Source organism: Streptomyces sp. NPDC091279 (assembly GCF_044757465.1).
Taxonomy (GTDB): domain Bacteria; phylum Actinomycetota; class Actinomycetes; order Streptomycetales; family Streptomycetaceae; genus Streptomyces.
On the sequence record NZ_JBIVVA010000005.1, the window covers coordinates 229,745 to 286,715 of the forward strand.

49 protein-coding genes and 1 riboswitch (1 of these 50 only partly in view) are annotated in these 56,971 nt (G+C 71.9%); of the genes, 10 read left to right on the forward strand and 39 right to left on the reverse strand.

Going from position 1 to position 56,971, the window contains the following annotated elements:
• Positions 1-283: 283 nt before the first annotated feature.
• The 14 genes from ACIQOU_RS14450 to ACIQOU_RS14515 form a co-directional block, all read right to left on the reverse strand.
• Positions 284-640: a DUF6191 domain-containing protein gene (locus ACIQOU_RS14450; protein ID WP_401536984.1), complete on the reverse strand. Its 357-nt coding sequence runs from the start codon at positions 638-640 to the stop codon at positions 284-286.
• Between the two features lie 55 nt (positions 641-695).
• Positions 696-3,719: an AAA family ATPase gene (locus tag ACIQOU_RS14455; RefSeq protein ID WP_401536985.1), complete on the reverse strand. Its 3,024-nt coding sequence runs from the start codon at positions 3,717-3,719 to the stop codon at positions 696-698.
• Positions 3,720-3,772: 53 nt separating this feature from the next.
• On the reverse strand, positions 3,773-4,024 hold the full coding sequence (locus ACIQOU_RS14460; protein WP_401536987.1) for a hypothetical protein: 252 nt from the start codon (positions 4,022-4,024) through the stop codon (positions 3,773-3,775).
• A 206-nt stretch (positions 4,025-4,230) separates the two neighbouring features.
• Complete coding sequence (locus tag ACIQOU_RS14465; RefSeq protein ID WP_401536989.1) at positions 4,231-4,824, reverse strand: hypothetical protein; 594 nt, start codon at positions 4,822-4,824, stop codon at positions 4,231-4,233.
• 78 nt (positions 4,825-4,902) lie between these two features.
• A complete protein-coding gene (locus tag ACIQOU_RS14470; RefSeq protein WP_401536990.1) occupies positions 4,903-5,469 on the reverse strand; it encodes a GNAT family N-acetyltransferase in 567 nt (188 codons plus the stop codon).
• Between the two features lie 132 nt (positions 5,470-5,601).
• Positions 5,602-7,116 carry an Asp-tRNA(Asn)/Glu-tRNA(Gln) amidotransferase subunit GatB gene (gene gatB, locus ACIQOU_RS14475; protein WP_401536991.1) on the reverse strand — a complete coding sequence of 505 codons (1,515 nt, stop codon included), beginning with the start codon at positions 7,114-7,116 and terminating at the stop codon, positions 5,602-5,604.
• 15 nt (positions 7,117-7,131) lie between these two features.
• A complete protein-coding gene (locus ACIQOU_RS14480) occupies positions 7,132-7,374 on the reverse strand; it encodes a hypothetical protein (RefSeq protein ID WP_401536992.1) in 243 nt (80 codons plus the stop codon).
• Positions 7,371-8,864, reverse strand: a complete 1,494-nt coding sequence (gene gatA, locus ACIQOU_RS14485) for an Asp-tRNA(Asn)/Glu-tRNA(Gln) amidotransferase subunit GatA (RefSeq protein ID WP_401536993.1) — start codon at positions 8,862-8,864, stop codon at positions 7,371-7,373. Before gatA ends, ACIQOU_RS14480 begins: the two co-directional genes overlap by 4 nt.
• Positions 8,865-8,869: 5 nt before the next feature.
• Entirely contained in the window at positions 8,870-9,166 is a 297-nt protein-coding gene (gatC, locus tag ACIQOU_RS14490; RefSeq protein ID WP_007266718.1) for an Asp-tRNA(Asn)/Glu-tRNA(Gln) amidotransferase subunit GatC, read from the reverse strand.
• A 100-nt stretch (positions 9,167-9,266) separates the two neighbouring features.
• A complete protein-coding gene (locus ACIQOU_RS14495; RefSeq protein ID WP_401536994.1) occupies positions 9,267-11,507 on the reverse strand; it encodes a putative bifunctional diguanylate cyclase/phosphodiesterase in 2,241 nt (746 codons plus the stop codon).
• 743 nt (positions 11,508-12,250) lie between these two features.
• A complete protein-coding gene (ligA, locus tag ACIQOU_RS14500) occupies positions 12,251-14,449 on the reverse strand; it encodes an NAD-dependent DNA ligase LigA (protein WP_401536995.1) in 2,199 nt (732 codons plus the stop codon).
• A 17-nt stretch (positions 14,450-14,466) separates the two neighbouring features.
• Positions 14,467-15,474 (reverse strand): methionine synthase, encoded by a 1,008-nt coding sequence (locus ACIQOU_RS14505; RefSeq protein ID WP_401536997.1) that lies wholly within the window; start codon positions 15,472-15,474, stop codon positions 14,467-14,469.
• Positions 15,475-16,050: 576 nt separating this feature from the next.
• Positions 16,051-16,743 carry an SDR family oxidoreductase gene (locus ACIQOU_RS14510; protein WP_401536999.1) on the reverse strand — a complete coding sequence of 231 codons (693 nt, stop codon included), beginning with the start codon at positions 16,741-16,743 and terminating at the stop codon, positions 16,051-16,053.
• A gap of 34 nt (positions 16,744-16,777) precedes the next feature.
• On the reverse strand, positions 16,778-17,317 hold the full coding sequence (locus ACIQOU_RS14515; RefSeq protein ID WP_401537001.1) for a TIGR00730 family Rossman fold protein: 540 nt from the start codon (positions 17,315-17,317) through the stop codon (positions 16,778-16,780).
• 51 nt (positions 17,318-17,368) lie between these two features.
• On the opposite strand from ACIQOU_RS14515, the gene ACIQOU_RS14520 reads away from it, so the two are divergent.
• Positions 17,369-17,713 carry a DUF427 domain-containing protein gene (locus ACIQOU_RS14520; RefSeq protein WP_401537003.1) on the forward strand — a complete coding sequence of 115 codons (345 nt, stop codon included), beginning with the start codon at positions 17,369-17,371 and terminating at the stop codon, positions 17,711-17,713.
• A gap of 305 nt (positions 17,714-18,018) precedes the next feature.
• Here ACIQOU_RS14520 and mnmA read toward each other — a convergent pair whose 3' ends face one another.
• Complete coding sequence (mnmA, locus tag ACIQOU_RS14525; protein ID WP_401537004.1) at positions 18,019-19,146, reverse strand: tRNA 2-thiouridine(34) synthase MnmA; 1,128 nt, start codon at positions 19,144-19,146, stop codon at positions 18,019-18,021.
• Positions 19,147-19,207: 61 nt separating this feature from the next.
• Here mnmA and ACIQOU_RS14530 point away from each other — a divergent pair, with 61 nt between their 5' ends.
• Together ACIQOU_RS14530 and ACIQOU_RS14535 are read left to right on the forward strand one after the other, a co-directional pair.
• On the forward strand, positions 19,208-19,906 hold the full coding sequence (locus tag ACIQOU_RS14530) for an N-acetylmuramoyl-L-alanine amidase (RefSeq protein WP_401537006.1): 699 nt from the start codon (positions 19,208-19,210) through the stop codon (positions 19,904-19,906).
• A 227-nt stretch (positions 19,907-20,133) separates the two neighbouring features.
• Entirely contained in the window at positions 20,134-21,687 is a 1,554-nt protein-coding gene (locus ACIQOU_RS14535; protein WP_401537008.1) for a multicopper oxidase family protein, read from the forward strand.
• A gap of 61 nt (positions 21,688-21,748) precedes the next feature.
• On the opposite strand, the gene ACIQOU_RS14540 is transcribed toward ACIQOU_RS14535, so the two are convergent.
• The 3 genes from ACIQOU_RS14540 to ACIQOU_RS14550 all read right to left on the reverse strand — a co-directional run bounded on the left by ACIQOU_RS14540 (position 21,749) and on the right by ACIQOU_RS14550 (position 23,502).
• Positions 21,749-22,909 (reverse strand): cysteine desulfurase family protein, encoded by a 1,161-nt coding sequence (locus ACIQOU_RS14540; protein WP_401537009.1) that lies wholly within the window; start codon positions 22,907-22,909, stop codon positions 21,749-21,751.
• 82 nt (positions 22,910-22,991) lie between these two features.
• Positions 22,992-23,261, reverse strand: a complete 270-nt coding sequence (locus ACIQOU_RS14545) for a DUF4190 domain-containing protein (protein WP_401537011.1) — start codon at positions 23,259-23,261, stop codon at positions 22,992-22,994.
• Positions 23,262-23,322: 61 nt separating this feature from the next.
• Positions 23,323-23,502, reverse strand: coding sequence for a hypothetical protein (locus tag ACIQOU_RS14550; protein WP_401537013.1), 180 nt, complete (start codon positions 23,500-23,502; stop codon positions 23,323-23,325).
• 216 nt (positions 23,503-23,718) lie between these two features.
• Here ACIQOU_RS14550 and ACIQOU_RS14555 point away from each other — a divergent pair, with 216 nt between their 5' ends.
• Positions 23,719-24,345: a TetR family transcriptional regulator gene (locus ACIQOU_RS14555; RefSeq protein ID WP_401537015.1), complete on the forward strand. Its 627-nt coding sequence runs from the start codon at positions 23,719-23,721 to the stop codon at positions 24,343-24,345.
• Between the two features lie 88 nt (positions 24,346-24,433).
• On the opposite strand, the gene ACIQOU_RS14560 is transcribed toward ACIQOU_RS14555, so the two are convergent.
• Together ACIQOU_RS14560 and ACIQOU_RS14565 are read right to left on the reverse strand one after the other, a co-directional pair.
• Positions 24,434-24,826 (reverse strand): hypothetical protein, encoded by a 393-nt coding sequence (locus ACIQOU_RS14560; RefSeq protein WP_401537017.1) that lies wholly within the window; start codon positions 24,824-24,826, stop codon positions 24,434-24,436.
• Between the two features lie 293 nt (positions 24,827-25,119).
• A complete protein-coding gene (locus ACIQOU_RS14565; RefSeq protein ID WP_401537019.1) occupies positions 25,120-25,974 on the reverse strand; it encodes a thioesterase family protein in 855 nt (284 codons plus the stop codon).
• A 157-nt stretch (positions 25,975-26,131) separates the two neighbouring features.
• Here ACIQOU_RS14565 and ACIQOU_RS14570 point away from each other — a divergent pair, with 157 nt between their 5' ends.
• Entirely contained in the window at positions 26,132-27,355 is a 1,224-nt protein-coding gene (locus ACIQOU_RS14570; RefSeq protein WP_401537021.1) for an alpha/beta hydrolase, read from the forward strand.
• Here the strand turns inward: ACIQOU_RS14570 and ACIQOU_RS14575 are convergent.
• The 10 genes from ACIQOU_RS14575 to ACIQOU_RS14620 form a co-directional block, all read right to left on the reverse strand.
• The gene (locus ACIQOU_RS14575; protein WP_401537022.1) at positions 27,264-27,920 is read right to left on the reverse strand and encodes a trimeric intracellular cation channel family protein; all 657 of its coding nucleotides are present in this window, start codon (positions 27,918-27,920) and stop codon (positions 27,264-27,266) included. The genes ACIQOU_RS14570 and ACIQOU_RS14575 overlap by 92 nt on opposite strands.
• Before the next feature lie 68 nt (positions 27,921-27,988).
• Entirely contained in the window at positions 27,989-29,380 is a 1,392-nt protein-coding gene (locus ACIQOU_RS14580; RefSeq protein WP_401537024.1) for a M1 family metallopeptidase, read from the reverse strand.
• 89 nt (positions 29,381-29,469) lie between these two features.
• On the reverse strand, positions 29,470-30,762 hold the full coding sequence (locus tag ACIQOU_RS14585; RefSeq protein WP_401537025.1) for an ABC transporter ATP-binding protein: 1,293 nt from the start codon (positions 30,760-30,762) through the stop codon (positions 29,470-29,472).
• Positions 30,763-30,785: 23 nt separating this feature from the next.
• Complete coding sequence (locus ACIQOU_RS14590; protein WP_401537026.1) at positions 30,786-31,883, reverse strand: ABC transporter ATP-binding protein; 1,098 nt, start codon at positions 31,881-31,883, stop codon at positions 30,786-30,788.
• The gene (locus ACIQOU_RS14595) at positions 31,880-32,878 is read right to left on the reverse strand and encodes an ABC transporter permease (RefSeq protein WP_401537028.1); all 999 of its coding nucleotides are present in this window, start codon (positions 32,876-32,878) and stop codon (positions 31,880-31,882) included. Before ACIQOU_RS14595 ends, ACIQOU_RS14590 begins: the two co-directional genes overlap by 4 nt.
• A 110-nt stretch (positions 32,879-32,988) precedes the next feature.
• Positions 32,989-34,782 (reverse strand): ABC transporter substrate-binding protein, encoded by a 1,794-nt coding sequence (locus ACIQOU_RS14600; RefSeq protein ID WP_401537029.1) that lies wholly within the window; start codon positions 34,780-34,782, stop codon positions 32,989-32,991.
• 74 nt (positions 34,783-34,856) lie between these two features.
• Entirely contained in the window at positions 34,857-35,864 is a 1,008-nt protein-coding gene (locus ACIQOU_RS14605; protein ID WP_401537030.1) for an ABC transporter permease, read from the reverse strand.
• 291 nt (positions 35,865-36,155) lie between these two features.
• Complete coding sequence (locus ACIQOU_RS14610; RefSeq protein ID WP_401537032.1) at positions 36,156-36,953, reverse strand: enhanced serine sensitivity protein SseB C-terminal domain-containing protein; 798 nt, start codon at positions 36,951-36,953, stop codon at positions 36,156-36,158.
• A 132-nt stretch (positions 36,954-37,085) separates the two neighbouring features.
• A complete protein-coding gene (locus ACIQOU_RS14615; protein WP_401537033.1) occupies positions 37,086-37,877 on the reverse strand; it encodes an enhanced serine sensitivity protein SseB in 792 nt (263 codons plus the stop codon).
• Between the two features lie 147 nt (positions 37,878-38,024).
• Entirely contained in the window at positions 38,025-38,702 is a 678-nt protein-coding gene (locus tag ACIQOU_RS14620) for an AAA family ATPase (RefSeq protein ID WP_401537346.1), read from the reverse strand.
• 235 nt (positions 38,703-38,937) lie between these two features.
• A riboswitch (glycine riboswitch) is annotated at positions 38,938-39,050 on the forward strand.
• A 183-nt stretch (positions 39,051-39,233) separates the two neighbouring features.
• Between ACIQOU_RS14620 and gcvT the strand changes: the two genes are divergently transcribed.
• The 4 genes from gcvT (at position 39,234) to ACIQOU_RS14640 (ending at position 43,718) form a co-directional block, all read left to right on the forward strand.
• Positions 39,234-40,355, forward strand: a complete 1,122-nt coding sequence (gene gcvT, locus ACIQOU_RS14625) for a glycine cleavage system aminomethyltransferase GcvT (RefSeq protein WP_401537034.1) — start codon at positions 39,234-39,236, stop codon at positions 40,353-40,355.
• A gap of 130 nt (positions 40,356-40,485) precedes the next feature.
• Entirely contained in the window at positions 40,486-40,866 is a 381-nt protein-coding gene (gene gcvH / locus ACIQOU_RS14630; RefSeq protein WP_401537036.1) for a glycine cleavage system protein GcvH, read from the forward strand.
• A 17-nt stretch (positions 40,867-40,883) separates the two neighbouring features.
• Entirely contained in the window at positions 40,884-42,140 is a 1,257-nt protein-coding gene (gene glyA / locus ACIQOU_RS14635) for a serine hydroxymethyltransferase (RefSeq protein ID WP_401537037.1), read from the forward strand.
• Between the two features lie 210 nt (positions 42,141-42,350).
• Positions 42,351-43,718: an L-serine ammonia-lyase gene (locus tag ACIQOU_RS14640; RefSeq protein WP_401537038.1), complete on the forward strand. Its 1,368-nt coding sequence runs from the start codon at positions 42,351-42,353 to the stop codon at positions 43,716-43,718.
• On the opposite strand, the gene ACIQOU_RS14645 is transcribed toward ACIQOU_RS14640, so the two are convergent.
• From ACIQOU_RS14645 to ACIQOU_RS14685, 9 genes are all read right to left on the reverse strand, one after another.
• On the reverse strand, positions 43,705-44,304 hold the full coding sequence (locus ACIQOU_RS14645) for a hypothetical protein (RefSeq protein ID WP_401537039.1): 600 nt from the start codon (positions 44,302-44,304) through the stop codon (positions 43,705-43,707). The genes ACIQOU_RS14640 and ACIQOU_RS14645 overlap by 14 nt on opposite strands.
• Complete coding sequence (locus ACIQOU_RS14650; RefSeq protein ID WP_401537040.1) at positions 44,301-44,669, reverse strand: hypothetical protein; 369 nt, start codon at positions 44,667-44,669, stop codon at positions 44,301-44,303. Before ACIQOU_RS14650 ends, ACIQOU_RS14645 begins: the two co-directional genes overlap by 4 nt.
• Positions 44,670-44,895: 226 nt before the next feature.
• Entirely contained in the window at positions 44,896-46,125 is a 1,230-nt protein-coding gene (locus tag ACIQOU_RS14655; protein WP_401537041.1) for a beta-ketoacyl-[acyl-carrier-protein] synthase family protein, read from the reverse strand.
• Positions 46,122-46,382 (reverse strand): acyl carrier protein, encoded by a 261-nt coding sequence (locus ACIQOU_RS14660; RefSeq protein WP_401537042.1) that lies wholly within the window; start codon positions 46,380-46,382, stop codon positions 46,122-46,124. The genes ACIQOU_RS14655 and ACIQOU_RS14660 overlap by 4 nt, the downstream gene beginning before the upstream one ends.
• Positions 46,346-47,395, reverse strand: a complete 1,050-nt coding sequence (locus ACIQOU_RS14665; RefSeq protein ID WP_401537043.1) for an NAD-dependent epimerase/dehydratase family protein — start codon at positions 47,393-47,395, stop codon at positions 46,346-46,348. Before ACIQOU_RS14665 ends, ACIQOU_RS14660 begins: the two co-directional genes overlap by 37 nt.
• Complete coding sequence (locus tag ACIQOU_RS14670) at positions 47,392-47,742, reverse strand: hypothetical protein (protein WP_401537044.1); 351 nt, start codon at positions 47,740-47,742, stop codon at positions 47,392-47,394. Before ACIQOU_RS14670 ends, ACIQOU_RS14665 begins: the two co-directional genes overlap by 4 nt.
• A complete protein-coding gene (locus ACIQOU_RS14675) occupies positions 47,739-49,316 on the reverse strand; it encodes an AMP-binding protein (protein WP_401537046.1) in 1,578 nt (525 codons plus the stop codon). Before ACIQOU_RS14675 ends, ACIQOU_RS14670 begins: the two co-directional genes overlap by 4 nt.
• Before the next feature lie 150 nt (positions 49,317-49,466).
• Positions 49,467-50,393, reverse strand: coding sequence for an alpha/beta fold hydrolase (locus ACIQOU_RS14680; protein ID WP_401537048.1), 927 nt, complete (start codon positions 50,391-50,393; stop codon positions 49,467-49,469).
• Positions 50,387-51,409: a 3-oxoacyl-ACP synthase III family protein gene (locus ACIQOU_RS14685; protein WP_401537049.1), complete on the reverse strand. Its 1,023-nt coding sequence runs from the start codon at positions 51,407-51,409 to the stop codon at positions 50,387-50,389. The genes ACIQOU_RS14680 and ACIQOU_RS14685 overlap by 7 nt, the downstream gene beginning before the upstream one ends.
• A 153-nt stretch (positions 51,410-51,562) precedes the next feature.
• Between ACIQOU_RS14685 and ACIQOU_RS14690 the strand changes: the two genes are divergently transcribed.
• Positions 51,563-56,971, forward strand: partial view of an SDR family NAD(P)-dependent oxidoreductase gene (locus tag ACIQOU_RS14690; protein WP_401537050.1) — the 5' portion only. 2,052 nt of this gene lie beyond the right edge of the window; 5,409 of the gene's 7,461 nt are visible here — the first part of the coding sequence; the start codon lies at positions 51,563-51,565; its stop codon lies off the right edge, out of view.

Sequence of the window (56,971 nt, forward strand, 5' to 3'; positions counted from 1 at the left end):
GGTGGTCGTCACCGTGCCTCGTGGCGGACCCGGCGTGGGCCGCCCTCCCGCAGTGGGCCCGCGCCTGTCGCGAACGTTGCCGGAACGCCTCGCCGGGACCGGCAAGGCCCCACCGTAAGGAACGCGACTGCCACCCCCTAGGGGCGCGGGGAACTGCGCGACCAGCCACGACGGCCCCGCACCCAACCAACAACCCAACCCAGCACCCACCCCCAAGGGGCGCGGGGAACTGCGCGGCCAACCCCCACGGCCCCGCACCCGGTCGGCGCCCCCGCCGGAACGGCTACCGATCCCCCGGCGCTCGGCGGACTATCACCTTGCCGGAGGCAAGATCGATCGGCCCCCTGCCCGGAGCGCCGTCGCCGACATCCTCCCGGGTCAATTCCAGCCGATTCTGCTCCTCACGAGTGTGCTTACGCCCTGGCGCAAAAAGTTCCTCGAAAAAGCTGAACACGGGCACCTCCCCTGTACACCGGTCGCCTCCCCACCGTACGCCCGCCCCACCGAACGCGCCCCCGACGCACGCCTCCCTCCCCCCGCCCACCGCACCACCCACCCGCCAACCGCATCGGCAGACGCATCGCCGAACGGTTCGCCGAACGGCCCACCGGCGCCCCGCCGAACGACCCCACGCACCCACTCACCCACCCGCGATGCAGCGAGCAGCCCCCCGCACCCGCCGCCTCGCCCGGTGTTCAGCCCGCCGTTGGGAACAGCCCCAGGCGGTGGGAGACCGCCGCCGCCTCGCCGCGTCCGGCGACGCCGAGTTTGGCGAGGATGTGGGAGACATGGACGCTCGCGGTCTTGGGCGAGATGAACAGTTCCTCGGCGATCTGCCGATTGGTGCGGCCGACCGCCACCAGCCGCAGCACATCCCGCTCCCGACCGGTCAGCCCGAACGCCTCCACGGGATCGGAAGGAACCCCCCGCCGCCCGGACCCCCCGTCGAGGGCGAGCCGGGCCCGCTGGGCGAGCAGGGCGACGGCGTCGGCGAGCGGCCGCGCCCCGAGGTGCCCGGCGACGGCATGGGCGAGCCGCACCAACTCGGTCGCCCGGTCCCGCTCGTCGTCGCCCCCGGCGGACAGCAGCGTCGAGGCCAGCCGGTGCCGGACCCGGGCAAGGTCATAGGGCCGGTCGAGGCTCTCGAACGCGGTGACGACGTCGGACCAGATGTCGATGTCGTCCCGCCCCTCCGCCCGCCGCACCTCGGCACGCAACCACTTCTCGTGGGCGAACCAGACCGGCACCCCCGTGGCGGTCCTCTTCGCGGCGTCCCGGAGCCGTTCGAGAGCCTCCGCGCGGCCGTCGGCGGCGATGGGCAGGGCATGGGCGTCGGCCTCGGCGATGGCGGCCGTCAGCAGAAGGGGCCAGCCGTGCTGCTGGGAGCCGGGCGGGATGCCGACGCTGAGGGCGCGTACCAGTTCGGCGCGGGCGTCGAGGAGGCGTCCCTCGGCGGCGGCGATGCCGAGGGCGAGGCGGGCCAGCGGCAGGGACTGCTGGGGCATCGGATCGTGGGTGCCGAAGTGGCCGCGGGCGACGGCGAGTTGCCGGGCGGCCTCGGCCAGGTCGCCCCGGTCCAGGGCGATCCGCGCGAGGCAGGCGGCGCCGTGGCCCCGGGGTTTGACGCCGAGTCCGACCCGCAGGACCTGGGCACCGGCGTCGTCGGCCTCGTCCCAACGGCCCAGGGTGTGCAGGGAGTCGGAGCGGTTGGCCCATATCCAGGCCTCGTTGTCGAGCAGGCCGTGGCGGCGGGCGTAGGCGATGCCGTCCTCCAGGAGCGGGACCGCCTCACGGGTGCGGCCCACCGCCTCCAGCATGGACGGCAGGTTGACGTAGGCACGCCCGGCGACATCGGGGACGTCCTCCGCCAGGGCCAGTTCCTTGACCTCGTGCATCTCCGCGAGGCCGGGTTCGACGGAGCCGGCGTCGACCATGAGGCCGCCGAGGGTGAGGCGGGCGTTCAACTCGATCTCGCGGGCGCCGACCATGCGCGCGTACTCCACGGCCCGCTCGGCGGCGGACAGCGCGTCGGGTCCTGGGGTCCGCAGCGTGGACCAGTGGGCGGCACGGGCGAGGACGTCGGCGTGCACCTCGGACGGGGGCAGGCCGCGCACCAGGTCCTGGGCGGTGCCCAGTTCGCGCCAGCCGTCGCCCCGGGACTGGGACTGCACCAGCCGGGAGCGCTGGACCCAGAACCAGGCGGAGCGCAGCGGATCGTCCTCCTCGGCCAGCAGACTCAGCGCCCGTTTGGTGATCTTCAGGGCGCGTTCGCGTTCGCCGCACAGCCGCCCGGCGACGGCGGCCTCGGCCATCAGGTCGAGATAGCGCAGCGGTGTGGTCGCCGGGTCGCAGCCGCAGGGCGGGTAGACCTCGGTGTAGTCGACGGGGCGCAGGGCCGCGCGGATCGGCTCCGGGGTGGCGTCCCACAGCTCCATCGCCCGCTCCAGGAGCCGGAGTTGCTCGCTGTAGGCGTGCCGGCAGCGGGCCTCGACGGAGGCTTCCAGAACGGTGGGCAGGGCTTTGGCGGCGTCGTGCGCGTGGTACCAGTAGCTGGCCAGGCGCATGATGCGCTCGTCGGCGGGGACCAGCGTCGGATCGGCCTCCAGGGCTTCGGCGTAGCGGCGGTTGAGGCGGGAGCGCTCGCCGGGCAGCAGGTCGTCGCCGACGGCCTCGCGGACCAGGGCGTGCCGGAAGCGGTAGCCGTCGCCCGCGTCGGTGGCGAGCAGCAGGTTGGCGTTGACGGCGGCCCGCAGCGCCTCGATGAGGTCGTCCTCGGCGAGCCGGGCGACGGCGGCGAGGAGCCGGTACTCGACGGTGGAGCCGCCCTCGGCGACGATCCGGGCGACCCGCTGGGCGCTCTCCGGCAGCCCCTCGACGCGCACCAGGAGCAGATCGCGCAGCGAGTCGGTGAGCCCGGTGCGGCAGCCCTCGTGGGCGGCGACGGCGAGTTCCTCGACGAAGAAGGCGTTGCCGTCGGAGCGTTCGAAGATGGCGTCGACCTGCATGGGGTCGGGTTCGTGGGCGAGGATGCCGGCGATCTGGCGACCGACCTCGGTGTGGTTGAAGCGGCGCAGCTCCAGGCGGCGGACGGTGCGCAGCCGGTCCAGCTCGGCGAGGAGCGGGCGCAGCGGATGGCGGCGGTGGATGTCGTCGGCGCGGTAGGTGGCGAGGACGACCAGGCGGCCGGTGCGCAGGGTGCGGAACAGGTAGGCGAGCAGATGCCGGGTGGAGGCGTCGGCCCAGTGCAGGTCCTCCAGGGCGACGATGACGGTGCGGTCGGCGGCGACGCGTTCCAGCAGCCGCGCGGTCAGTTCGAAGAGGCGGGCCATGCCTTCCTCGTCGTGGCGGCGCGAGCCGGTCTCGCCCAGCTCGGGCAGGAGCCGGGCCAGCTCGGTCTCCTGTCCTGCGGCGGCGTCCGCGAGCGCCTCGGGCAGGGCCAGGCGCAGGGCGCGCAGGGCGGTGGAGAAGGGCGCGAACGGCAGTCCGTCGGCGCCCATCTCCACACAGCCGCCCAGCGCGACCACGGCACCCCGGGAGCGGGCGGCGGTCGCGAACTCCTCGACCAGCCTGGTCTTGCCGACCCCGGCCTCGCCGCCGATCAGCAACGCCTGCGGCTCGCCCCCGGCGGCCCGGGCCAGCGCGTCGTTCAATACCCCCAGCTCATCGACTCGACCCACGAACACCGGACTGACGGACTTGGTCTCCACGGGCCAGAGCATCGCACGGGGCCCGGACAATGCGGCAGCGGTTTTCCACAGGCCGACCGGGCCGCTCATGTAGTACGAAAAAAGCCGAGGCGGCGGGGCCGGGCCGGTTCGGATTCCGGCGCGGTCGTATGACGGGACGGTTCGGATTCCGGTATGACCTCGCGGCGGGTCGGATCGGACGGCCGTGCGACCGTGCGTCGGGTGGTCTCGTGGCGGGCGGCGCGGCGGGCGCGGGCCGCCTCCAGGGCCAGGCGCTGTTCGTCGGCGCGGCGGATGAGTTCGGCGGAACGGTACTGGTGCAGTTCGTAGTCGTACATAGGGCGGCCCCTCGGTGCGTCGGTGTCGGTCTCGCTGTGCGCGATGCCTTCACTTTCGCCCGGCAGGGGGGTGCGTCACATCGGGAGAGTTCCGCATCTTCCGAGGTCACAGGGGCCTTAGACGCGCCTTAGACGCGCGGGAGGGGTCTTAGGGCGGCCGTAAGAACCTTACGGGCGCCCTAAGACCCCTCGGGGTCCGCGGCCGGTCAGCTGGTGGCGGGCAGGCCGAGCAGGACGTCGGTGTACTTGAGGACGGCCAGGAGCAGGCCGATCACACCGAGGGCGACGCCGCCCCAGGCGACCGACTTGATCCACGCCGACTGCCGGACGCGGCCGGGGACGCCGAACGCGGGGCGGGCCAGCACCACGACGCCGACGACCAGCGCGAGCAGCGCGAAGAGGCCGCCGTAGAGGGCGCTGGCGTGCCAGGCCTCGCCGTAGATCGACTTGACCTGCGCGGAGACCGACGCCGTGGACGACGTCTGGAGCTGGCCGATGAGGGTCTGGCGGGCGGACGCGACGGTGCCGAGCCAGCTGCCGGTCAGCGAGACGACGCCGAGGGCGGCGGACACGACCGCGCCCGCACCCTGGCCGACGTCGGAGGAACCTTCCGCCTGAGCGGCCGGAACGTTCTCGTCCGGTTCGGCGTCGTCGACATCATCGGCGTCGACGTCCGCAGCGGCGTCGTTCTCCGTCACCGCGTCGGCCTCGGCCGGGGTCTCCACCTGCTCCTTGGACAGATCGGCGGACTTCACTTCGGTGGCCTCGGTCACGGCCTGGTCATCTGTCTTGGTTCCCATACCTCGCACCGTACGGACGCTGTCTGAGAAGTCTCTTAATGATCGACCGGTGGCCGTCGAGACCTCGCTTACCTGTCGTTACTGCTGGGCACGCGCGCGTGCTTCACGCCATTCGGGGGCGAGGATCGACCACACCTCCAGATCATGCCGCTCCCCACCATAGGGGTGCGCCTCCCGGAGTACGCCATCGCGGGTCATTCCCAGCCGCCGGGCGACCTTGAGGCTGGCCTCGTTCCCGGCGGCGGCGACCCACTCGACGCGGTGCAGGCCGCGCCGGTCGAAGGCGAAGTCGAGCAGGACGCGGACCGCCCGGGTCACCAGGCCGCGCCCGGTGCCGGCGGGCTCCAGCCAGCAGCCGATCTCGCCGGTGCCCTTGGCGGCGTCGAAGTTGAGGAAGAGCACGCCGCCCACGAGGGTGCCGTTCAGCCACAGTCCGTGCAGGGCGCCGGTGTCGGCGGCCCGCTGGTCGGCGTAGCGCTGGAGCAGGGCCCGCGCGGAGTCGACGTCCCGCTCCTGGGTGCCGAACGCGATGAACCGTCCGATGAACTCCCGTCCCCGCTCCAGGTGGGCGAGGAACTCCTCGGCGTGCCAGGGCTCCAGCGGCCGCAGTTCGGCGCCGTCGCCCCCGAGGGATATCGCGTACATGCTGTGCCCGCTCTCTGACCTGGACGTCCGCCGCTTCGGCGACCGTGCTGGCGGCAGCCTTTCACGCCAGGATCACGAAACGGCCCCGACGGACATGGGTGACATGTCCGCCGGGGCCGCCCGGTGTGTGCGTCAGCCCTCGCTGACGCCGAGCTTCTCCAGGATCAGTTCCTTGACGCGGGCCGCGTCGGCCTGACCCCGGGTCGCCTTCATGACCGCGCCGACCAGGGCGCCGGCCGCGGCGACCTTGCCGCCCCGGATCTTGTCGGCGATGCCCGGGTTGCCGGCGATGGCCTCGTCGACGGCGGTGCCCAGCGCGGAGTCGTCGGAGACGACCTTCAGGCCGCGCTTGTCGACGACCTCGTCCGGGGTGCCCTCGCCCGCGAGGACGCCCTCGATGACCTGGCGGGCCAACTTGTCGTTCAGATCACCGGCGTTGACCAGCGCGGTGACCCGGGCGACCTGCTCAGGGGTGATCGGCAGCTGGTCGAGCGCGGTGCCCGACTCGTTGGCGCTGCGGGCCAGTTCGCCCATCCACCACTTGCGCGCGGAGGCCGCGTCGGCACCGGCGTCGATCGTCGCGACGATCGGGTCGATGGCACCGGCGTTCAGGATCGACTGCATGTCGAACGCCGAGACGCCCCACTCCTCGCGCAACCGGTTGCGGCGGGCGAGCGGCTGCTCGGGCAGCCCGGCCCGCAGCTCCTCGACCCACGCGCGTGAGGGGGCGATCGGGACGAGGTCGGGCTCCGGGAAGTACCGGTAGTCCTCGGCCTCCTCCTTCACGCGGCCCGAGGTCGTGGACCCGGTGTCCTCGTGGAAGTGGCGGGTCTCCTGGATGATCGCGCCGCCCGCGTCCAGGACGGCGGCGTGCCGCTGGATCTCGTAGCGGGCGGCGCGCTCCACGGAACGCAGCGAGTTGACGTTCTTCGTCTCGCTGCGGGTGCCGAACTTCTCGCGGCCGTGCGGGCGCAGCGACAGGTTGACGTCGCAGCGCATCTGGCCCTGCTCCATGCGGGCCTCCGAGACGCCGAGCGCCTTGATCAGCTCGCGCAGCTCGGCGACGTACGCCTTGGCGACCTCGGGGGCGCGTTCACCGGCGCCCTCGATCGGCTTGGTGACGATCTCGATGAGCGGGATACCGGCGCGGTTGTAGTCCAGGAGCGAGTGCGAGGCGCCGTGGATGCGGCCGGTGGCGCCGCCGACGTGCAGCGACTTACCGGTGTCCTCCTCCATGTGGGCGCGCTCGATCTGCACCCGGAAGGTCTCCCCGTCCTCCAGCTCGACGTCCAGATAGCCGTCGAAGGCGATCGGTTCGTCGTACTGGGAGGTCTGGAAGTTCTTCGGCATGTCCGGATAGAAGTAGTTCTTCCGGGCGAAACGGCACCACTCGGCGATCTCGCAGTTCAGCGCGAGGCCGATCTTGATGGCCGACTCGATCCCGATCGCGTTGACGACCGGGAGCGCGCCGGGCATGCCGAGGCAGGTGGGGCAGGTCTGCGCGTTGGGCTCGGCGCCCAGTTCGGTCGAACAGCCGCAGAACATCTTGGTCCTGGTGCCGAGTTCGACATGGACCTCAAGGCCCATGACGGGGTCGTACGACGCCAGCGCGTCCTCGTACGACACCAGGTCGGTCGTGGTGGTCACGGTGAAACTTCCCTCTCAGCCCAGCAGGACGTCGTCGTCGCCCAGCCGCTTCAGCTCGCGGTACAGGATGGCGAGGCCGGTGACGATGGAGACGGCGGACGTGGCCGCGTCGATCAGCCGCAGCGTGTCGTTCTCGCTGCGCGCCTTCTTGATCGACTTGGCGACACCGATCGCGCCGAACGCGGTGGTGGCCATGGACAGATACGTGCCGGACTTGGACTTCTTGAAGCCCTTGGCCTTCGACAGTGCGTTGCTCACAGCGACGGAGCCTCCTCCAGGAGCGGGTGTCCCCACTGTTCCACGAAGGCGGCCTCGACGGCGGCACCCACCTTGTAAAGACGGTCGTCCTTCAGGGCGGGCGCGATGATCTGCAAACCGACCGGGAGACCGTCCTCCGGGGCCAGGCCGCAGGGCAGCGACATGGCCGCGTTGCCCGCCAGGTTGGTGGGGATGGTGCAGAGGTCGGCGAGGTACATCGCGATCGGGTCGTCGGCCCGCTCGCCGATCGGGAACGCGGTGGTCGGCGTCGTCGGCGACACGATCACGTCGACCTGCTCGAAGGCCTTCTCGAAGTCGCGCGTGATGAGGGTGCGCACCTTCTGGGCGGAGCCGTAGTAGGCGTCGTAGTAGCCGCTGGACAGGGCGTACGTGCCGAGCATGATGCGCCGCTTGACCTCGGGTCCGAAGCCCGCCTCCCGGGTGAGGGAGGTGACCGCCTCGGCCGAGTGGGTGCCGTCGTCGCCGGTGCGGACGCCGTAGCGCAGACCGTCGAAGCGGGCGAGGTTCGAGGAGCACTCGGAGGGCGCGATCAGGTAGTACGCCGAAAGAGCGAGGTCGAACGACGGGCAGTCCAGCTCGACGATCTCGGCGCCCAGCGACTTCAGCAGGGCGACCGACTCGTCGAACCGCTGGAGGACACCGGCCTGGTAGCCCTCGCCGCGGAACTGCTTCACGACGCCGACCCGCATCCCCGCGACGCTGCCGTTGCGGGCGGCCTCGACGACCGGCGGGACCGGCGCGTCGATCGACGTCGAGTCGAGCGGGTCGTACCCGGCGATGGCCTCGTGCAGCAGCGCCGTGTCCAGGACCGTACGGGCGCAGGGCCCGCCCTGGTCCAGGGAGGACGAGAAGGCGACCATGCCGTAGCGGGAGACCGCGCCGTACGTCGGCTTGACGCCGACCGTGCCGGTGACGGCGGCCGGCTGGCGGATGGAGCCGCCGGTGTCGGTGCCGATCGCCAACGGCGCCTCGAAGGCGGCGAGCGCGGCGGCGGAACCGCCACCGGAGCCGCCGGGGATCTTGGTCAGGTCCCAGGGGTTGCCGGTGGGGCCGTACGCGCTGTTCTCGGTGGAGGACCCCATGGCGAACTCGTCCATGTTGGTCTTGCCGAGGATCACCACGTCGGCGGCCTTGAGCCGCTTGGTGAGGGTCGCGTCGTAGGGCGGAATCCAGCCTTCGAGGATCTTCGAGCCGACGGTGGTCGGGATGCCCTCGGTGGTGAAGATGTCCTTGAGCGCGAGCGGGACGCCGGCCAGCGGGCCGAGCTGCTCGCCCCGCTCCCGCTTCGCGTCGACGGCACGGGCCTGGGCCAGCGCGCCCTCGCGGTCGACGTGCAGGAAGGCGTGCACCTTCTCGTCGACGGCCTCGATCCGGGCCAGGTGGGCCTCGGTGACCTGAACGGCGGTGAGTTCGCCCGCGGCGATCTTCGCCGCGGTGTCGGCCGCGGTGAGCTTGATGATGTCCGTCATGGTGATTAGTCCTCCCCCAGGATCTGCGGCACCTTGAAACGCTGCTGCTCCTGGGCCGGGGCGCCGGAGAGCGCCTGCTCGGGGGTGAGCGACGGACGGACCTCGTCCGCCCGCATGACGTTCGTCAGCGGGAGCGGGTGCGAGGTCGGCGGTACGTCTTGGTCGGCGACCTCACTGACGCGGGCGACCGCGCCGATGATGTCGTCCAGCTGTCCCGCGAAGTGGTCGAGTTCTTCGCTCTTCAGCTCCAGACGCGCCAGCCGGGCGAGGTGGGCGACCTCCTCGCGCGTGATGCCAGGCATGCAGCGATCCTCTGGGGTGAGTGTGAGTGATGTGGCCCCAATCCTAGGCCGCGCGGCACCATGCCCGTGAAACGGTTTACCCGGGCCGCCCCGGGGCGGGTCATTCGGCCGCCGGGAGCACCGCGCGCGGGCGCTGCCAGCCGCGCGTTCCGCGGGCGAGCAGCCACGCCGTGGTCTCGTCCGCGGGCATCGCCGCCGCGACCAGCCAGCCCTGAACGGCGTCGCAGCGCAGGTCCCGCAGGCGTTCCCAGGTCTCGTCGTCCTCGACGCCCTCCGCGACGACGAGCAGCCCGAGGGAGTGGGCGAGGTCGACCGTGCAGCGCACGATCTCCGCGTCCTCGGTGTCGACGGCGAGGCGGGCCACGAAGGAGCGGTCGATCTTCAGTTCGCTGACGGGCAGCCGCCGCAGGTGCACCAGGGAGGAGTATCCGGTGCCGAAGTCGTCCAGGGACATCTTGACGCCGTGCCCGGTCAGCCCGGCGAGGGTGGCGGCGGCCCGCTGCGGGTCCTCCAGGAGGACGTGCTCGGTGATCTCCAGCTGGAGCGAGCCCGCCGGGACGCCGTGCCGGGCCAGCCGCGCGGCGACCGATCCGGCGAACCCGGGCGTGTGGACGTCGCGCGGCGAGACGTTGACGGCGACCGGCACGTACAGGCCCTGCGCGCGCCAGCGGGCGACCTGCGCGAGCGCGGTGTCGAGGACGTACTCGGTGAGATGGGGCATCAGCCCCGACGACTCGGCGATCGCTATGAACTCGTCCGGCGGCACCTTCCCGCGCTCCGGGTGCACCCACCGCACCAGCGCCTCAAGTCCCGCCACCTGCCCGTCGAAGCGGACCTTCGGCTGGTAGTGCAACTGCACCTCGTGCGCGTCCAGGGCGCGGCGCAGATCGCCCAACAGGCCCAGCCGGTCCGGGGTGTTGGAGTCGCGCTTGGACTCGTAGACCTCGACGCCGGTGCGGTCCCGTTTCGCCTGGTACATCGCGACGTCCGCGCGCCGCAGCAGCCCCTCGGCGTCCAGCGCGTGGTCGGGGAAGACGGCGACGCCCGCGCTGGCCTCCAGGACGAGGGTGAGCCCGTCGAGGTCGAGCGGGGAGGAGAGCGCGGTGACCAGGTTGCGGGCCACCCGGGTCGCGGACGTGGTGGAGTCGGCGACCGGCAGCAGCACCGCGAACTCGTCGCCGCCGAGCCGGGCCGCCTCCGCGCCGCGCGGCAGCGCCACCCGCAGCCGGTCCGCTATCTGCAACAGCAGCCGGTCACCGGCGAGATGGCCCAGGGTGTCGTTGACCGACCGGAACCGGTCGAGGTCGATGAGCATCAGCGCGGAGCGGGCGCCGATGCGTTCGGCGTCGTCGAGAGCGGTCCAGATCCGCTCCAGCAGCCATTGCCGGTTGGGCAGTCCGGTCAGCGGGTCGCGCAGCTGTTCCTCGGCGCGGGCGCGGGCGATCCAGAGGGTGGAGTCGAGGGCGATCAGCGGGATCGCGAACAGCGGCAGCAGCACCGGCTGGGCGACGGCGACCACGCAGACCAGCGGGGCGATGCCGAGCAGCGCGACGGCCACCAGGCCCTGTCTGACCAGGGCGGTGCGGGCGGCGGTGGGCAGCGGGCCCTGCCGCGGCACGCTCAGGTACCAGAGCAGGGCGCGGGTGACGAGGAGGTAGGCGCCGGCGGTCAGCAGCACCGCGGGGACGGTGGCGGCGGTCCAGGTGTCCGGGTCCCAGGGCCGCTCCACGGACGGCGTCCGTCCGAACCCGGCGAGCACGAGGGCGCCCGCGCCGATGCCGACGATGTCGATGGCGCCGTGCCGCACGCCCTGGCACCAGCGGTTGCGCCGGGCCATGCCGACCAGCACGACGACGGTGAGGCTGACCATCGCGGCCGGCACCCACCCGTACAGCAGCAGCACCGCGAGGGTCAGGGTGGCGCCCGAACCGGTGCCGCCCCACCAACGGGCCCGGCCCAGCATCACGAGGTGGCCGACGATGACGCCGACCAGCAGCGCGAGGGACCAGCCGACGGTGCCGCCCGGGAAGAGCGCGTGCGTCGCGCTGAACGCCCGGTGGAGACCGACGCCGAGCAGCACCGCCGCCAGCACGACAACGGCCGTGGTCAACGGCGGTCCCAGGGGCTGTCGTTCGGAGTCGGCGCCCGGCAGCCCGGTGACGGGGCCGGTGCCGACGTGGCCGGTGCCGGGTCCGTTGGGCACGGCGAACTGTCCGGCGGCCCGCCCCTCCGCTCCCGGCCGCTCCGCCGTCCGCACTGCCCACGGGCCCGCCCGCAAGGCGCCGGCGACCCGGCGTCGGGGCAGCCCGGAGGCCTGAGCGGCGCTCTCGGTCGGTTCCATTCCCGTCCCTCTCACAGCCGGCGGTGCCCACACCGCGCGGTCCGCTGCCCGGCGATCCCCACCGGCGACGGTGCCGGGTCGGAAAGCCCTTTCTCCGCTCCACAGGAGCAAGGAAACGCACCGGCCGCAGCGGGCAGGGTAGGTGCACTGCCCAACAGTAGGCCGGAGAACGCTTCCACGGGCAGCGATCGGCACCGGTTGCCCGAATACGCCTCCGCCACCCTTATGCATCTGGTATGCGCCGAACGAGTGCCCTTCAACCGCCGCCCGGCGTGGCGGACGGGCGGTTCTTTCAGCCATTCCTCAACGCGCTCTTCAGCCACGCCCCCAACGGTCGAACACCAGCTCACCGACGGTGCGTCAGCGGATCGGAGCTACTCCCTGGCGCACCCCGGGCCGCTCACCGGACCACGCCGGGCCGACGCGTCCGGCCCGCCCCGGCACGAGCACCCTGCCCCGCACCACACACCCCGGCACACCAATTCCGGGGCACACGACCTGAGTTACGACCCCGGGGCGGCCTACCCGGGCCAACCGTTTCCGGGGCGCCCCGGGCCGGGGGGCGTGTCCCGGGGCGCCCGTTCTGGGGGCGCATGACCCGGACCGCCGTTCCGTGGCACCCCCGGACCGCCGTTCCAAAGCGTCCCCGGGCTGTCGTTTCGGGGTGGGCTTTGGGTTGGTCTGTTGGTCGGTGTTGTCGGGGGCGGGGCGCTGCTGCTTTCCCGGTCTCTCTCGCGGTTGCGTTACTCCTCGGTGGGGAGGGGGAGGGCGGCGGCGGTCGCTGCTTCCGGGCCCTGGTCCAGGAGGAGGGTGAAGCCGTCCTCGTTCAGGACGGGGACCTTGAGTTGCATCGCCTTGTCGTGCTTCGAACCGGGGTTCTCGCCCACGACCACGAACGACGTCTTCTTGGAGACCGACCCGGTCACCTTGGCGCCCTGGGACTGGAGGGCCTCCTTGGCGCCGTCGCGGGTGAAGTGCTCCAGCGTGCCGGTGACGACGACGGTGAGGCCTTCGAGGGGGCGCGGGCCCTCGTCCTCGCCGGAGCCCTCCTCCTCCATGCGGACCCCGGCCGCCCGCCACTTGCGCAGGATCTCCTGGTGCCACTCGACGGCGAACCACTCCTTCAGGGAATCGGCGATGATCTCGCCCACCCCGTCGGTGTTCGACAGTTCCTCCTTCGTGGCCTGCTCGATGCGCTCGATCGAACGGAACTCGCGGGCCAGCGCCTCGGCGGCGACCGGTCCGACGTGCCGGATCGACAGGCCGGTCAGGACACGGGCGAGTGGGCGCTCCTTGGCCGCCGCGATGTTCTCCAGCATCGCCAGGGCGTTCTTGCGGGGCTCGCCCTGCTGGTTGGCGAAGACGGTGACGACCTTCTCGTCGCCGGTCTTCGGGTCCCGCTTGGGCAGCCCGCTGTCCTGGTCGAGGACGTACGCCTTGATCGGCAGCAACTGCTCGATGGTCAGGTCGAACAGGTCGCCCTCGTCGGCCAGCGGCGGGTCCGACGGCTCCAACGGCTTGGTGAGGGCGGCCGCCGAGACATAGCCGAAGTTCTCGATGTCCAGGGCCTTGCGGCCCGCGAGGTAGAACAGGCGCTCGCGCAACTGGGCCGGGCAGGTGCGGGCGTTGGGGCAGCGCAGGTCGACGTCGCCCTCCTTCATCGGCCTCAGCGGGGTGCCGCACTCGGGGCACTCGGCCGGCATCACGAACGGGCGCTCGCTGCCGTCGCGCAGGTCGGCGACCGGGCCGAGGATCTCCGGGATGACGTCACCGGCCTTGCGCAGCACCACGGTGTCGCCGATGAGGACGCCCTTGGCCTTGACCACGTCCTGGTTGTGCAGGGTCGCGAACTCCACCTCGGAGCCCGCCACCGTCACCGGCTCGACCTGCGCGTACGGCGTGACCCGGCCCGTACGGCCCACCCCCACACGGATGTTGACGAGCTTGGTGTTGACCTCCTCCGGCGCGTACTTGTAGGCGATCGCCCAGCGCGGCGCGCGGGAGGTGGAGCCGAGGCGGCCCTGCAACGGGATCTCGTCGAGCTTGACGACGGCCCCGTCGATCTCGTGCTCCACGGAGTGCCGGTTCTCACCGAAGTAGGCGATGAACTCCCGTACGCCGTCCAGACGGTCGACCACGCGGTTGTACCGGGCGGTGGGCAGGCCCCAGCTCTTGAGGAGGTCGTAGGCCTCGGAGAGGCGGCCGAGGCCCTCGTAGCCCTCCAGGGCGCCGATGCCGTGCACGACCATGTGCAGCGGGCGGGTGGCGGTGACGCGCGGGTCCTTCTGGCGCAGCGAACCGGCCGCCGCGTTGCGCGGGTTGGCGAACGGCTTCTCACCGGCCTCCACCAGGCGGGCGTTGAGCGCCTGGAACTCCTCCATCGGGAAGTAGACCTCGCCCCGGATCTCCACCAGGTCGGGCACCGTGTCCCCGGCGAGCCGGTCCGGGATCTCGGTGATGGTGCGGACGTTGGGCGTGATGTCCTCGCCGGTGCGGCCGTCGCCGCGGGTCGCCGCGCGGGTGAGCCGGCCGTGCTCGTAGGTGAGGTTCACCGCGAGGCCGTCGACCTTCAGCTCGCACAGCAGGTGGTAGTCCGTGGTGCCGACGTCCTTGGCGACGCGCTCGCCCCAGGCCGCCAACTCCTCGTCGTCGAAGGCGTTGTCGAGGGAGAGCATGCGGGTGCGGTGCTGGACGGAGGCGAAGTCCGTCTCGTACGCGCCCGCGACCTTCTGTGTCGGGGAGTCCGGGGTGCGCAGCTCCGGGTATTCCTCCTCCAGCTCCTGGAGGGACCGCAGGAGCGTGTCGAACTCCGCGTCGCTGACGACCGGGGCGTCGTTCACGTAGTACCGGAAGCGGTGCTCCTCGATCCGCTCCGCGAGCTGCGCGTGCTTCTCCCGTGCCTCGGCGGGCACCGTGCTCTCCGCCTGCTTGTCGCCGGCCACCGTTGATCGTCCTCCCGTTACTCAGGGTTGTCCGCGAGTGATCTCGCCGCCCGGACGCAGTGGGCGAGCGCCTCCCGTGCGTACTGCGGGGAGGCCCCCGCGAGGCCGCATGCCGGGGTGAGCGTGATCGCCTCCGCGAGCAGCCCAGGTCGCAGCCCCAGCCTGCGCCACAGCGTCCTGACCCCCATGACGCTACCGGCAGGGTCTGACAATGCCGTGTCCGTGCCCGGTACGACACCGGCGAAGAGCCGGGTGCCGTCCTCGACGGCCTCACCGATCGCGTCGTCGTCACGTTCGGTGAGCAGCGAGAAGTCGAAGGAGACGGCGTCCGCGCCCGCCCGGCGCAGCAGCGCGAACGGCACGTCGGGGGCGCAGGAGTGGACGACGACGGGGCCGGTGCCGTGCACTCCGACCAGGTCACGGAGGGTCGACTCGACGAGTTGGCGGTCGACGGCACGGTGGGTGCGGTAGCCGCTGGCGCTGCGCACGTGGCCGCGCAGGACGGCGACGAGGGACGGTTCGTCGAGCTGGAGCACGAGCTGTGCGCCGGGCAGGCGGCGGGCGACCTCGGCGAGGTGCTCGCGCAGGCCCTCGGCGAGGGACGCGGCGAGGTCGCGGGTGGCGCCGGGGTCGGACAGCGCGACCTCGCCGTTGCGCAGTTCCAGCGCTGCGGCGAGCGTCCACGGGCCGACGGCCTGCACCTTCGCCTGGCCGGTGTAGCCCTGCGTGAACTCCTCCAGCGCGTCCAGGTCCTCGCCGAGCCAGGCCCGCGCCCGTCGGGTGTCCCGTCCCGGTCGGTCGCCGAGCCGCCAGCCGCTGGGCTCCACGCGTGCGTACAGCTCGACGAGCATGCCTGCGGTGCGGCCGATCATGTCGGCGCCGGGGCCCCTGGCCGGGAGTTCGGCGAGGTACGGGAAGTCCTCGAAGGACCCGGTGACGGTCTTGGCGGTCTCGCGGGCGTCGCCGGTGGGCATGGAGCCGATGCCGGTCGCTGCCGCGAAGTGGAACGGGGGGTTATTGCTCACGCCGTGAAGAGTAGTGACTGTTCTGTCCGACGCCCGCCCCTGGGGGCTGCGCCCCCAGACCCCGCTTCGCCCTGAACGGGCTCGTCCTCAAGCGCCGGACGGGCTGCTTGAAACCGACCTGCGCTGCCTCGGCACCGAAGAAACCCGGGGGCTGCGCCCCCGAACCCCCCTTCGCCCTGAACGGGCTCGTCCTCAAACGCCGGACGGGCTGCTTCATACCGACCTGCGCTGCCTCAGCGCCGAAGAAACCCGGGGGCTGCGCCCCCGAACCCCCCTTCGCCCTGAACGGGCTCGTCCTCAAACGCCGGACGGGCTGCTTGAAACCGACCTGCGCTGCCTCGGCACCGAAGAAACCCGGGGGCTGCGCCCCCGAACCCCCCTTCGCCCTGGACGGCCTCGTCCTCAAACGCCGGACGGGCTGCTTCATACCGACCTGCGCTGCCTCGGCACCGAAGAGACCCGGGGGCTGCGCCCCCGAACCCCCCTTCGGCCTGGACGGCCTCGTCCTCAAGCGCCGGACGGGCTGGTGGGTTGGCACCGGCCTGCACTTGCCTGGCCCCCCAACCGCCGGACCCCCTAGAAGGTTCCCGGGCGGATCGTCACGTCGGGGATCTGGGCGTCTCTGGGGAGGTCCAGGGTCGTCAGGATGGTGGTCGCTACCGACTCGGGGTCGATCCAGCGGGCGGCGTCGTACTGCTTGCCCTCCTGTCGGTGGACCTTGGCCTGCATGGGGCTGGCCGTGCGGCCGGGGTAGACGGACGTGACGCGGACGCCGTTGCCGTGCTCCTCGTGGCGGAGGGCGTCGGCGAGGGCCTTGAGGCCGTGCTTGGAGGCGGCGTAGGCCGACCAGTCGGCGTGGGCTGCCAGACCGGCGCCGGAGTTGACGAAGAGGACCTGGCCGCGGACGGCACGGAGCTGGGGCAGGAAGAGGCGGGTCAGCTCGGCGGGCGCGATCAGGTTGACGTTGAGCTGGTGGTGCCAGGACTTGGGGGTGAGGTCTCCGACCGGGCCCAGGTCGACGACCCCGGCGATGTGCAGCAGCGTGTCGACCCGCTCCGGCAGCGACTGATGGGAGAAGGCCCAGGACAGTTTGTCGGGGTCGGTGAGGTCCCCGACGAGGGTCTTGGCGCCGGGGAAGGCGGCGGCCAGTTCCTTCGCGCGGCCCGCGTCGCGCGCGTGCAGCACGAGGTCGTCCCCGCGCGCGTGCAGGCGGCGCGCGACGGCCGCGCCGATGCCGGAACCGGCTCCGGTGATCACATGTGTAGCCATGCCGCCATGCTCGCAGCCGCCCCGGACCGCCGGACTACTGGATGCCCTGGCTCTCCTCCAGGTAGGCGAGCGCGCCCACCGGCTCCTCCGCGAAGAACACCAACTGCGTCAGCGGGACCGGCAGGAACCCCTCGTCCTCCATCCGCCGGAACTGCTCCTTGAGCCCGTCGTAGAAGCCCTCGGTGTTCAGCACCACGACCGGCTTGTCCGTGTGCCCGTGCTTCTTCAGCTCCAGGATCTCGGTCGCCTCGTCGAGGGTCCCGGTGCCGCCCACCATGACGACCACGGCATCGGCCTTCTCCACGAGCAGCTTCTTGCGTTCCGCGAGGTCGGCCGCGGTCACCATCTCGTCGGCGCCCACCCGCGCCTTGGCCGACAGGAAGTCGACCGACACCCCGACCAGCCTGCCGCCCGCCTCCTGGACGCTGTCGGCGACGACCTTCATCAGACCGACGTCCGAACCGCCCCACACCAGCGTGTGGCCGCCCTCCCCCAGCAAGGTCCCGAACTCGCGCGCGGGGCGCCTGTAGCGGTCGTCGAGGTCGGCGGCGGAGAGGAAGACACAGATACGCATGAGGTCACCGTACGGGGGAACAACGGGGGCACCGCCAGCGCTTTTCCGAGTATGGCCCCAGGACACACGATCACCATCGAACAAGGCACCCGGCGGATCAGGGTCGTGAACGGCGACCAGGTCCTCGCGGACAGCGAACGGCCCCTGCTCCTGCGGGAGACGGGATGTCCGGTGCGCTACTACATCCCGGCCGACGACGTCCGCCTCGACCTCCTGACCCCGTCCGGCACCCACACCTACTGCCCCTTCAAGGGCACCGCCTCCTACTGGTCCCTCCCTGACGCCCCCGACCTCGTCTGGTCCTACCCCGACCCCAAGCCCGACGTCGCCCAGATCAAGGACCACCTGTGCTTCTACGAGGTGGAGGAGGTGGGGCAGGTGAGGGAGGTGGGGTAGGGCTGGAGGTGGGGTAGGGCGGGATTGGCGTCGGGGCTCGGCCAGTTTGACTAGTCAGCTCAACCAGTTTGACTAGCCGACTCGACCAATTTGACCAGCTGACTCGACCAATTTGACCAGTCGAGTCGTTCAGTTTGACTACTCGCGCCGCTCAGCTCGTCCAGCTTGACCAGTCGCCAAGAGCCCTCCGCCGACCGGCTCCTGCCACCCGCGCCGACGGGGCCGTCATCTCAGCCGTGCCGCCCCACCGGGGGCCACCACACCGGCCCCGTCTGCGGCCCGCCGCGCTGCGCCCCGCCCCCCCCTCAGACCCCCGCCCCCGCCCGCACCGTCGTTGCGATCGTCGCCGAGCCGACCACTCGGGTGTTGTCGTACAGGACGATCGCCTGGCCGGGGGCGACGCCGCGTACCGGGGCGGTGAAGGTGACGTCGAGGGTGCCGTCGATCATCTCCGCGCGGACCTCGGTCTCGCCGCCGTGGGCGCGGAGTTGGGCCGTGTAGGTGCCGGGGCCGACCGGGGCCGTGCCGCACCAGCGGGGGCGGATGGCGGTGAGGGCGGTGACGTCGAGGGCGGTGGCCGGGCCGACCGTCACGGTGTTGTCGACCGGGGAGATGTCGAGGACGTAGCGCGGCTTGCCGTCGGCGGCCGGGGTGCCGATCCGCAGGCCCTTGCGCTGGCCGATGGTGAAGCCGTACGCGCCCTCGTGGGTGCCGACCTTGGTGCCGGACTCGTCGACGATGTCACCCTCGGTGCGGCCCAGGCGGCCCGCGAGGAAGCCCTGGGTGTCGCCGTCGGCGATGAAGCAGATGTCGTGGGAGTCGGGCTTCTTGGCGACGGCGAGGCCGCGCCGTTCGGCCTCGGCGCGGATCTCTTCCTTGGTCGTCACGGTGTCGCCGAGCGGGAAGAGCGCGTGCGCGAGCTGGCGTTCGTCGAGGACGCCGAGGACGTAGGACTGGTCCTTGGCCATGTCGGAGGCGCGGTGCAGTTCGCGTGCGCCGTCCGCGCCCACGATCACCTGGGCGTAGTGGCCCGTGCAGACGGCGTCGAAGCCGAGCGCGAGGGCCTTGTCGAGGAGCGCGGCGAACTTGATCTTCTCGTTGCAGCGCAGGCAGGGGTTGGGGGTGCGGCCGGCCTCGTACTCGGCGACGAAGTCCTCGACCACGTCCTCGCGGAAACGGTCGGCGAGGTCCCAGACGTAGAACGGGATGCCGATGACGTCGGCCGCGCGGCGGGCGTCGCGTGAGTCCTCGATGGTGCAACAGCCGCGCGCGCCCGTGCGGAACGATTGAGGGTTGGCGGAGAGCGCCAGATGGACGCCGGTCACGTCGTGACCCGCTTCGGCCGCGCGGGCGGCGGCGACGGCGGAGTCCACGCCGCCCGACATGGCGGCGAGGACGCGGAGGGGACGGGAGCGCTGCGGGATGTCAGTCATAGCCCATCCAGGGTAAGGGCGGTCGGGGAACCGAAGCTCGCGGATATCCGTTGTGGATCACATGGGGGCGCGCGAGAGGGCCGGGAAGGCCGAGAAGACCGAAGAGACCGACAAGGACAGCGGCCGGCGGGTCGGGCGGCGGGCGTTGCTGTTGGGCGGTGGTGCGGCGGCCGTCGGCACGGCAGTGCTGGCGCGCGGGGAGCTGGCGCGGCTGTGGTGGCGGCTGCCCGGGGTGCGCCGGCCGCGCACCGAGGGCGCCGTCGACTTCAAGGGTGCGCGCTGGGTCGCGGCGTCGTCGGCGAATTTCCGCTGGGCGGACCGGCCGGACGACTACGCGATAGACCGGGTGATCGTCCATGTGACGCAGGGCAGTTACGCGAGCGCGGTCCAGGTGTTCCAGGACCCGTCGCACCAGGCCGCCGCGCACTATGTGGTGGCCAAGGACGGCCGCGTCACGCAGCTGGTCCGGGAGCTGGACGTGGCGTTCCACGCGGGGAACCGGTCGTTCAACGAACGCAGTGTGGGCATCGAGCACGAGGGTTTCGTGGACCACCCGGAGGACTTCACGGACGCGATGTACGAGGCGTCGGCGCGGCTGACGGCCGGGATATGCGCGCGGTACGGCATACCCGTCGACCGGGAGCATGTGATGGGGCATGTGGAGGTGCCGGGGACGGACCACACCGACCCGGGGTCCGGCTGGGACTGGGACCGCTATCTGAAGCTCGTTCGGCAGGCCGCACCCCGCAGCGAAACGTGACGCACATCACCTGGGCAACCGCGTGGACACAGGCCGCACTTATGACATGTCCGAGTCATCCTGTACACGCCATTTGAACGGGGGGACGATTCAACTCCTTCTCCTCTAAGGTGAGTTGACGGGGCATCAGGTCGCAGGGCACCCTCAAGGCGACTTCACAGCGCTCTCGGCTCGCTCCTAAGTTCGGCCCAGACTTCACACAGTTCAGCCCTCAACCATCCCGGCCCATGGGAGACACCACGAGTCCCGCCTCCGCGGCGGGCAGCGACAGCACGGACGACCAGGGCACCGCAGAGCCCGGCAGGAAGCGGGGGCGCGGCAAGGGCGTGCACCGGCGGCAGTTCCTCGGCGGGATGGCCGGGGCCGGGATCGGCGCGGTGGTCGCGGGCGGCGCGACCTTCTCACTGCTGGCCGGGGCCGACGAGGACAAGGCGAGCGCGGCGACCAGCACCGCCACGCTGACCGTCCCGGACCTCCTGGAGGGCACCACCTCGGGCTCCACCACCACGTTCACCCTCACGGCACAGAGCGGCAGCAGCGAGGTGCTCAGCGGCGTCACCAGCACCACCATGGGCTACAACCAGTCGTTCCTGGGCCCGACGATGAAGTGGACCAGCGGCGACACGGTCCTGCTGAACATCACCAACGACATCGACGAGGACACCACCGTCCACTTCCACGGCGCCCATGTGCCGGCCAAGATGGACGGCGGACCGCAGGTGGCCTTCGCCGACGGGGAGACCTGGTCGCCGACCTTCGAGGTGAAGGACGAGGCCAAGACGCTCTGGTACCACCCGCACGCCCTCGGCACCACGGCCAAGCAGGCGGTGCACGGGCTGGCCGGAATGATCATCGTCGAGGACGACTCCGACACGTCCGCGGCGCTGCCCAGCGACTACGGCACCGACGACATCCCGATCATCCTTCAGTGCCTGGCCGTCGGCAGCACCGGTGACATCAAGTACGACCAGACCGGCTATCTCAGCAGCGGCCTGAGCTACCCGCTGTTGTGCAACGGCACCAACGTCGACGACACCACGCTGACCTTCGCCGCCACCAAGACCCGCAACCGTTTCCGGGTCCTCAACGCGTCGCCGTCCGACATCATCACGATCCAGCGCAGTGACGGCGGCACGATGACGCAGATCGCCTCCGACCAGGGGTATCTGGCCGAGGCCGCCGATGTCACCACGATCCGGCTGGTCGCGGGCGCCCGCGCCGAACTGGTCATGGACGTCACCGCCGACGTGACCCTCCAGGCCGTCATCACCACCGGCTGGATTCGCGGCGGCAGCGGCACGTACGACTTCCTGACCGTCACGGCGGGCGGCACCGACACCCCGGACGACCTGCCCAGCACGCTCAACACGATCGACCGGTACGACACCAGCGACTTCACCGCGCGGACCATCACGCTGGGCCAGAACGGCGCGACCATGCTGATCAACGGCTCGGCCGGCACGAGCATGGCGTCGATGGCGATGATCAGCACCACGCTGGGCGCCAAGGAGATCTGGACCATCACCAACGCCACCATGCTGGAGCACTCGTTCCATGTCCATGATGTGCCGTTCCAGGTGATCTCCATCAACGGCGAAGATCCCACCGGCGTCGATCTGGGCTGGTACGACACGTTCGAGGTGGTCGGCGGTGGTTCCATCGTGATCGCGATGGAGTTCACCGACTTCGCCGACGACACCTACATGTACATGCTCCACTGCCATCTGCTCCAGCACGAGGACGAGGGCATGATGGCGTCCCTCATGGTGACGGAGAGTTAGACCCTCTCGCGCACGTGACGGACCCGAGCATCCCGCCCGTTGCCCGGGTCCGTCGTCGCCGTCACGTCAGGCCCGCCGCCCTCGCGCGTTCCACCGCCGGGCCGATCGCCTTCGCGAGGGCCTCGACGTCGGCCTCGGTGGAGGTGTGGCCGAGGGAGAAGCGCAGGGTGCCGCGGGCCAGGTCGGGATCGGTGCCGGTGGCCAGCAGGACGTGGCTGGGCTGGGCGACCCCGGCGGTGCAGGCGGAGCCGGTGGAGCACTCGATGCCCTGGGCGTCGAGCAGCAGGAGCAGCGAGTCGCCCTCGCAGCCGGGGAAGGTGAAGTGGGCGTTGGCGGGCAGCCGTTCACGCGGGTCGCCGCCGAGGATCGCGTCCGGCACCGCCGTGCGCACCGCCTCGACCAGGCTGTCGCGCAGGGCGCCGATCTCGCGGGTGAACCACTCGTGCTGCTCGGCGGCGAGGCGTCCGGCCACCGCGAAGGAGGCGATCGCCGGGACGTCGAGGGTGCCGGAGCGCTGCCGTTCCTGGCCGCCGCCGTGCAGGACGGGCACGGGCGTGTACGCGCGGCCCAGGAGCAGCGCGCCGATGCCGTAGGGGCCGCCCACCTTGTGGCCGGAAACCGTCATCGCGGCGAGCCCGGAGGCACCGAAATCGACCGGCACCTGCCCGAAGGCCTGGACCGCGTCGGAGTGCAGCGGAACGTCGAACTCGGCTGCCACGTCGGCCAGTTCGCGGATCGGCAGGATGGTGCCGATCTCGTTGTTGGCCCACATCACGGTGGCGAGGGCGACGTCGTCGGGGTTGCGGGCGATCGCCTCGCGCAGCGCCTCGGGGTGCACCCTGCCGTACCCGTCGACCGGCAGATACTCGACGGTGGCCCCCTCGTGCTCGCCGAGCCAGTGCACGGCGTCGAGGACGGCGTGGTGCTCGACGGGGCTGGCCAGCACCCGGGTGCGGGCCGGGTCGGCGTCGCGGCGGGCCCAGTACAGGCCCTTGACGGCGAGGTTGTCGGCCTCGGTGCCGCCGGAGGTGAAGACGATCTCGCTGGGCCGGGCGCCGAGCGCCTCCGCCAGCGTCTCGCGGGATTCCTCGACCGTGCGACGGGCCCTGCGGCCGGACGCGTGGAGGGAGGAGGCGTTGCCGGTGGTGGCCAGGTGCGCCGCGAGTGCCTCGACGGCCTCGGGGAGCATGGGAGTGGTCGCGGCGTGGTCGAGGTAAGCCATGATGGCCCCGATTCTACGGCGCCGCGCCCACCGGGAAGGGGGGCAGGTCGGCCGCGCTCATCGAGGACACGTCAGGGATGCGTCACAGGCTCCAGGAGATGGTGTCGCTCCACTGCATGGCGGCCACCAGGACCACCAGGTCGGCGATGCCGAGGCCCAGGCCGAGCAGGGCGCGGCCGCGCCGGGCGGTGCCGCGCCACAGGGCGACGCCGGCCAGGGCGATGGCGATGGGGCCGAGGAAGACGTTGAGGACCAGCAGGCCGAGCAGGCCGAGGATGAAGGACGCGACGGCCATGCCGTCGGGGTCGCGGACCTCGCTGCGGCGGCCGGTGGCCGGTGCGGTGAGCTGCATGACGGGTCGACTCCCTGCCGGGTGAAGGGCGGTGGCGGTATGGGCGGTGGGCGGGACGGGGTCAGTGCGCGGACGAGGTGTCGGCCGCCGCCCGCTTGCGGCTGTGGCGCTCGCGGAGCGCGAAGACGGCGAGCCAGAGGCCGATGACGGCGGCGGCGACGAGGCTGACGTCGGTGGGCGCGTGGGCCACGGTGCCCATGACGACGCCCAGCAGGAGCAGCGCGGCGACGAGGAACAGCATGGGAAGACTCCCCCTCCGAGACACCTCGGGGGCGCCTCTCGTGTCGAACGTGGCGTTCAGGTCGTGCGAGTGGTGCGGTTCGTACGGGTGGTGCGCGTCGCGTGGGTGGTGCGGGTCGTTCCGGTGAACAGTTGTAGTAACAGTTGTTCACTGACTTTCGAGTCTAGCGCGCCGGGCGGTTTTTCAATTCGGGAGAACAGTTGTTAACTGGATGACATGAGTCACAGTCTCGGCGCCCGGCAGGCCCAGAAGCAGAAGACCCGGCAGGCGCTCCTGGACGCGGCGCTCGGGCTGCTGGAGGAGCAGAGCCTGAGCAGTCTGGGGCTGCGTGAGGTCACCCGGGCCGTCGGTGTCGCCCCGACCGCCTTCTACCGGCACTTCCGCTCCACCGCGGATCTCGGCGTCGCCCTGGTCGAGGAGGCGCTCGACAGCCTGCACCCGATGATCCGCACCACGGTCTCGCCGGGCGACGACAGCGAGCAACGCATCGCGCGCGCCGTCGAGTTGATCGCCGGTCATGTGGACGCCCATCCCGCCCACGTCCGTTTCATCGCGCGCGAGCGGCACGGCGGGGTGCAGCCGGTGCGGGACGCGATCCGGGAGCAACTGGCCCGTTTCGCCGAGGAGGTGAAGGCCGAGCTGGCCAACGACCGTGCGGCGCGGGGCTGGAGCGACGACGACCTGTTGATGCTGGCCCATCTCTACGTGGACCAGATGCTGTTGACCGCCTCCCTGTTCCTGGAGACCCCGGCGGACTCGGCCCCTGAGCGCGCCCGCGTCGCCCAACTGGCCTCTCAGCAGCTGCGGTTGATCAGCATCGGCCGCACCCACTGGCTGGACTGACCCGGAACGCCCAGGCCCCCGCCGGGAAACGCGAGGGCGGCCCTCCCCCGTGGTCGGGAGGGCCGCCCTGCTGCCGTGAGAGGTCGCGTCAGTTCTTCGTGCCCTGGCTCGGGGCGCCGGACGGCATGGCACCGCCCTGGCCGCCGCCCGCGCCGCCACAGCCGCCGCCCTGGCCGCCCGCGGGGGCGCCGCCCTGGCCACCCTCGGCGCCGCCCGGGGCGCCGGACGGCATGCCCGTGGGGGTGCCGGTCGGCTTCGCCGTGCCGGTGGGGGCCCCGGAGGGCGCGGCGCCGGTGGGCTTGCCGGAGGCGTCGCCGGTGGGGGCGCCGGAGGGCTGCTGACAGGACTGGGACGACGACTGCCCGGAGCCGCCGGTCTTCGACGTCGTCGAGGAGGACGAGTCGCCCGAGCTGCACGCGGCGAGGGCCAGAGGCGAGAGCGCCAGCAGGGCCACGGCAGGAAGAAGACGCACACGCTTCATGAGGAACAGCTCCATGGAAGATGAGGGAGTTCTGAGAGACGAACTCAATCAACGGCGCTTAGGGAGTCGTTGGGCCTGCCCTGTGGGCGGCCTGTCAGCAGGGTAAAGGGAATCCCAATTACCGTCTCTGAGCAGGCGTTTCGTCGGCCGGGGCGGGCGGGGCGCTGGTACAGGTCCGTGACGGAACGCGGACGCTCGCGCCAACTCCGGTGAGATTCCCGGACGTTCGCCTCGGCCCGCCGGGCCCCCCGAAAGGGCCGCCACTCAAGGGCAGTTGGCGGGCCGGGGGCCGGTCAGCCGAGGCGGGCGCGGGCGAACTGGCGGGACTGGGCGACCAGTCGGTCGGCGCTGTCCCAGACCTCGGCGTCCTCCTCCAGGAAGCCGCCGGCGAAGTTGCGGGTGACGATCGACACGCGCAGCGGTCCCGGCGCCGGGCGGCAGCGGACCTGCACGGTCAGCTCGACGGTCGGGACCCAGCCGGTCAGGCCCAGGTCGAACGCGGTGGGCGGCAGCACGTCCACCGCCATCAGCAGGGAGAACGGGTCCGGGTCCCGGCCGTCGGCGAGCCCCAGCCAGCCCCGGGTCTCCCCCTTGCCGGACGGCCGGCCGGTCGCCCAGCCCAGGGTGGCGGGGTCGAGCCGGAGCCGCAGCCGCTCGGCGATGGGCCAGTCGGTCGGCGAGGGCCCGTCCTGGGAGTCGACGCACTCCTCGGCCGACGGGAGCTCCGGCGGCCTGGCCGTGGTGCGGACGTCGTCGGGCAGGGCGTCGAGGTCGCCGTAGGAGGCGAGGACGCGGATGCGCTCGACCTCGGCGCCGTTCTCGTCGTACTGGAAGAGGGAGGCCTGGCCGGTGGAGAGGGTGCGGCCGGCGCGGATGGTCTCGGTGCGCACCACGGCCGGGCCCGGGACGGTCGCGGTGAGGTAGTGCGCGGAGACCGTGAAGGGGTCGGGGTGCGGCAGGGCGTCCCCGAGGGCGCGGCCGACGACGGCGAGCAGGAAGCCGCCGTTGACGGTGTCCAGGATCGTCCAGCCGTGCCCGAGGTCGATGTCGTAGACACCGGGGCCGCGCGGGGTGAGGGCGCTGTCCCGGTCGAACTCACCGGCGCCGATCGGGGCGCGGACGGCGGGCAGGAAGGCGGCGTCTGACATGCCAGCCACAGTACAAGGGTGAACTACTGAGCGGTAGCTTTTCCCTCTGGGGCCGGAGCGCACCCGAGGGACGGGCCCGGGTGAGGACGCGGCAATTTCTTGGTAAGTGTCCGCTCTCGCCCTAAACCAGGACCTCCGCTTCCCCCTCTATCGGGACATGAGCCTCACCGGGACTCCGTTCCTCTACACGCTGGTCGTACTGTTCGCGATCGCTCTCGCCCTCCCCCTCGGCCTCTGGTCCCGCCTGCGCGGTCCCCGGGCCCTGCGCGGCGCGGCCCGGATGCTGATGCTGCTGTTCGCCCAGGGCACCGCCGTCGCCCTGGTCTTCGTCCTGGTCAACAACGCCAACAGCCTCTACGACAACTGGTCCGACCTGCTCGGCACCGGCACCCATGTGCAGCAGGCCGCCGACCTGGGCGCCGACGGCACCGGCGGCATAGCGCTCAAGCGCCTGCCCAAGGTGCGCCAGCGCTTCCAGGCGGCCACCGGACCCGGCATGAACGGCGTCGAGGTCACCCAGCTCAAGGGCCGGGTCTCCGGCGTGAACGCCGAGGTCTACGTCTGGCTGCCGCCCCAGTACCGCGAACCGGCCTACCGCCACCACACGTTCCCGGTGGTCGAGCTGCTGCCCGGCTATCCCGGGTCGGCGAAGGCCTGGTTCGGGTCGCTGCACGCGACCCGGCAGCTGGCGCCGCTGATGCGGGACGGGCAGGTCGCGCCGTTCATCCTGGTCGCCCCGCGCACCAGCCTGCTGGCCGGCGTGGACACCGGCTGCGCCAACATCCCCGGCACGGTCAACGCCGACAGCTGGCTCAGCGTCGACGTGCCGGACATGGTCCTGGGCAACTTCCGCGCCCAGGCCGCGCCGAAGGGCTGGGCGACGGCCGGGTACTCGGCGGGCGGGCACTGCGCGACCAAGCTGGCGATCGCCCACCCGGACCGCTACCTGGCCTCGGTCAGCATGTCCGGCTACAACGACCCGATCGGCGAACGCGACTCGCTGGCCGCCCAGACCCTCGCGCTGCGCGAGGCCAACAACCCCTACCTGCTGCTGCGCAAGCGCCTCACCCCGCCGAACATCGCGCTCTACCTCTCCGGCCAGCCGCACGACGGCTACGAGGCGGCCGTCGCCCTGGAGCAGGCGGCGAAGGCGCCGACGACCGTGCATGTGGTGTACATCCCGAAGAGCGCGGGCGGGCACACCATGGCGCTATGGCGGCCCCAGGTGATCCCGGCGTTCCGCTGGCTGACCCAGGAGATGGGCGGCCACCGGCTCGCCGCGGCCGGTACTACTCCTCGCGCACCGTCGAGCGGCGGTGCCACGCACGCGGCGCTCGCCAGTGGTACCGCATCGCGAGCAGCCGCAGGACGAAAGCGGTGACCACGGCGACGGCGCTGGTCAGCGGGGTGAGGGCGTCGTAGCGGATGCACAGGACGGCCATCGTGGAGCCGACGATCGCGGGGACCGCGTAGAGGTCGCGGTCCCAGCGCAGCAGCGACGGCACCTCGTTGGCGAGCACGTCCCGCAGCACCCCGCCGCCGACGGCGGTGGCCATGCCGAGCACCGCCGACGCGGTGAGGCCGAGCCCGTACTCGTACGCCTTCACCGTGCCGGCGACGCAGAACAGTCCGAGCCCGGCCGCGTCGAAGACGTTCACCCCGGCCTGGATGCGCTCCACGTGGGGATGGAGGAAGAAGACGAGGAGCGCGGCGAGCAGCGGCGTCAGGAAGTAGCCGAGGTCGGTGAAGGCGGCCGGGGGCACGGCCCCGATGATCAGGTCCCGGAACAGTCCCCCGCCCAGCGCGGTGACCTCGGCGAGCACGGCGATGCCGAACACGTCGAAGTTCTTGCGGACGGCCAGCAGCGCGCCGGAGATCGCGAACACGAAGATCCCGACGACGTCGAGGGTGTGCTGGACGGAGGGACTGAACAGTTGCAGAAGCACGCCACATTCTTACGTGGAACGACAACGGCGCCGACCGGCGGCCTCGTGCCGGTGGGGCCGGTCGCGGGCTACAGCGCGGGTTTGCCCGGGGTGGTCAGCCAGGTGGTGAAGAGGTCGTCGAGCTGCTGTCCCGAGATCCTCTCGGCCAGCGCGATGAAGTCGGCGGTCTTCGCGTTGCCGTGCCGGTGGGCCGCCGTCCAGGCCGGGAGCAGCTGGAAGAAGGCCCGGTCGCCGATGCGTTCGCGAAGCATCTGGAGGGTCATCGCGCCGCGCCAGTAGACGGCGGAGGAGAACATGGTGTCGCGCTGCGGGTCTGCGACGACGGTCTTCCAGAAGGCGGCGTCGGCCGGGCGGGCGTCGTAGGCGGCGCGGAACAGGTCGTGCGCGGTGCCGGTCCCCCGGTGCTCCGCCCACAGCCACTCGGCGTAGGTCGCGAATCCCTCGTTGAGCCAGATGTCCTTCCAGGTGTCCACCGACACCGAGTCACCGAACCACTGGTGGGCCAGCTCGTGCACGATCGTGTCCTCGTCGCGCACCGCCGAGTAGGCCGGCTTGCTCTGCACCTCAAGGGAGAACCCGGCCTGCGGCATGTCGTCGACGATCGCGCCGGTCTCCTCGAAGGGGTAGGGCCCGAAGAGCGTCGACCAGTAGTCGGTGGCGGCGGCCGTCACGCCGTACACGTCGACGCTGTTGCTGTCCGCGAGAACGGGGTCGATCGCCACGTAGATCGGGGTGCCGCCGGGCGTCCGGCCGGTCCTGACGTCGAACTTCCCGATGGTCGCGGTGGCGAGGTAGGGCGCCATCGGCTCGGTCTCGCGCCAGTGGGAGTAGGTCGAGCCGCCCCGGTCCCAGGTCGACACCAGGCGGCCGTTGGAGATGCCGGTCAGGCCCTTCGGGGCCTTGATGCGGATGTCGTAGGTGGCCTTGTCGGAGGGGTGGTCGCTGGAGGGGAACCAGGTGGAGGCCGCGTTGGGCTCGCAGGCGACGAATACGCCGTCGTCGGTCTTCATCCACCCGTAGTCGGAACCGAAGACGATCGGCCCGGTGAGCGGCTCGGGTATCCCGCCGTAGACGACGGTGACCTGGAAGTCGCGGCCCTTGCGTAAGAACCGGTCCGGGGTGACGCGCAGTTCGTCGCCGTCCCGGGTGAACGCGGCCCGCCTGCCGTCCACGTCGACCCGGCTGACGGTCAGCTTCTGGAGGTCCAGGTCGAACGACGAGAGGTTCTCCGTCGCCCGTGCGGTGAGCGTGGCCCGGCCGTCGAGGCGGTCGGTGTCCGGGTCGTAGCCGATGTCGAGGGCGTAGTGCCGGGCGTCGAAACCGCCGTTGCCCAGCTCCGGGAAGTAGGGGTCACCGATGCCGGGGGCGCCGGGTGCGGGGGCCGGGGCGGCGGCGATGACGAAGAAGGAGGCAGCCGCCACGGCGACCGCCCCCCGACGTGCCGAACGGGAGAGTTTCATGGGTCGTCCTTTCGCGCGTACCGATCATGCGGACGCAGACGACTCTGAACTCTCCCATTCGGGCATGTCCATGACTTTACAAAGCTGTGTTACTTGTCGGTCGACTCCTGTGTGCCGGTCGGCTTCCGCTCGCCGGAAACGTCGGCCTCGGGCTCGTCGGTCGACGCGGTCTCGGCCTCCGCGCCACCGGCGTCCGTCGCCCCGGAAGCCTCCTGGTCGGCCCCGACCTCCGCCGCGACCTCCGCCGCCACCGCCGCCGACGTCTCCGCCGACTCGGCGAGCACCTCGTCGGCGACCAGTTCGGCCGCCTCCTTGGCCACCGTCAGCAGCACGGTGTCCTGCGGGGCCTGGTCCTCGAAGTTCTCCGGGTGGTGGCAGGCCACGCGCTGACCGGGCTTCAGCTCCAGGAGCGGCGGCTCGGTCGTCGTGCAGATCTGCGTCGCCTTCCAGCACCGGGTGTGGAACCGGCAGCCGCTGGGCGGCGAGATCGGCGACGGCACATCGCCCAGGAGCAGGATGCGCTCGCTCTTGGCGTCCTTGCGGCGCGGGTCCGGGATCGGCACCGCCGACATCAGCGCCTTGGTGTACGGGTGCATCGGCGCCTTGTACAGGGAGTCGCGGTCGGCCAGCTCCACGATCTTGCCGAGGTACATCACCGCGATCCGGTCCGAGACGTGCCGGACCACCGACAGGTCGTGCGCGATGATCACGTAGGTCAGGCCCAGCTCCTGCTGGAGGTCGTCCAGCAGGTTGACGACCTGGGCCTGGATCGACACGTCGAGCGCGGAGACCGGCTCGTCGGCCACGACCAGCTTCGGCTTGAGGGCGAGCGCGCGGGCGATGCCGATGCGCTGGCGCTGGCCGCCGGAGAACTCGTGCGGATAGCGGTTGTAGTGCTCGGGGTTGAGCCCGACCACCGACAGCAGCCGCTGCACCTCGTTCTTCAGGCCGCCCTCGGGGGTGACGCCCTGGAGCTTGAAGGGGGCGCCGACGATCGTGCCGATGGTGTGGCGCGGGTTCAGCGACGAGTACGGGTCCTGGAAGATCATCTGCACATCGCGGCGCAGCGGACGCATGCCGCTCATGCCGAGGTGCGTGATGTCCTGGCCCTGGAACTCGACCGTGCCGCCGGTCGGTTCGAGCAGCCGGGTGATCAGGCGGCCCATCGTCGACTTGCCGCAGCCCGACTCGCCGACCACGCCGAGGGTCTCACCGGAGCGGACCTCGAAGTCGATGCCGTCGACCGCGTGCACCGCGCCGACCTGCCGCTGGAGCAGGCCCTTCTTGATCGGGAAGTGCTTCTGGAGCCCGGTCACCTTCAGCAGGATCTCGCGGTCGTCCCCGGCGGGGCGAGCGCCCTCGTCCTGCGCGGGGATGGTCACGGCCGCGTCCTTGGATTTCTCGCTCACAGCTTCGGCGCAATCTCTTCGGTCCAGATACGCTCCCGCTGCTCCTGCGTCATGTGGCAGGCGGCCCAGTGCCGGCTGTCGACCTCGCTCAGCTCGGGGCGGACCGTGCGGGTGACGTTGTCCTTCGGGACGTCGGCGTAGGGGCAGCGCGGGTTGAAGGCGCAGCCGGACGGGATGTTGATCAGCGAGGGCGGGGAGCCCTTCACCGGGATCAGGCGCTCCTGCTGCTCACGGTCGAGCCGCGGCATCGAGCCGAGCAGACCCCAGGTGTAGGGGTGGCGGGGCTCGTAGAACACCTTGTCGGCGGGGCCGCGTTCGACGCAGCGGCCGCCGTACATCACCAGGATGTCGTCGGCGAGTTCGGCGACGACGCCCAGGTCGTGGGTGATGACGATGACCGCGGAGCCGAACTCCTTCTGGAGGTCCCGGATCAGGTCCAGGATCTGCGCCTGCACGGTGACGTCCAGGGCGGTGGTCGGCTCGTCGGCGATCAGCAGCTCGGGGTTGTTGACCAGCGACATCGCGATCATCGCGCGCTGGCGCATACCGCCGGAGAACTCGTGCGGGTAGCTGTCCACCCGCTTGTCCGGCTGCGGGATGCCGACCCGGTCGAGCATCTCGACCGCGCGGCGCTTGGCGGTCTTCTTGTCGACGGGGTGGTGGACCCGGTAGGCCTCCACGATCTGCTGGCCGATCGTGTAGTACGGGTGCAGCGCCGACAGCGGGTCCTGGAAGATCATCGCCATCTCGCGGCCGCGCAGCTTGCGCACGTGGTCCGGGTCGGCGGAGAGCAGTTCGGTGCCGTCCAGCCAGATCTCGCCGGACAGCTGTGCCTTGCGCTTGCCGTACTGGCCCGCCGTGTGCAGGCCCATGATGCCGAGCGAGGTCACCGACTTGCCGGAGCCCGACTCGCCCACGATGCCGAGGGTCTTGCCCTTCTCCAGCTGGAAGCTGAGCCCGTCGACGGACTTGACCAGGCCGTCGTCGGTCGGGAAGTGCACCTTCAGGTCGCGTACTTCGAGGAACGAGGTCGGCGCGGGCGAGGCGGGGGTGGGGTCGCCCACGGCCGCTCCGCTCTTGCTGAGGTCGGTCACGAGAGCCTCACTCGGGGGTCGATCACGGCGTACAGGATGTCCACCACGAGGTTGGCGGCGAGCACCGCGAGAGATGTGATCAGGGTGACGCCCACGATGATGGGCAGGTCCTGGTTGCGGATGGCGTCCAGGACCGCGCGGCCAAGACCGGGCAGGTTGAACGTCGACTCGGTGAGGATCGCGCCGCCGATGAGGGCGCCGAGGTCCATGCCGAGCATGGTCAGGATCGGCGTCATCGTGGAGCGCATGGCGTGCTTGCCGATGACGGTGTGTTCCTTGAGGCCCTTGGCGCGGGCGGTGCGGATGTAGTCCTCGCCGAGGATCTCCATCATCGTCGCGCGGGTGATCCGGGCGTACATGGCCGCGTAGAGGAACGCCAGGGTGACCCAGGGCAGGATCATGCCGCCGAACCAGCCGGTGAAGCTCTGGTCGAGGGGCACGTACTGCGCGTTGAACCATTTCAGCCCGAAGGCGAAGACCGCCAGGCTGAGCAGGCCGGTGAAGTAGATCGGCAGGGAGACACCGGCCAGGGCGACGACCATCGCGCCCCGGTCCCACAGGGTGCCCCGCTTGAGCGCGGAGAGCACACCGGCGGCGACGCCGAAGACCAGCCACAGCACGGCGGCACCGAGCGCGAGACCCAGGGTCACCGGGAAGCGGTCGGTGAGCACCGGCCAGACGGCCTGCTCGCTGCGGAAGGAGTAGCCGAAGCAGGGCATGGCGCAGTGGATGGTGTCGCCGCCGCCCGTGTAGGTGCGGCCGACGAAGATGCCCTTGAAGAACTCCCAGACCTGGGCGTAGATCGGGGTGTCCAGACCGAGCTTCTCGCGCACGCCCTCGACGGCGGCAGGGTCGGCCTGCTTGCCCACGAAGCTGAGAGCGATGTCGACGCCCGCCCACTTCGGGACAAGGAAGAAGATGCTGAAGACCACCATGATGATGACCACGAGCATCACTGCGGCGGCGAACAACCGCCTGATGAGGTAAGCGAGCACAGCTCTCGGCCCGCCGCGGACCGCGGGCCACCGGAGGTCGTCCGATGGCCCGCGGTCACGCCGCGCCGGCCTTCACCTGCCTTTCGTGCCGTTCGGCGGGTGTGCCGGGTTTACTTCTTGGGGTTTTTCAGGCCGAGGTTGACGAAGTCGTACATTCCGCTGTAGCCGTCGGAGGTGTACACGTTCGCCAGGTTGTCCGAGCGCCAGTTGATGAACTTCTCGAAGGTGAAGGGCAGGTAGTACGCGCCCTCCATGACCTTGTGGTTGATCTCGGTGGCGATCTTGGCCTTGCCGGAGCTGTCCAGCGTGGTCACGTACGAGTCGAAGAGACCGTCGATCTTCTTGTCGTCGATGAGCGCGTAGTTGTTGTTGCCGCTCTGCTGGATGTACTTGCTGTCCCACAGCGGCAGACCGAAGCCCTGGACCGACGGGAAGTCGGCGCCCCAGCCCATGATGATGATGCCGTAGCCCTTCTTCTTCACGTTCGAGGGGCTGCCGATGATGCCGGCGGTCTGCGAGCCGTCGTACTGGTCGATGTCGGCGATGATGCCGATCTTCTTCAGCGACGCCTGGAGGGACTGCGCGGAGGCCACCTCGACCGGCTTGTTGTTGCGGACCGCGATGGTGGTCTTGAAGCCGTTCGGCTTGCCGCAGGCCTTGAGCGCGGCCTTGGCCTTGGCCTCGTTGCCGTTCTTGTCGGCGCCGGCGATGTCGTACGGGTCGTACTTCTGGCCCTCGGCGCCCGGGACGGACGGCGGGAGCATGTTGGTGCCGATGGCGCCACCGGCGACCGGGCCGCCACGAGCGGTCTGGATCGAGACGTGGTCCGCGCCGTAGATGACGGCCTTGCGGCACTCGACGTTGTCGAACGGCTTCACGCTCTGCGGGAAGGCCGCGTACCGGATGTAGCCGGAGACCGGGTTGTCCAGGTTGGCCTTGTGCTCCTTGAGGGCGGTGGTGCGGCCCTGCGGGGAGAGACCGGTCTGGGCGAGGTCCAGGTCCAGGTCACCGTTGATCAGACGCTGGTCGAGCTGGTTGGCGTCCGAGAAGAAGTCGATCGTGATCTTGTCCGGGTACGCCTTGCGGATCGGGTCCGAGGACTGCTTCCACTCGGTGTTGCGCACCAGGGTGAGGTTCTTGCCCGGGCTGTAGGACTGGAACTTGTACGGGCCCGAGGAGAACGGGTGCAGACCGTACTTGGCCTTGGTGTCCTTGTCCTGGCGGACCGGCGAGGCCGAGGTCAGGGCCAGCATCTCCTGGAAGTCCGAGTTGGCCTCGGGCAGCTTGAAGACGATGGTCTTGTCGTTCGGCGTCTCGATGGCCTTCAGGCCGAGCTTGTCCTTGGACGTGTCCTTGTAGGGGCCCTTGTACTCGCCCTTGGGGTCGAGGACGTCCTTCAGGTACGTCGGCCCCCCGGACAGCACGTCCTGCGCCCACACGCGCTCGATGCCGTACTTCACGTCCTTCGACGTGATCGGCTTGCCGTCCTCCCACGTGCTGCCGTCACGCAGGGTGTACGTGTAGGTCTTCCCCCCGTCGGAGACCTTGGCGAGCCCAGTGGCGAGGTCCGGAGAGAGCGAGGCGCCGTCCTTGCCGGGCTTCGGGCTGTTCGTGACCAGCTGACGGCTGTAGTAGCGGGAGAAGTCCCACATGAAGCCGTAGTAGCCGCGGGTGGTGTCCCACGAGTCCGCGTCCTGGGCACTGCCGAACTTCAGCGTGCCGCCCTTCTTGACCTCGGAGGCCTGGGCGACCTTGTTGTTCGCCGCGTCGAAACCGGCCGCGCCGGTCTTCGAGCCGGTGTTGTCGTCGCCGCCGCCGCACGCCGCCGTCGTCAGCAGCGCGGCGACCGCGCCGGCGGCGGCGATTGCCTGCCTGCGCCGCCTGGGAGTGCGTTGGGTAGTCACGATCTCGGTTCCTCCGGATTTGATGAGAGACCCCGTGGGCGAGGCCACGGGACAGGTGAGGTGCGGCGCGCGGTCTAGCGGGACGCCTTCGGGTCGAGCGCGTCCCGGACGCCGTCGCCGAAGAGGTTGAAGGCAAGAACGGTGATGAAGATCGCGACACCCGGGACCACCATGTACATGGGGTCGGAGTCGTAGTAGTCGATCGCGCTGGAGAGCATCTGGCCCCACGACGAGGTGGGCGGCTTGACGCCGACGCCGAGGAAGCTGAGCGCCGCCTCGGTGAGGATGTTCGTCGGGATCATCATCGTCGTGTACACGATGATGGGGGCGACGAGGTTGGGCAGCAGTTCCTTGAAGAGGATGTAGAGCCGCCCGGCGCCCAGCGAGCGCGCCGCCTCGACGTACTCGCGCTCCCGCATCGAGAGCGTCTGGCCGCGCACCACGCGGCCGATGTAGGGCCAGCCGAAGAAGCCGATGACCAGGATCATCACGAACACGCGCACGTTCGAGCCGCTCATCCCCAGCAGGTTGCCGGGCATGACGGAGACCAGGGCGATCGTGAAGAGGAGCTGCGGGAAGGCCAGCAGGCCGTCCATCACGCGGCTGACGACCGAGTCGATCCAGCCGCCGAAGAAGCCCGCCAGGACGCCCAGGATCACACCGAGGACGACGGCGACCATGGCGGAGAGGAACCCGACCAGGAGGGAGACGCGGGCGCCGTAGAGGATGCGGGAGAAGATGTCGCGGCCGTTGACCGGCTCGACGCCCAGCAGGTGGTCGCCGCTGATGCCGCCCAGCGACCCCTTGGGGGTGCCGAAGAGGGGGTCGATCAGGCTCTCGTTGTAGGCGTCCGGGTCCTGGCCGAGCAGGTGGGTGATCACCGGCGCGAGCAGGGCGAGCGCGATGAGGACGAGCACGACCACGCCGCCGGTGAGGGCCAGCTTGTCCCGCTTGAGGCGCTCCCAGGCGATCCGCCCCAGGGAACGCCCCTGTACGGCCTTCACCCCGGCATTCGCGACCGCCGCTTCCTCGGCCGGGCTCGGGGCCGCTTCCGCGGTCGGCTCGTGCAATGGTGCCGTCATCAGGCAGGGACCCCTCTCAACCGGCGGTAGCCGGCCCGCACTTGCCGCTGGTAGCGGCGTCATCAGTCCGTCGTACACAGGGACAGAAGGCCCCTGGTGCGGGAGTCTTCAACGCTTTGGCGATCTGCGACCAGACTTGACGGCGAATGGATGCGCAAACGTGATGCGGGTAGAGGGGTTCCGTTATCCGGACTGCGGGTAACGGGGGTCGGACGCGTGTGAAATCACCAATTAACGGACATCTACCGATCTTTCGGGTCGATCTACGCGCGAAGATCCGGAGGCGCCCTCTCAGTAACCGCCCTGCACCGGCGGGTAGCCGTACCCGGCGGCCGGCGACTGGACCGGCGCGACATGGGCCTCGCGGTCGTAGAACGGACGCGCGCTCGCCCGCATCCACATCGCCACCGGATCGTTCTCGTCGCTCATCGCGACCGTCGAGACGGGCAGCCCGTCCGGAACGGCGCCGATCGACTGCTGCATCATCGCCCGCACCGAGTCGACGGCCGGCGGCGAGGTGTCGTAGACGTCGAGCCCGATCGCGAGGTACGGCGCCCCGTGGGCCGGCTGCACCCAGGCGCGGCGCAGCGAGCGGACGGCCGGGGTGCGGTGGGCGTTCTGCGCGAGCAGGGCGTAGAACTGCGGGATCTCGATGCCGGGCTCGGCCAGCCTGAGCGGTCCGGCCGGCTGGCGTTCCAGACCCGAGGCGATCCGGCGCAGGTCGAGCCACGGGATGCCGAGGCCGCCGCCGGGGGCGTGCGGGTTGAGCCAGAGACCGAAGTGGTCGGGGTAGAGGGTGCGGGCGACGTCGAGGCCGTCGGCCACCTCGTAGGAGCGGTTCCAGCCGCTGGCGGACAGCTCCTGGGCGGAGGTGACGCAGGGCGCGTAGCCGTGGCCCTCGACCTCCATGTTCCCGTACTGGGCGTCGGGGGAGCCGGCCTGGCCGTGCCACAGCAGCATCCAGACCTGGCCGGAGGAGGGGGTCGCCAGGGCGTGCAGCAACGCCTCGTAGGCGTCGTAGCGCCCGGGCGTTACCTGACGCAGCATGTGCTCGACCTGTCCGGCCGCCGCGGTGCCGCTGGCGCTCACCTGTACCGCCCCTTCTGGAGGTTGCCCGGAGTATGGAACCAGCTTAAGGGGCCCGGGGCCCGGGGGTTCGCGGGCTTGACGGGCCCCGTTCCCGACGCTCTCGCCGTCCGCCCGCGCCCCCGTGCGCCGGTGTCAGTAGGCCTGTTGGTAGAACGGGCGGACGCTCTCCCGCAGCCACCGCGCGACCGGGTCGTCGGTCACGTCGAGCAGTACCAGGTTGACCTGCCACGGGATCGCGGCGCGGCCCAGCGCCCGGCCCAGCGCCTCGGTCGGCAGGGCGTGCGGGTCGCCCTCCCACTGCGTCAGCTCGACGCCGACGAACATCACCGGCGCGGCCGTCTCGATCTCGGCCAGGCAGCGGCGGGCGGTGCGCACCACCCCGGTCGCCTCGAACTCGGCCGAGGCGGCGGTGAGGAAGTCGACCGGGTCGTCCTGCCAGTCCGGCTCGAAGAGGCGTACCCGGCCGCCGCTCGCCGGTCCGTCGAGGGAGGTGCGCCCGGCCCGGCACAGCTCGGTGACGGCGGCGGGCGGCAGCGGGATGCCGAGGGTGCCGTCGGGGTTGAGGGCGAGGCCGAGCTGCGGGGGCAGGCCGCGGGCGAACTCGACGGCCGGGGCGATCGTGAACGACATGTGCGCGCCGACGACCGCGCGGAACTGTTCCTCGGAGCTGAAGACCGGCACATAGGCCTGGCCGTCGATCTCCAGGGTGGGCAGGTCGAGCGGGCCGCTGTGCGGGCCGCCGCCGTTGGGCAGCGGAATCCACAGGAAGCTGCGGGCGAGGACCTCGACGATCCGGGCGCCGGCCGTGGGGACGCCGAGGGAGGCGGAGAGCACCTCCTCCAGCTCGTTGCCCGGCCAGCCGCCGTGCGGCTGGGGGTGCGTCTGTATCGGAAAGTCCGCGGGAAGTTCCGCCGGGAAGTCCATCACTGCTGACCGCCTGTTGAATACCACTGCTGAGGTGGGCAAGGCTAACCCGCGCCACGCGCCCCGGTCTTGGCCCGTGCGGCCGGATTCGGCCCCGGCCCCGACCTGGCCCGGCCCTGGCCCGGCCGATCGGCTTCGCGGCCGGATTCAGTCCCGGCCCAGGAAGCCGATGCCGCGCAGTACGTCCGCCGCGTCCCGGTCGAGCAGGACCGCCGAGCCGACGCCCTCGGGCAGGTCGCCCCGCTCCACCGAGCGGATCAGGCGGGCGGCGGCGCCCCGGTGGCGCAGGAACGCGTACCGCGAGACGCCCCGGCCGCGCTCGCGCTGCCCGGACAGCGCGGTGTCCGGCGTGACGTCGAGCAGCAGCAGGTGCAGGGTGCCGCCACGGCGCCGGGCGGTGCGGGCCAGCCAGCCGCGCACCCAGGCCTGGGTGCCGCAGTCGTGCACGACGACGCCCTCGCCGCGGCGCAGCGCCCGGCCGAGTCCGGCGTAGTGGGCGAGCCTGACCAGCGGGCGGTAGACGGCGTAGGGCAGATAGCGGCCCAGGCGGGTGTCCCAACGGTCGCGGGTGTCCTGGGAGTCGACGCGGGTGCCTCGTACCGCCCGGCGCATCAGGGTGGACTTGCCGCTGCCGGGCAGCCCGGTGACGACGACCAGGTCGCGGGGGCCGAAGAGCAGGGCGTGCGGGCTGTGTCCCGAGCGGTCGCGCAGGTCGCGGACCACGCGCGGGCGGCGGGGGCGGGCCTCAAGGGCCGGGGCCGCCGGCTGGTTCGGCAGCGCGACGGCCGAGGTCGTGGCGTACGCCGTGGTCCTGTTCACCGTGATCGTCCTCCCCTGGGCCGGGTGTGGGGTCCCGTCCCTCTGCGGTGTCTCTCCCCTCCGAGTGTAAAGAGAAGGTAATGTGCGGCGCCTCGCGTTTTCGTCCCCGTCCTGCCACAGCCCTGTGACAGAGGGGGGCGCCGGTCGACAGCGGGGAGCGCCGGAGGGGGTCGCCAGAGGGGGCCTGCCGTATTCGGACCGCTCGTGCGATGATGTGCCCGCCAACTGCATACCGGCCGCTTGAATCCGCGCGGGAGAGTCCCCGGCAGCGCTTCACCGAAGCGCGTCGTCCGGGGCGCCGAAGGAGCAAGTCCCTCCCTTGAATCTCTCAGGCCCCGTTACCGCGCGGGCGAGGCACATCTGAAAAGCGGGCCGCTTCCGTCAGTGGCTCCACCCAAGGTGCAAGTCGTGAACCACGCACGCGTGACGCGTTTTCCTTGAACGCGTGGTGCGCGTGTTCACGATGAACCTCTCAGGTTCCGATGACAGATGGGGAGGAACGACCTCGCCCGTCATGCCTTGGGAGAAACGCGTCCGATGAGTAGTTCCGAGCAGCTCCGCCCTACCGCCCTGGATGCCGTGCACCGTGCCCTCGGTGCGACGATGACCGACTTCGCCGGCTGGGACATGCCCCTGCGCTACGGCTCCGAGCGCGACGAGCACGTGGCCGTGCGCACCCGCGCCGGGCTCTTCGACCTCTCCCACATGGGCGAGATCACGGTGACCGGCCCCGAGGCCGCCGCCCTGCTGAACTTCGCCCTGGTCGGCAACCTCGCCTCCGCCGGGGTCGGCCGGGCCCGCTACACCATGATCTGCCGCACCGACGGCGGCATCCTGGACGACCTGATCGTGTACCGGCTCGCCGAGGCCGAGTTCCTGGTCGTGGCCAACGCCTCCAACGCGCAGACCGTGCTGGACGCGCTGCGGGAACGTTCCGCCGGGTTCGACGCCGAGGTGCGTGACGACCGGGACGCCTACGCGCTGATCGCCGTCCAGGGCCCCGAGTCCCCCGGCATCCTCAAGGCGCTGACCGACGCCGACCTCGACGGCCTCGCCTACTACACCGGGCTGCCCGGCACCGTCGCCGGGGTCCCCGCGCTGATCGCCCGCACCGGCTACACCGGCGAGGACGGCTTCGAGCTGTTCGTCGAGCCCGGCCACGCCGTCGCCCTGTGGCAGGCGCTCACCGAGGCGGGCGCGGGCGCCGGCCTGGTCCCGTGCGGTCTGTCCTGCCGGGACACGCTGCGCCTGGAGGCGGGCATGCCGCTGTACGGGCACGAGCTGTCGACGGCGCTGACGCCCTTCGACGCCGGGCTCGGCCGGGTGGTGAAGTTCGAGAAGGAGGGCGACTTCGTGGGCCGCGCCGCGCTGCGCGAGGCCGCCGACCGGGCCGCCTCGACCCCGCCGCGCGTGCTGGTCGGCCTGGTCGCCGAGGGCCGCCGGGTGCCGCGCGCCGGGTACCAGGTCGTCTCCGGCGGCGAGGTGATCGGCGAGGTCACCTCCGGCACCCCGTCGCCGACGCTGGGCAGGCCGATCGCCATGGCGTACGTCGACGCGGCGCACGCGGCGCCGGGCACGCCCGGGGTCGGTGTGGACATCCGGGGCAGCCACGAGCCGTACGAGGTCGTGGCGCTGCCGTTCTACCGGCGCCAGAAGTAGCCCCGCGCCCCGGTAGGGCGGGCCCGTCGCCGCCCGCCGCCGGAGCTTCGCGCGTCCGCCCTGGTCACAGGGTTCCCTCAGCCCCCTCCCGGGTCACCACCACTCCCCCGCGTACAGGAGAATTCAGGACATGAGCAACCCCCAGCAGCTGCGCTACAGCAAGGAGCACGAGTGGCTGTCGGCCGCCGAGGACGGCGTCTCGACGGTCGGCATCACCGAGTACGCGGCCAACGCGCTCGGTGACGTCGTCTACGCCGACCTCCCCGCCGTCGGCACGACGGTGACCGCCGGTGAGACCTGCGGCGAGCTGGAGTCGACCAAGTCGGTCAGCGAGCTGTACTCCCCGGTCACCGGTGAGGTCACCGAGATCAACGAGGATGTGCAGGCCGACCCCTCGCTGGTCAACTCCCAGCCCTTCGAGGGCGGTTGGCTGTTCAAGGTCCGGATCTCCGAGGAGCCGGGCGACCTGCTCTCCGCCGACGCGTACGCCGCCATCACCACCAGCGCCTGAAAGAGGAGGCCTGCCCCATGTCCGTTCTGAACACGCCCCTGCACGAGCTCGACCCCGATGTGGCCGCCGCCGTCGACGCCGAGCTGCACCGCCAGCAGTCCACCCTGGAGATGATCGCCTCCGAGAACTTCGCGCCGGTCGCGGTGATGGAGGCGCAGGGTTCGGTCCTCACCAACAAGTACGCGGAGGGCTACCCGGGCCGCCGCTACTACGGCGGCTGCGAGCACGTCGACGTCGTCGAGGACATCGCCATCGACCGGGTCAAGGCGCTCTTCGGCGCCGAGCACGCCAACGTGCAGCCCCACTCGGGCGCCCAGGCCAACGCGGCGGCGATGTTCGCGCTGCTGAAGCCGGGCGACACGATCATGGGCCTGAACCTCGCGCACGGCGGGCACCTGACCCACGGCATGAAGATCAACTTCTCCGGCAAGCTCTACCACGTCGTCGCCTACCACGTCGGTGACGACGGCCTCGTCGACATGGCCGAGGTGGAGCGGCTCGCCAAGGAGTCCCGGCCGAAGCTGATCGTGGCCGGCTGGTCGGCGTACCCGCGCCAGCTGGACTTCGCGGAGTTCCGGCGGATCGCGGACGAGGTCGGCGCCTATCTGATGGTCGACATGGCGCACTTCGCCGGTCTGGTCGCGGCGGGCCTGCACCCGAACCCGGTGCCGCACGCCCACGTCGTCACCACGACCACCCACAAGACGCTGGGCGGCCCGCGCGGCGGCGTCATCCTGTCCACCGCCGAGCTGGCGAAGAAGATCAACTCCGCGGTCTTCCCGGGTCAGCAGGGCGGCCCGCTGGAGCATGTGATCGCCGCGAAGGCCGTGTCGTTCAAGGTCGCCGCCTCTGAGGACTTCAAGGAGCGCCAGCGCCGGACTCTGGACGGCGCCCGCATCCTGGCCGAGCGGCTGGTCCAGGACGACGCGAAGGCGGTCGGCGTCGACGTGCTGTCCGGGGGCACCGATGTGCACCTGGTCCTCGTCGACCTGCGCAATTCGGAGCTGGACGGGCAGCAGGCCGAGGACCGTCTCCACGAGGTCGGCATCACCGTCAACCGCAACGCCGTCCCGAACGACCCGCGGCCCCCGATGGTGACGTCCGGTCTGCGCATCGGCACGCCCGCGCTGGCCACCCGCGGCTTCACGGCCGAGGACTTCACCGAGGTCGCCGACGTGATCGCTCAGGCGCTGAAGCCGACGTACGACGCGGCGGCGCTGCGGGCTCGGGTGACGGCCCTGACGGAGAAGCACCCGCTGTACCCGAGCCTGTGACCCCGGGGGTCCTGTGACCCCGTAGGTCCGGGTGGCCCCTTCGGCCCGAGGTGATCCCTTGTGGCACGGGGCGCCCGGGACCGGTCGCTTTCGGCGGGCACCGCGCACACTGGAATGAACCGTGCGCGCGGTGCCCGCCCCCTTGCCCCCGTGCGTCAGCCTGTGCACCACCCCTTGCACCACCTGATCCTGTTCTGCTGAGGAGTACCCGTGGCCATCTCGGTCTTCGACCTGTTCTCGATCGGTATCGGCCCGTCCAGCTCCCACACGGTCGGTCCGATGCGCGCGGCCCGCCTGTTCGCGCGCCGGCTGCGCAACGAGGGTCTGCTGGACGGCGTCGCGGCCGTGCGCTGCGAGCTGTACGGCTCGCTCGGCGCGACCGGCCACGGGCACGGCACACCCAAGGCGGTGCTGCTCGGCCTGGAGGGCGCGTCGCCGCGCACGGTGGACGTGGAGAAGGCGGACGACCGCGTCGCGGCGATCAGGGAATCGTCCCGCCTGCGCCTCCTGGACGCCCACGAGATCCCGTTCTCCTTCGACGAGGACATGGTCCTGCACCGCCGGAAAACGCTCCCGTACCACGCGAACGGCATGACGATCTGGGCGTTCGACGCGTCCGGGGCGGAGCTGCTGTCGAAGACGTACTACTCGGTGGGCGGCGGTTTCGTCGTCGACGAGGACGCGGTGGGCGCCGATCGGATCAAGCTGGACGACACCGTCCTGAAGTACCCGTTCCGCACCGGGGACGAACTGCTGCGCCGGGCGCAGGAGACGGGGCTCTCGATCTCCGCGCTGATGCTGGAGAACGAGCGTGCCTGGCGCACCGAGGACGAGATCCGCGCGGGCCTGCTGGACATCTGGGGCGTGATGCGGGCGTGCGTGAGCCGGGGCATGTCCCGTGAGGGCATCCTGCCGGGCGGGCTGCGGGTGCGTCGCCGGGCCGCCGTCTCCGCACGTCAACTGCGGGCGGAGGGCGACCCGTTGGCGCACTCGATGGAGTGGATCACGCTGTACGCGATGGCCGTGAACGAGGAGAACGCGGCCGGCGGCCGGGTGGTCACGGCGCCGACGAACGGGGCGGCCGGCATCATCCCGGCGGTCCTGCACTACTACATCAACTTCGTGCCCGGCGCGGACGAGGAGGGCGTCGTGCGCTTCCTCCTGGCGGCGGGCGCGATCGGCATGCTCTTCAAGGAGAACGCGTCCATATCCGGCGCCGAGGTCGGCTGCCAGGGCGAGGTCGGCTCGGCCTGCTCGATGGCGGCGGGCGCGTTGGCGGAGGTCCTGGGCGGCAGCCCCGAGCAGGTCGAGAACGCGGCCGAGATCGGCATGGAGCACAACCTCGGCCTCACCTGCGACCCGGTCGGCGGGCTGGTCCAGATCCCCTGCATCGAACGCAACGGCATGGCCGCGGTGAAGGCGGTCACCGCGGCCCGGATGGCCATGCGGGGCGACGGCACCCACAAGGTCTCCCTCGACAAGGTCATCAAGACGATGAAGGAGACGGGCGCGGACATGTCCGTCAAGTACAAGGAGACGGCCCGGGGCGGGCTCGCGGTGAACATCATCGAGTGCTAGGGAGGTTGACGGGCCACGTACGGGCAGACGGCTCCGGGTCGTCGAGGTCGTGCGGGGCTGCCGGGTTCTCGGCGGTCCAGTCGGTGTCGCGCAGGCGGTTGAAGTGGATGGCGCCGTCCTTGGGGTTGCCGTACAGCAGGTGGAGGGTGCCGTCGTGCACGGCGAGCGCCGGGGAGGGGGTGGGGGGTGGTCCAACTGCGGCCGTCCGCGCTGGTGGTGACCATGATCCGCTGGGCGGCGTCGGCGTAGGCGAGGTGGAGGGCGTCGCGGAAGACGGCCAGGGCCGTGGCCTCGTCGGCGTCGGCAGCCCGAACGAGGTGACGAACGCGCCCCGGGGCAACTCGGGCAGAACGGCGCGGAGTTGGGCCAGGTAGCCGACCGGTCCCGTGACCTCGGGAACGACGTTCACGCCGAAGGGCCGAACAGTACCGGCGACCACCTCACGGACCAGCCGGGCGGCCCGCGCGGGCGGTTCCTTGTACAGGGCGAGGGTGCCGCCCGCTCCCGCCCGGGACACTGCGGCGCCCATCCTGGCCTGGAGCAACGGGAGTTGGAGGCCCAGCTCGGCCGCCAGCCGGGTCGTCACGCGCGCTCCCCGGCGGTGCCGTCGGTGTGCAGGTACTCGTTCTTGACCGGGGCGAGCAGTTGCATGACGGTGCGGGCGCCGCCCGGCTCGAAGAACGGGTCGGTCGCGGGCCGCCGGTCCAGGGTGAGGCCGAGGGCCGTACCGAAGGCGGCGATCCGCTCCTGGTGCCGGTCGAGGTGGTCCCGGACGGCCTCGGCGGACCCGACGCACACGATCTCCCGCAGGGTGAACCCCCAGAGCCGGCGCAGCTCGTCGTGCCGGTCCTCGTTGCGGAAGCACTGCGCGACGGTGGTGAGCAGGACGGGGGCGTCGGCGCTGGTCCCGGTCAGGCGCAGGAAGCAGCCGTAGCAGGCGGCGGAGGGCAACAGGTGGGTCCGGAGGGGAGCCGGAGCCCGGAGGGGAGCCGGGGGGGCGGGGCCGCGATCGCGGATCGGGGGCAAGTCCCGTTCACCCAGCGCGGGTCGGCCCGCGTGACGTCACGGCTCGGCAGCGAACTCCTCTACCCGCAGGGCACGTTGATGGAAGGGCAGACCCCCGCCCGCACCCGATGCCACCCCCAACCGGGCGGACCACGACATCACTTCGGTGGACTCAGGAGGCTCGCGTCAGTGCCAGGACCACGTTGTGGCCGCCGAAGCCGAAGGAGTGGGTGACGGCGGTGCGGACGTTCTGGGGGCGGGGGTGGCCGGTGACGCAGTCGAGGTCGAACTCCGGTGCCGGGACACGGAGGTTGGCGATGGGGGGCACGGTGCAGTGCTGGAGGGTGAGCACGGTCAGGGCAGCTTCGACGGCGCCCGCCGCGCCGAGGCTGTGCCCGAGGACACCCTTGGCAGCGGTGACGCTGGGCCGGTGCGGCAACGCGCGGGCGATCATCGCGGCCTCACCGGCGTCGTTGAGCCGGGTGGAGGTGCCGTGGGCGTTGACGTGGTCGATGTCGTGCGGGGCGAGCCCGGCCATGGTCAGGGCGGTGCGCAGGGCCTTCTCGGCGCTGTGGGCGTCGGGGTGCGGCGCGGTGGGGTGGTGGGCGTCGGTGGTGGAGCCGCTGCCGACGAGCAGCGCACGCGGCTCACCGCCCCGGGCGACGGCGTCCTCGTACCGTTCCAGAACGAGGATGCCCGCGCCCTCGCTCATCACGAACCCGTCCCGGTCGGCGGCGAACGGCCGGGACGCCCCGGTGATGTCCCCGGTCCGCTGCGACAGGGCGCCCGCGCGCCAGAAACCGCTGGTCGTCAGCCGGGAGCTGGCGGCTTCCGTGCCACCGGCCACGGCGATGTCGCACAGGCCCGCGCGCAGCAGGGTGTGGGCCGTGGCGATGGCGGTGGCACCGGCGGCGCAGGCGGTGGCCGTGGCGAGCCCGGGGCCGTGCGCCTTGAGGTCGATGGCGACCTCGCCCGCCGCCATGTTCGGGATGATCAGCGGGATGGTGAGCGCGGAGATCAGATCGGGGCCGTGCTCGCTCAACCGCCGTTCCTGCGCGGCCCGTTCGGCCTCGCCGCCGAACCCGCAGCCGACGACGACGGCGACCCGGTCACCGTTCCAGGCGGTGGGGTCGAGACCGGCGTCACGAACGGCCTCGCGGGCGGCGACGACGGCGAGTTTCGCGTTGCGGGACATCCGCCAGGAGGCGCGGCCGACGCGGTCGTCGAGGGCCTCCGCGGAGAGCGGCACCCGGCAGGAGAAGTCGACGGGCAGACCGGCCAGCGCCGGGTCCGGGCTCGCCGCACTGCCCTGACCTGCGTGAACGACCTTCCAGGTGGCGTCGGTGTCCGTCCCGGCCGGGGTGATCAGGCCGAGTCCGGTGATGGCGACGGGCTCGGTCATGAGGGCATCGCCCCTCCCGGCCCGGCCGCCCGCAGCGCGTCGAGGTGGTCCACGACGGCGGTGAGGGTGGTGGCGGGATCGGCGTACTCCCGGTCGATCTTCACCCCGAACCGCTCATGCAGAACCAGCACCAATTCGGCCAACGCCAGTGAATCCAAACCGAGTTGGTCAAGGGTGGCATCCGGGTGGATCTCGTCGTGCGGGACCCGCAGCGAGGTCGTCAGGACGGAACGGACGGTGTCGTAGGTGTGCGGCACGGTGACTCCCCATGATCGGTGCGGGCGAATACGGCGGTCCGGGTCAACTCCGCGAGGGCGGCGTCGAATCCGATCGGTGGCGTGAATCCCAGGTCGCGCCGGGCCGCGGTGAGGTCGAAGTGGTGCGGCTCCAGCATTTCCGCGACGAGGAAACGGCTCAGGCTGTGGGTGCGCGTGCTGCCGACGTTTCTCAGGGCCACGTCGGCGACGGCGGCGCCCGCTCTGGCCAGCCGGGCCGGAACGGCGCACCAGCGGGCCCGGATACCGGCGGCGGCCAGGAAGCCGTGGGCGATCTCGCGCAGGGGGCGTGGCTCGCCCTGGCCGATGAAGTAGGCGCGGCCGCCGAGGAGTTCGGGCCGTTGCCGGAGTCGGTCGAGGGCGAGCAGGTGGGCGTGGGCGGCGGTGCGGACGTGGGTGGTGTCGATGAGGTTGCCGCCGTCGCCGGGCATGAACAGGCGCCCGGCGTGCACGGCGCGGGCCAGGGCGGGCGCGAAGTGCGGGTCACCCGGCCCCCAGATGATGTGCGGCCGCAGCGCGAGGGTGGCCAACTCGGGCCCGTCGGCATCGAGTACGAGCGCCTCGGCAACGGCCTTGCTGCGGGGGTAGGCGGCGAGGTGACGGCGCGGATGGGGGAGGTACTCGTCGACGCCCTCCAGGCCACCGGGGCGGAAGACGACGCTGGCGGTCGAGGTGTGGACGAGGGTCCGCACGCCGTGGGTGCGGCAGGCCGCGATGATGTGCCGGGTGCCGAGGACGTTGGTGGCCAGGTAGGGCCCCGCCGGGCCGCTGACACCGGCCAGCGCGGCGTTGTGCAGTACGGCATCGCAGCCCGCGACGGCGACACCGACCGCGTCCAAGTCGGCCAGGTCGCCCCGGTGTTGCCGCACTCCGAGCCGTTCAAGGGCGGCACTGGGACGGCGACTGAGAGAGGAGGTGACGATGCCGCGCGCGACCAACTGACGGCAGATCTCCTGCCCCAGAAAGCCGCTTCCACCGGTGACCAGAACTTTCAACGAGCGCTCCCACAGGGTTGTTCGGCGGCCCAGGTCGCCAACTGGAGTTGACGGGCGGCGGAGTTGTGCCGGGGGCGGGTCGGGACGCCGGGGTGGATCAGCAAGGCGGTGAGTCGAGGGCCGTCCGGGCGCTCGCGCAAGGCAACACAGGCGGTGGCGCGGAAGACGGACGGCGTCAACTCGCCGCACGGCAGCGGGCGTTGGAATCCCGCCGGATCGACGGCGGGCAGCGTGGTGTCGGGGGCGCGGCTCGCGGGTGGCGCCGCAGCGGCCCGCCCGGACCGTCGGTCGCGCCTGGCCCGGCGCCGGGAGCCGAAGGTGCTCCCGTTCGCCGTCGGAAGCCTCAACGCGGCCTCCCGTATGGCTGCTTTGCCGCCCACGCGGCCAGGCGGGGGCGGTCGATCTTCGAGTTGTGCCGAGGGTCGGTCGGGAAACCCGGGTGGACCAGCAGCCCGGCGACGCGGTGGCCGTCGGGGTGCTCGCGCAGGGTCGCGCGGGTGGCCGCCAGGGCTGCGGCTCGTGGGGTGGACGGCAGCAACTCGACGCAGAGCAGGGGGCGTTGGGCTCCCGTCGGGCCGATGCCGACGAGGGCGGTGCGGCGGACGCCGGGGGCGGTGTCGGCGGCGGCCTCGATGTCCTCGGTGGGCAGGGTGAACCCGGCGCCGGTGACCAGGTGGGCCTGGCGGCCGAGGAACCAGAGCCGGCCGTGTTCGTCGAGGCGCCCGAGGTCTCCGGTGCGGTGCAGCACCCCGGCCTCGGTGCTGACCTTGGTGACGGCGTTGACGCTCGGGCGGCCGTGGTAGGCGGGGCTGACGGTGGGCCCGGCGGCGGCGATCTCGCCGAGCCCGGTGGCGTCGGGGTCCAGAATCCGGGCGTGGAGGCCGGGCAGCGGGCGGCCCAGACAGGTACCGGCCTGCCCGGCGGGCGGTGCGAGGCGGGTGGCGCGCAGGTCGTGGTCGTTGATCGCGGCGACGGGCAGGCATTCGGTGGCGCCGTAGACGCTGAGGATCTCGGCGTCGTCGGGGACGGCCGCGCGCAGGGCGTCGGCGAGTCGGGTGCGCAGGGGTGCGCCGAAGGACAGGACCGTCCGGACGCCGGGCAGGGTCAGGCCGTTCCGGGCGCACGCGTGGGCGATCAGTCCGAGCACGGCGGGTGAGGCGAGGATCGCGGTGACCCGGTGTCGCAGGATCGGTTCGATGAGGTGCCGGGGTGAAGTGCGGGCCGGGGCAAGGTGGTTGACGGCCGGGGCGAGGGTGGTGACGCCCATCAGCGGCCCGAGCAGCACGGCCGGGAGGAACCCGGCGAGGAGGACGTCACCGGCGCGGGGCGCCAGCAGCGCGGTCAGGGCGTCGACCTGCCCGGCCAGGGTCGCGTAACGGTACTCGGCGCCCTTGGGCCGCCCGGTGGAGCCGGAGGTGAAGGCGATCATCGCCAGTTCGTCGGCGTCGGGTTCCGTCGGCAACGGGGGCGGCGGCCCGCCGTCCGGCACCGCGATCACGAGCCGCCGCCCCAGCACCCCGGGCACCGCGGGGCCGGTGACCAGCGCGGTCCGGACATGGGGGCGGCCCCAGCCGAGGAGCCGTCGGGCGAGGTGGGCCAGCGGGTCGCCGATGAAGACGTCCGGGGCGATGTCCCGCAGGCAACGGCTCACTTCGGCGCGCGGCTCGATCAGCACGGGCACCGCGCCGAGCGAGCACAGCGCGTACGGAACGACGGTGAGGGCGGCGGCGTCGCGGGTCATGACGACGGCTTTGTGCCCGGGTCGGACCCCGGCGTCGTAGAGGGCCTGTGCCGTGCGGTGGCAGGCGGCGAGCAGTCGGCCCCGGCTGATGACGCGGTCGCCGGGGTGGTCGATGAGCGCGATGGCGCCGGGGTCGGCGGTCAGCTGGGCCAGCCGGGCGACGAGGCCGGGTGCGGTCATGGGGTGGGGTGTCCTTGCGGGAAGTCGCGCAGGAGGGCGCCGAGTTGGGGGGCGGTCACGGGAGGGGGCGTCCTTCCACAGCGGCACGGGCGAAGAGGCGGACGGCGTCGCGGTCGGAGCCGTCGGCCGCGTCACCGAGGGCGAGCGCGGTCACCGTGCGGGGTCTCCTGCCATGAAGTCCCGGATGAGGTCGCCCAGTTCGGGCGCGTCCTCCATCACGTAGTGGCCCGCGTCGGGGAACCGGTGGATGTCGGCGTGGGGGTGGCGGTGGGCCCACTCGGTGAGGAGGGCGGGGGTGAAGACGGGGTCGCGCATGCCCCAGGCGATGAGCAGCGGGAGCCTGGTCACGTCGGCTTGTGGGGTAGGGGGTTCGAGCAGCTGCCACGCCGGGTCCGCGCTGTCCCGGGGGATCGCGCGGACGGCGTCGGTGAGGGCCCGGCGTTCGGCGCGGCGGGTGTGGGGTGCGAGGTAGGCGCGGCGCTCGGCCCGGCTCAGCGGGTGGTGGACACCGGCACGGACGGCGATCCGGGCGAAGCCGTTGACGCGGTGGACGGCCGCCGCGACAGGCGCGTGGTCGCGCATCCAGCGCAGGTAGAACGGCAGTTGGAAGCCGGGCGGCCAGGGGAAGGCGACGGTGTTGCAGACGACCAGGCGGGCCACGGCGCCGGGGTGCCGCAGCGCCCAGGCGTAGCCGAGCGGGCCGCCCCAGTCGTGCAGGACCAGCGTCCAACCGGCGTCGGGGACACCCTCGTTGGCCACGAGGTGGTCGTACAGGGCGTCCAGGGCGTCCAGTTGGGCGCGGTAGGGGTCGGGGACGCCGTCGGCGGGGCGCAGTCGGCGGGAGAGGCCGAAGCCGGGCAGGTCGGGGGCGAGGCAGCGGGCGTGCGAGGAGAGGCGGCGCAGCGGCTCGCGCCAGATGTAGCTCCAGGCGGGGTTGCCGTGCAGGAAGAGCACGGGGTCACCGGTGCCGACGTCGAGGTAGTGCTGCCCGGTCGCCGGGACGCGCCGCCAGTGCCGGGGTGGCGGGTAGCCCGGCAGCAGGCGGGCCAGGGTGCCGGTGTCGGCCGGGGTCACCATCGGATCAGGGAGAGGCCGAAGCTGAATCCGCTGGCCAGGCCGAGCAGGGCGACGGTGTCCCCGGCCTCGACGCGGTCGGCCTCGCGGGCCTTGACCAGTTGGACGGGGAGGGAGGCGGCGGCGCAGTTGCCGTGCTCGGCGACGGCGGGCATGCAGCGGCTCTCGGGCAGCGTGAACAGGTCGAGCATCTGGCGGTACTGGGGCATCGCGATCTGATGGAAGGCGATGAAGGCACCGGCGCGGGCCGAACTCAGCTCGTCCCCGGCCGTGTCGAGGATCTCGGGGAGGATGTCGAGCGCGGCCTCGCGCAGATCGCCGTTGAGCCGCAGGGTGGTGTGGTCGTCGTGCACGGAACGGGCGTGCATGGTGCCGCCCCCGGCCAGCGTGCAGGCCTCCCAGGCGGCCGAGTTGGAGACGAACCGTGAGGACAGCAGCCCGGGGCTGTCGGCGTGGCCGGGTCCGGCGGTGAGCACCATGGCGGCGCCCGCGTCGGAGACGGTGTAGCCGGGCAGCGCCCGCAGGAACGCCTGTCGGTCGGGGGCGTGCCAGCGGGCCACCAGGGAGCCGACCTCGCCGCAGGCGATCAGGACGGTGCGGTAGCGGCCGCCCTCGATGAACGACGCGGCGACCTCCATGCCGTTGAGGAAGCTGTTGCAGGCGTTCTTCACGTCGAACACCGGGCAGGTGGCGCCGAGTTTGGCGGCGACGAGGTGGGAGGTGGCGGGTTCGACGAGGTCGTGCGCGGTCGCGGCGAACAGCAGCAGGTCGATGTCGCCGATCTTCAGGCCCGCCTCGTCGAGCGCGGTGCGGGCGGCGGTGACGGCGAGGTCGGAGGCGTTGGCGCCGTCGTCGCGGACGTGGACGCCCCGGACGCCGGTGAGGTCCTCCAGCAGGCCCGGCGGTGGAGCGTAGCCACCGGTCCCGGCGATCCTGGCCCGGATGTCGTCCAGGGTCCGATAGGTGGCCGGGAGATGAGCGGTGACGGCTGCGATGCGGGCACGCGGGGCTTCAGGCACCGCGTCACCGTAGCGGCGGGGCGGGCGGCAGCGAGCCGGAAGGCCGTGCCGCGCGGGGCTCACCACCTCTTTGAGTGACGGTAGTTGGCTTTTTCGAACCCTGATCCTCTTCAATCCGCAGCAAGCCCGCAATCGGCATGTAGAGGCGGAAACGTGGCAACCGTGACAACGCAGTGGCTCGACCGGTCCGTGGCAGTGGTCGGCGTCGGCTGCCGGCTCCCCGGCGGGATCACGGACCTGGACGGCCTGTGGACCGTGTTGCGGGAGGGCCGGGACATGGTGGGCGAGATGCCCGCCGACCGCTTCCCGGTGGACCGGGTGGTGGACGCGGGCGCGGTGCGTCCCGGGCGCAGCTACACCGCCGCCGGTGGTTTCCTCACCGACATCGCGTCGTTCGACGCCGCCTACTTCGGCATGTCACCGAGGGAGGCCCGTCATGTCGACCCGCAGCAACGGCTGTTGCTGGAGATGGCCGCCGAGGCGCTCGACGACGCCGCGCTCCCCGTCGAGTCGTTGGCGGGCTCGGACACCTGTGTGTACGTGGGCGTCTCCGACACCGGTTACGGCACGAACATGATGCTGATGCGGGACCACACGAGCCCGCACACCATGTCGGGCGCGGTGCTGGCGGTCACGGCGAACCGGCTGTCGTTCGCCTTCGATCTGCGCGGTCCGAGCATGGCCGTCGACACCGCGTGCTCCGCCGCGATGGTCGCCCTGGACCGCGCCTGCCGCACGCTGCGCGAGGGGTCCAGCCGGGTCGCGCTGGTCGGCGGCATCAATGTGCTGGCCAACCCCGGCCCGTTCGCGGGGTTCTCGTACGCGGGGATGCTGTCGCGGCGCGGGCGGTGTGCGGCGTTCTCGGAGCACGCCGACGGTTTCGTGCGCGCGGAGGGCGGGGCGGTCGTGGTCCTCAAGCGCCTCGCGGACGCGCTGGCCGACGGCGACCGGGTGCACGCCGTGCTGGCCGCCACCGGCGCCAACACCGACGGCCGCAGCACCGGCATGTCGCTGCCCAGCGCCGAGGTGCAGGAGGCCCTGCTGCGTGCCCTGTACACGGAGGCGGACATCGGTGCGGACGACGTCGCGTACGTCGAGGCGCACGGCACCGGCACCCCGGTCGGTGACCCGGCGGAGGCGGAGGCGATCGGCCGGGCCCTGGGGCAACGGCGACGAGGTGGCCCCCTGCCGATCGGCTCGGTGAAGTCGAACCTGGGCCACCTGGAGCCCGCCTCCGGGATGGCGGGGCTGCTGAAGGCGATCCTGGTCCTGCGTCACCGGCTGGCCCCCGCGACCCTGCACGCCCTGCCGCTGAACCCGGGGATCGACTTCGCCGGGCTGGGTCTCGCGCCGACCGTCGCACCGGTGCCGTTGCCCGCCGGGGACCGGGTCGCGGTGGGCGTGAGTTCCTTCGGCTTCGGCGGGGCCAACGCGCACGCCATCGTCGTTCCCCCGCCCCTGCGGCCCGATCCGGCGCCGGTGGCGGCCACCCGGCCGTTGCCGCTGGTGGTGTCCGCGCGCTCCGCGAAGGCGCTGAAGGAGCTGGCCGCCGGGATGGCGGAGCGGTTGCGGGCGGCGGCGCCGGGCGAGTTCTACGACCTGGCCCACACCAGTACCGTGCGGCGCAGCGCGCACCCGCACCGGGCGGCCGTGCTGGCCGCCGAACCGCAGGACGCGGCACGGCAGTTGGAGCTGCTGGTGGCCGGGGAGCCGGCGCGTGGGGCGATCGTGCGGCGGAGCCGGCGGGCCGGGGTCGCGTTCGTGTTCTCCGGCAACGCCTCCCAATGGCCGGGCATGGCGGCGGACCTGATGGCGGGCGAGGGCGTCTTCCGGGAGGCCGTCGAGGCGGTGGACGCGGCGCTGGCCCCGCATCTGGGCTGGTCGGTCGCGAAGGAGCTGTCCTACCCCACCCCGCCCACCTGGCGGCGCACCGAGATCGCCCAACCCGTGCTGTTCGCCGTGCAGTTGGGGCTGACGGCGTTGCTGGCCTCGCACGGGCTGCATCCTCGGGCGGTGGCCGGGCACAGCGTCGGTGAGGTCGCCGCCGCCTGTACGGCCGGGGCGCTCACCCTGGAGCAGGCGGCGCTGGTGATCGCCGAGCGCAGCCGCACCCAGGGGGCCACCGCCGGGCGCGGTCGGATGGCCGCCGTCGGCCTGCCCGAGGAGCGGGCCCGCGAGGAACTCGCCCGGCACCAGGGGACGTTGGAGATCGCGGGCGTCAACAGCGACCGGGATGTGACGGTCGCCGGACCCGCCGACGAACTGGCCTCGTGGGGAGCCGAGTTGGAGGGGCGCGGGATCTTCTTCCGCCAACTCGACCTGGACTACGCCTTCCACAGCCGAGCCATGGACCCCATCGAGGAGCCCCTCCGCACCGCGCTGGCCGACCTCGTTCCCACCGCCGCCCGCATCCCGTTCGTCTCCACCGTCACCGGCACCGAGCTGAACGGGCCCGAACTGGACGGCCGTTACTGGTGGCGCAACGTGCGGGAACCGGTCCGGTTCGCCGAGGCGCTGGAGCGGCTCACGGCCGAGCACGCCGGGATCGTCGTCGAGATCGGCCCGCACCCGGTGCTGCGCCCCTACCTGCGCCGCACGGACGCCGTCTGCGTCCCCACCCTGAGCCGCGACGGGGACGGGCCGCGCGAGGCCGCCGCCGCGGTCGCCGCGCTGCTCGCCGCCGGTGCCACCACCGACTGGCAGGCGCACTTCCCGCGCCCGGGCCGGGTCGTCGACCTGCCCGGCTACCCGTGGCAGCACGAGCGGTACTGGCACGGCGCCCCGCAGGACCTGATGCAGAACAGCAGCGGCGACGGTCTGCTCGACCACCCGCTCCTCGGTGAGCGGATGGCCGCCCCGCACCCCCTCTGGCACGGCGAGGTCGAACCCCAACTGGTGCCCTGGCTGGGCGACCACCGCATCGGCGACGACGTCCTGATGCCGGCCGCCGCCTACGTGGAGATGGCGGTCAGCGCGGGCCGCCGGGCCCTGCAACGCCCGGTCGAGGTACGGCACTTGGAGATCGGCCGGCCGCTGCCGCTGTCCTGGCCCGACCCGACGCCGGTCGCGTTGCAGGCGTCGGTGACCCTCGACGACGGGGCGTTGACGCTCAGCGTGCGTGAGGAGCACGGCGGGGAGTGCCAGCCCGTCGTCCGCGCCCAGGTCCGCACCCTGCTCGGCGCCGCGCCGGACCCGCTCGACGTCCCCGCGCTGCGGGCCCGCGCCCCTCGCCGCGTGGAGGGGCCGGAGTTCTACCGGATGTGCCACAGCGTCGGCGTGAACTGCGGTCCCGGCTTCCAAGTCATCGACCGTGTCGACATCGGTGCGGACGAGGTTCTCGTCTCCTACCAACTCCCGCACCCCGCCGACGCGTTCACCGCTCACCCGGTGCTGCTCGACGCCCCGCTCCAGGCCACCGTCGCGCTGTCCGACCTCACCCACGAGACCGCCGGTTTCCTGCCCACGGTGTTCGGGTCGGTCCGCGTCTGGCGCACGCCCGCCGCCACCGGCGTCGTCCATCTGCGCCGCCGCACCCGCAGCGCCAACGAGATCTGCTGGGACATCACCTACGCCGACCCCGACGGCACGGTCACCGTCGAGATCGACGGCTGCCGCACCCGGCGCAGCCGCCTCCACGACCGGACACCGCTGACCGTCCAGCGCACCGTGCTGCGCGCGGCTCCCCTCCCCGGTTCCCCCGCCGCCCCGTCCCCGCTGCCCGCGCCCGCCGAGGTGCTGCGTGCCGCCGAGCCCCGCATCGCGGCGGCCCGCGCCGCCCTGGACAGCGGCGGACACGCGCGGTTCGTCGCCGCCGCCGAACGGGCGGGCGCGTACTGCTGGGCCGAGGCGCTGCGCCGCATCCTGCCCGACCCGTCGGCCCCCTTCTCGGTACGGGACCTCACGACCGGCGGACTCCAGCCCCAGCACCGGCGGCTCGCCCGGCTGATGATGCCGCTGGTGACAGCCCACGGTCTCGCCGAACCGGCCTCCGTGGGCTGGCAGTTGACCGATCCGGGGGCCCACGCGGACACCGTGCTGCGCGCCCTCCTGGAGGACCATCCCGCCTACGGCACCGAGACGTTGCTCCTCAACCGCCAACTGCGCCATCTGACCGACGTGTTGTGCGGCCGCCTCGACCCGGGCGACCTTCTGCCGCCCGGCGACACCAGCTACGAGCAGCTGCGCGAGACCAGCCCCGCCCGGCGTTTCACCCACCGGGTGGTGCAGGCCCTGCTCACCGACATCGTCGGCCGCTGGCCCGCCGACCGCCCCCTACGGGTCCTGGAGGTCGGCGCGCTCACCGGCTCCCTGACGGCCGCGGTCCTGCCCGTGCTCCCCGCCGACCGCACCCGCTACACCTGCACCGCGCCGACCAACGGCAGCCTCACCCGAGCCGAACACCGGTACAGCGCCTACGACTTCGTCGACTACCGCACCCTCGACCTGAACACCGAACCGGGTGCCCAGGGCCTGCCCCGGTCCGCCTTCGACCTCGTCCTCGCGGGCGACGCCCTGCACGCCACGACCGACCTGTCGGCAACCCTGCGCCACCTCGCGACCCTCCTGGCCCCAGGCGCCCACCTGTTGGCGACCGAGCCCCACCAAGTCCACCTCCAGGCGCTCCTGTTCGGCACCCACGAAGACTTCTGGGAACGAGCCGACCACCCCCTACGCCCCACGACCCGCCTCCTCCCCGCACCCCACTGGCCCCCTCTCCTCCACCAGTCCGGCTACCGCCACACAGCCCACACGGGCACCCCCGACTGGTCAGTACTCCTCACCTCAACCCCCACCAGCAACGACACGCCAACCAACGGCAACCACGCGCCATCCGAAACCGCCCCCACACCCAACGCCCCCCTCCCGACCAACGGCGAGAACAACGCGACGGCCGACGCCAGCCTCCCGACCCCCGCCGCAACCCCCCACCCCACCTGGGTCATCGCCGTCGAAGGCCGCACCGAGGCGCCCACCGCCGAGGCGCTGGCCGTTCTGCTGGGCCCCGCGGCCACCGTCGTTGCCGCCCCCGGCGAACCGTCCGGATGGGCCGCCGTTCTCCCCGGCGACCGGCAGCCGCGCGTCGTCCTGCTGCTCGCCGAACCCGACGCGCGTCAGGGTGTCGCCGTCACCACTCAACGGGCCGCTGTTCTACGGGCGTTGGCCGCCGCCTGTGAGGGACTCCGGGGTGGCGAGAGTCCGCAGGTGTGGCTCATCACCCGCCCCACCGGGCTCTTTCCGGCGCCCGAGGTGCCGACGCATCCGGTCGACGCGGCCGTCTGGGCCGCCTGCCGGACGCTCGCCAACGAACGTCCCGACCTGTGCCTGCGCCGCGTCTCCAGCCACCGCACCGGTGAACCCGCCGACGACGCGCGGCGTCTCGCCGAGGAACTCCTCGGCGGGGGCGGGCCCGAGGACGAGATCGTCCTGACCGCGCACGGCCGTTTCGTCCCCCGGCAGCTCCAGCACCCCGCGTCCGAGTCACCCCCCGCCCCCGCCAACTCGCCTTTCATTCTGGAAGTTCGCGATCCGAGTCTCCAACGGCGGCTGGTCTGGCGGGAGATG

Excerpts from the sequence above, each read along its gene's own strand:
- mnmA (WP_401537004.1), bottom strand. The coding sequence starts at position 19,146 with ATGACTGACATCCCGCAGCGCTCCCGTCCCCTCCGCGTCCTCGCCGCC.
- ACIQOU_RS14470 (WP_401536990.1), bottom strand. The coding sequence starts at position 5,469 with ATGTACGCGATATCCCTCGGGGGCGACGGCGCCGAACTGCGGCCGCTG.
- ACIQOU_RS14615 (WP_401537033.1), bottom strand. The coding sequence starts at position 37,877 with ATGGACTTCCCGGCGGAACTTCCCGCGGACTTTCCGATACAGACGCAC.
- ACIQOU_RS14555 (WP_401537015.1), top strand. The coding sequence starts at position 23,719 with ATGAGTCACAGTCTCGGCGCCCGGCAGGCCCAGAAGCAGAAGACCCGG.
- ACIQOU_RS14655 (WP_401537041.1), bottom strand. The coding sequence starts at position 46,125 with ATGACCGAGCCCGTCGCCATCACCGGACTCGGCCTGATCACCCCGGCC.
- ACIQOU_RS14495 (WP_401536994.1), bottom strand. The coding sequence starts at position 11,507 with ATGGAACCGACCGAGAGCGCCGCTCAGGCCTCCGGGCTGCCCCGACGC.
- ACIQOU_RS14465 (WP_401536989.1), bottom strand. The coding sequence starts at position 4,824 with ATGGGAACCAAGACAGATGACCAGGCCGTGACCGAGGCCACCGAAGTG.
- ACIQOU_RS14545 (WP_401537011.1), bottom strand. The coding sequence starts at position 23,261 with ATGCAGCTCACCGCACCGGCCACCGGCCGCCGCAGCGAGGTCCGCGAC.
- ACIQOU_RS14540 (WP_401537009.1), bottom strand. The coding sequence starts at position 22,909 with ATGGCTTACCTCGACCACGCCGCGACCACTCCCATGCTCCCCGAGGCC.
- ACIQOU_RS14565 (WP_401537019.1), bottom strand. The coding sequence starts at position 25,974 with ATGTCAGACGCCGCCTTCCTGCCCGCCGTCCGCGCCCCGATCGGCGCC.
- ACIQOU_RS14520 (WP_401537003.1), top strand. The coding sequence starts at position 17,369 with ATGGCCCCAGGACACACGATCACCATCGAACAAGGCACCCGGCGGATC.
- ACIQOU_RS14535 (WP_401537008.1), top strand. The coding sequence starts at position 20,134 with ATGGGAGACACCACGAGTCCCGCCTCCGCGGCGGGCAGCGACAGCACG.
- ACIQOU_RS14580 (WP_401537024.1), bottom strand. The coding sequence starts at position 29,380 with ATGAAACTCTCCCGTTCGGCACGTCGGGGGGCGGTCGCCGTGGCGGCT.
- ACIQOU_RS14605 (WP_401537030.1), bottom strand. The coding sequence starts at position 35,864 with ATGACGGCACCATTGCACGAGCCGACCGCGGAAGCGGCCCCGAGCCCG.
- glyA (WP_401537037.1), top strand. The coding sequence starts at position 40,884 with ATGTCCGTTCTGAACACGCCCCTGCACGAGCTCGACCCCGATGTGGCC.
- gatA (WP_401536993.1), bottom strand. The coding sequence starts at position 8,864 with ATGACGGACATCATCAAGCTCACCGCGGCCGACACCGCGGCGAAGATC.
- gatC (WP_007266718.1), bottom strand. The coding sequence starts at position 9,166 with ATGCCTGGCATCACGCGCGAGGAGGTCGCCCACCTCGCCCGGCTGGCG.
- ACIQOU_RS14675 (WP_401537046.1), bottom strand. The coding sequence starts at position 49,316 with ATGACCGCACCCGGCCTCGTCGCCCGGCTGGCCCAGCTGACCGCCGAC.
- ACIQOU_RS14510 (WP_401536999.1), bottom strand. The coding sequence starts at position 16,743 with ATGGCTACACATGTGATCACCGGAGCCGGTTCCGGCATCGGCGCGGCC.
- ACIQOU_RS14530 (WP_401537006.1), top strand. The coding sequence starts at position 19,208 with ATGGGGGCGCGCGAGAGGGCCGGGAAGGCCGAGAAGACCGAAGAGACC.
- ACIQOU_RS14570 (WP_401537021.1), top strand. The coding sequence starts at position 26,132 with ATGAGCCTCACCGGGACTCCGTTCCTCTACACGCTGGTCGTACTGTTC.
- gcvH (WP_401537036.1), top strand. The coding sequence starts at position 40,486 with ATGAGCAACCCCCAGCAGCTGCGCTACAGCAAGGAGCACGAGTGGCTG.
- gcvT (WP_401537034.1), top strand. The coding sequence starts at position 39,234 with ATGAGTAGTTCCGAGCAGCTCCGCCCTACCGCCCTGGATGCCGTGCAC.
- ACIQOU_RS14680 (WP_401537048.1), bottom strand. The coding sequence starts at position 50,393 with ATGGTGACCCCGGCCGACACCGGCACCCTGGCCCGCCTGCTGCCGGGC.
- ACIQOU_RS14560 (WP_401537017.1), bottom strand. The coding sequence starts at position 24,826 with ATGAAGCGTGTGCGTCTTCTTCCTGCCGTGGCCCTGCTGGCGCTCTCG.
- ACIQOU_RS14460 (WP_401536987.1), bottom strand. The coding sequence starts at position 4,024 with ATGTACGACTACGAACTGCACCAGTACCGTTCCGCCGAACTCATCCGC.
- ACIQOU_RS14550 (WP_401537013.1), bottom strand. The coding sequence starts at position 23,502 with ATGCTGTTCCTCGTCGCCGCGCTGCTCCTGCTGGGCGTCGTCATGGGC.
- ACIQOU_RS14515 (WP_401537001.1), bottom strand. The coding sequence starts at position 17,317 with ATGCGTATCTGTGTCTTCCTCTCCGCCGCCGACCTCGACGACCGCTAC.
- ACIQOU_RS14455 (WP_401536985.1), bottom strand. The coding sequence starts at position 3,719 with ATGCTCTGGCCCGTGGAGACCAAGTCCGTCAGTCCGGTGTTCGTGGGT.